The sequence below is a fragment of the Chryseobacterium sp. FP211-J200 genome (assembly GCF_001643375.1).
In the GTDB taxonomy this organism is placed as follows: domain Bacteria; phylum Bacteroidota; class Bacteroidia; order Flavobacteriales; family Weeksellaceae; genus Epilithonimonas; species Epilithonimonas ginsengisoli.
The window spans coordinates 1-57671 of the sequence record NZ_LSHB01000004.1; the positions used below are offsets into that span (position 1 = coordinate 1).

Genomic DNA, 57671 nt, shown 5'->3' on the forward strand with positions numbered 1-57671 from the left:
AATAATGCACTACGAGTGTTTTCAGATTATTTTTAATAAATCATGTAATTTGACCCCTTTGTTTTATGGGTTTGAATTAAAAATAATATAAAAATTAATAAAATAACCCTTTTAAATTTATATATTAGTTTAATTAATGTAAAACTGTCATATGACTGGAGATCTATTGAACCATTATCGACCATTGGAAAACGTTTTTGATGAGATGATGTCCGAGGCGTTTATTAGGAAGCACTATCAGGAATTTATCCGTTCGTTTGAGAAACTGGATGTTTCCGAAATGGACCAGAAAAGTGAACTGGCCAAAAAACTTTTTATGACGCAGGGCATCACTTTCACTGTTTATAATGACGGCGAAGGTATCGAGAAAATATTTCCTTTTGATATCGTTCCCAGGATCATCCAGTCGGCAGAGTGGGAATTTATAGAAAACGGGATCAAGCAACGTTTGAAAGCTTTGAATATATTTCTGAAGGACGTTTATCATCAGCAATTCATTTTAAAAGATGAGATCATTCCATCGTCATTAATATACAGCTGTCCGAATTATCTTCGGGAAATGATCAATGTGGATGTCCCTTTTGATATCTACACCCACATCAGCGGAATCGACCTGATCAGAGACAACGACGGAAGTTATTATGTTTTGGAAGATAATCTCAGGACGCCTTCGGGAGTAAGTTATATGCTCGAGAACCGCAAAATGAGTTACCGACTTTTCCCCAATATTTTGCCGAACATCAAAGTAAAACAAGTCAATAATTATCCTGATCTATTAATTAAAAATCTACTCTCACTCGGAAGACAGATCAGTGCGAAACCAAATGTCGTTCTTCTCACACCAGGAATCTACAATTCCGCTTATTTTGAACACACGACTTTAGCGAGATTAATGGGAATCGAATTGGTAGAGGGTCGCGATCTTGTGATCCAGAATCATATGGTCTATATGAAAACGACGAAAGGACTCAAAAAAGTGGATGTCATCTATAGAAGAGTTGATGACGAGTTTTTGGATCCATTGGTCTTTCAAAAAACGAGTGTTCTAGGTGTTCCAGGATTGTATCATTCTTACAGAAAAGGAAATGTGGTCATCGTGAATGCAATGGGAAATGGTGTTGCCGATGACAAAGCGATCTATTCTTACGTTCCCGATATGATCCGATATTATCTAGGCGAAGAACCACTCCTGAAAAGCGTTCCAACTTACCGAATGGAAAATATGGACGAACGGAAATTCGCTATCGAGAATATGGATAAAATGGTCATCAAAAAAACCAACGAAAGTGGCGGTTACGGAATGCTGATCGGCGACGTTGCAACTGACGAGGAAATCGCAGAATTCACAAAACAGATCAACCTGAATCCAAGAAATTACATAGCCCAGCCAATTATTAAGCTATCAACTTCGCCGTGTTATATCAATGGTGTTTTGCAACCAAGACGAGTGGATCTGCGTCCTTTTGCTTTGTACGGCCCAGACGGAATCGATATCGTTCCCGGTGGATTGACGCGAGTGGCGATGAAGGAAGGTTCCATCGTCGTAAATTCCTCACAAGGTGGCGGAAGTAAAGATACTTGGGTCGTAGATTAAATTATAATGATGAATTATTTTTCTTAAAAACAAAAACTCAGAAAAATGTTAAGTAGAGTTGCAGAGAATATCTTTTGGATGAGCCGTTATATGGAGCGGTCCAATTTCCAGATCAAAGTTTTTCATACCAGATATATCGCTTATCAGGACGGCGCTTCCACAGAAAGTTGGGAAAATTTTTGTGATGAATATCAAATTAAGGTCGAGGATAATGACCATAGTTTTGGGAATCTACTTTCCAAAGCACTTTTTGATATCGAAAATGATTCTTCTATCGCCAATAATATCTTCAGAGCGCGGGAAAATGCGAGAAGTGCGCAGGATCATATCAACAAAGATGTTTGGCAATGTCTCAACGATTTTCACCATCAGATGAAGGATCAAAGTCTGATCCGACAAGCTAAATATGGCGACCCAATTAGTGTTTTCGATGCTTTGGTAAAGCAGGCGATGGTTTATTATGGCGTGATTGATAATTCTGTGGCGAGAGATTTTGGCTACTGTTTTATAGAGTTGGGGAAATATGTTGAAAGGATCCTGAACGGCATCAATCTTATCCGTAAACAATGGCTTTTGTACGGCGAGGACCTTTTGGATAATGATTATTCCAGCTGGCGGTATTTTCTAAGTTCAGTCAGTGGTTATGATTTTTATCTTCGGAACAATCTGGGAATGATGGAAAAGGAAAGGATATTTTACCAGATCATTTACGAGCCTTTGTTTCCAAATTCAATAGCTTACTGTCTTCAGGAGATTGAAAAATTTGCCAAGCATTTGCAAGCCAATAGCAATGCTGAGGAAAAGGACGAATCTGTGGAATTCTTCATAGGGAAATGTATTGCGAATGTCCAGTTCACGAGACATCCTAGAAGCAGAGATGAAAAAATGCAATTTCTGGCGAAAATAGAATCCGATGTTTACGAAGTTGTGAATGTCTTTAATCAAAGTTTTTTCGGATTGATTCTGAAGATCTAATAGTTAAAATACTCACAAATAGCAATTAATCATTTATCACTTATCAACCATCAATTATTAATAAAAATGCCAGTTTTCAACGTTTTACATATTACAAAATACCAATATCCATCGCCTGTTACAGATAGTGCCAATCAAATTATCCTGTCGCCTTTGAGTAATGATTTTCAGGAAGTCATCAGTCAGAAATTGAGCCTTTTTCCAAACGTTAAACTTGATTTTTACTTTGATTTTTTCACTAATAAAGTTGGCGTATTTACAATCGTAGAACCTCATAATTTTCTGGAGATCAAATCAGAGTTGGTCGTGGAAACTTATCCGATAGAGCTGCCAATCATCGATATGGATGTCATAACGCAATGGGAAGATGTGAAGGAACAAAGTCAGGTGTTTCCTTATGTGGATTTTGTTCGTCAGGAAAAGATTGAAAGCAAAGATGAGATTTTCGAAGCGGTGAGAAATATTGCAAAACCAGAATTGTCTGTGATGGAAACCACGACAGAACTCTCCACTTACATTTATGAGAATTTTGCCTACAAACAAGGCGTCACAGATTATGAAACAGAAATTGATGAAATCTGGAAACTTAAAGCCGGCGTTTGTCAGGATTTCGCCCATTTGCTTTTGGCGATGTTGAGAATGTTAGGCGTTCCTTCTCGATACGTGAGTGGATATATTAGCCCAAGTAATCAGGAACTTAGAGGTGAAGGCGCAACGCACGCTTGGGTCGAAGTTTATATTCCGGGTTATGGCTGGCTGGGAAATGACCCTACGAATAATTGCTGGGTAAGCGATCGTCATATCAAAATTGCGATCGGAAGAGATTTCAACGATTGTACACCTGTGAAAGGAACTTACAAAGGTCTTTCCAATCACATTCTCAGCGTTTCCGTCATCATCACCAATGAAAATACCAAAGAAAAAACCAGTTTGCCGATTGTGCCAATGTATGTGAGGGAAAATCCAAAAGTGATAGAGCAGACTTTGGATAATAATTCTTACCGCCGATTTTTGGAAATTCAGCAACAACAGCAACAACAGCAGCAACAGCAATAATTTGAACATTAGAATCTGTAATTTTGCAGAGATGTTCCAGAAATTTTATAAAATTACAATTCCGTTTTACACCATTTTTCTGTTGTATCTGATGTTTTTCGGATTCGGGAGAAGTCAGTATGATTTTAATATTGTAAGACTTTCACCGCTTGTTTCGACTTTTAGCTTTGTGAAGGAAACGATTCTGTGGAAAACGATTGTCATCAATGTTTTCGGGAATATAATCATGTTTACACCTTTTGGGTTTCTAGGAATTATCTTTCCGAAACTCAACGATTTTAAAGCTTTGATCATCAACTTTCTTTTCGCAATAATTCTGATAGAAAGTCTCCAATATTTCACACGACTCGGTGTTTTCGATATTGATGATATCATTCTGAATACCGTTGGCGTTGCAATTGGGTTTTGGATTTACAGAATCTGGGCTTCGAGAGCCTCAGACTGACACACTCGAATTCTCCGACTCTCAAACTCTCTAACTTAATCTATTTATTCAATTCCTTAGCACGATTTTCCGCAGCCAAGATTCCTTTTGTCAATATTGATTTCAATTCGTTTTCTTCAAAAGTTTTGAGCGCAGCTTCTGTTGTTCCGCCTTTGGATGCGACGTCTTTGATCAATTCTTCCAAAGATTTATCAGAATTATTGATAAGGTGATAAGCGCCCAACATTGTTTGTTTTACGAATAATTTCGACAGATTTTCATCGATTCCCATTTCGGTCCCGGCTTTTATCATCGCATCGATGATGTAATAGAAATACGCAGGTCCGCTTCCAGAAAGTGCCGTTACACCGTCCAAAAGGCTCTCATCTTCCAAATAAACTGAACGTCCTGTCGAATTCAATAATCGTTCGACATTCATTAATTCTGAGAAAGAAATTCCGTCTGCAGCCGTGTAACCCGTGATTCCCATTCCCAAAAGCGTAGGGGAATTTGGCATTGCTCGAACCACGAATTTATGATTCAAAAGTTTCTGAATTTTTTCGATAGAAATTCCCGCCATTATCGATAAAACCAAAGATTTTTCTGAAATTTTGAAAGGCAAATTTTCCGCAACGAAAGTAAAATCCTGAGGTTTCACAGCGATGATAATCAAATCGGCCTCCAGATTTTTGATTTCCTCAAAAGTTGAGATCTCCGAGTCGGGGAAAGATTCTTTTATTTTGGATTTTTTGTTCTCATTTCTGGTGATGAGGTGGAGGTTTTGCGGTTTTATCAATTCATATTTCAAGAACGACCTTGAAAACGAAATGCCCATATTTCCGGCTCCTAAAACTGCGATTTTCATAGTTGTGTTTTTTGTTTTTATTGATTAGCAATTTCCTTCCACGTCGCAGGAATCGCCTTCTTCAATGATTTTTAATTTGGAATCGTTTTCAGAAAATTCTGTCCAGCTTTTTTCCAGAACTTCGGAAAATAAATGTGTTGGCTGAGCTCCGGAAATCGCATATTTTTGATTGAATACAAAAAACGGAACACCTCGGATTCCAAGATTTGAAGCTTCGGTAATGTCATTATTTACTAACTCTGATAATTCTTTGGATTGTAGAGATTTTGCTATTTCATCTTTTGAAAATCCCATTTTTTCTCCGATTTCAGAAAGTACTTCAACATCATCAATGTCTTTTCCTAGTTTGAAATAAGCTTCGAAAAGAAGTTCTTCCATTTCGTCAGCTTTTCCTTTTTCTTTCGCGAATTGAACCAGCATTTGACTTTTGAAAGAATTAGAAACTTTCACTTCATCAAAATTAAAATCGATGCCGGCATTTTTCCCAGATTGAATCAGATTTTCGTGCATTTGCATAATTTGAGCCATCGGAAAACCTTTGACCTCAGATAGATATTCGTAATGATTTTTGCTCAAATCGGTTTTCATATTTGGATCCAATTGAAACGAATGCCAATTGACCACGACTTTATCATTCTGAGAAAACTTTTGAAGTGCTTTCTCAAAATTTCTTTTTCCGATGAAACAAAACGGACAACGTGTGTCGCTCCAAATATCTACTTTCATTTTTTATGTTTTAAATAATATTCACTTCCCGCTCCAGCTCAATCCCATATTTTTCCTTCACAGAATCAATAATCATGGTAGAGAAATCGAAAATCTCTTTTCCAGTGGCGTTTCCCGTAGCGTTGATAATGACCAAAGCTTGCAATTTATGCGAAGCTACATTTCCGATTTGCTTGCCTTTCCAGCCACATTGTTCTATCAGCCAACCTGCAGGAACTTTCACCAAGTCGCCGCTTGGATAACCCGGGATATTTTCAAATTTCTGTTTTAAAGTTTCATATTGAGCGAGCGGAATTGTTGGGTTTTTGAAAAAACTCCCGGCATTACCGATTTCTTTAGGGTCTGGCAATTTGCTTTGTCTGATATTGATAACCGCCTTGGAAACATCTTGGATAGTAGGATTGATGATTTCCATGTTTTCCAATTCCGATTGGATGGCGCCGTATTCGACATCGATCCTGTGGGTTTTTGTGGTCAATCGGAAAGTCACTTCCAAAATGACATATTTCCCTTTTCCTTCCTGCTTGAAAATCGAATCTCTGTAGCCAAATCTGCATTTGTCAAGGTCAAATATTTCCATTTCCAAAGTTTCCAGATTCAGCACTTTACAAGACTCAAAAATATCTTTGATCTCGGTTCCGTAAGCACCAATATTTTGCATCGGCGAAGTTCCGACGTTCCCTGGGATCAATGATAGATTTTCCAATCCACCATAATTTTTCTCCAAGCAGAAAATTACGAATTGATGCCAGTTTTCGCCAGCGTTTGCAGTGACAAAAACTTCATTATCATTAATGATCTGCTCGGTAATTCCCTTCAGATTCAACCGAATTGCCAAACCTTCAAAATTTTTTGTCAGAAGCAAGTTGCTACCGCCACCTAAGAAGAGCAAGGGATTTTGAGGATTGGAGTGTTTTAGAACTTCTGTAAGTTGTTCTGCGGAATTGACTTCGGCAAAATATCTTGCATCAGCATCTACGCCAAATGTATTGTAAGATTTAAGAGAAACTTTTTCTTGAATTGTCATTATCTGTATTGAGGAAGTAGTTTTTCCAGATCGGTCTTTAGTTTTTCCAATTGTTTGTAACCAGGAGATTCGGCAGGAACGTTGTAGAATTCATATTCTTTAGAATCTGTTACGATGGTGAAGATCTGATCTGGACCGTCATAATGTCCACGTATTTCTCCACTTTGGGTTTTTTCCAAAAGTGAAATATCAAGTCCTGCCACCAATTTTGTCCAATCCTTCGGGTTTATTTTCTTTTTAAAACTTGGGAATTCCGCCGTTCTGCCACCTCTTGCAGATGATTCCAAAGAATCTTTTGTCGCATTGATCGATGTAGCACCACCTCGTCCCATCGTATGTCTGTACGAAACCGATTTGATGGCCGAAGTCGTTTGAGCAGTCGTTTTGCAACTTAGCAAAAAGAAAGTCAAAGCAGAAAGGACGAATCCAATTTTGATTATTTTCATCATTGTATTTTTTTTAATTAAATTCAGAATTGTATTGCGTGATTGCATCTTTTAGGATCTCCACACTTCTTTTCAGGTCTTCTTGTTTTAAAACGTAAGCGATTCTCACTTGTTTCTTTCCCAATTCAGGCTCGCTGTAGAAGCCACCCATTGGCGCAACCATAACGGTTTCGTTGTTGTTGGAATAACTTTCCAAAAGCCATTGTGCAAATTTTTCTGTATCATCAACCGGCAATTCTACACCACAATAGAAGGCACCTTTTGGTTTCGGACAGATCACACCAGGAATCTCATTCAATAATCCGACCAAAAGATCACGGCGCTGTTTGTATTCTTCTCTTACTTTTGCAATATATTCTGCATCGTTTTTGTGCGCGGCGGTTGCAGCGATCTGTCCCAAAAGAACTGGACTCAATCTTGCTTGGGCAAAAAGAATCGCAGCATCGTGGATTTTTTTGGAACGTGTGATCAAACAACCAATTCTCGCCCCACACATTGAGTATCTTTTGGATTCTGAATCGATGACGATGACGTTGTCTGCAACTTCTGGGAATTCGAACATGGAGATCTGTTTCTCGCCGTCGTAAACATATTCTCTGTACACTTCGTCAGAAATAATGACGATATCGTGTTTTTTAGCGATCACAGCTAATTGTTCAAGTTCTTCTCTTGAATATAAATATCCAGTTGGATTTCCAGGATTACAGATGACAATTGCTCTCGTTTTATCTGTAATTCTTTTCTCAAATTCCTCGATTGCTGGCAAAGCAAATCCTGTATCGATAGTCGAAGGAACAGCAACGATATTGATGTTGAAAGTTCCTGCAAAACCATTGTAGTTCGCGTAATAAGGTTCAGGAATGATGATCTCATCACCATCATCACAAAGCGTGGAAATGGCAAAGTTCAAAGCTTCTGAACCGCCATTTGTCACGATGAAATTATCTGTTGTAAGGTCTGTGAATCCTAGAGAATGGTAATAATCTCTAAGCGCAGTTCTGTATTCCAAATTACCTTCGGAAAGTGCGTATTCGTAGATTTTTAGGTGGTTATTTTTGATTGCATCCAGCGCAGTTTCAGGTGTTTCGATATCGGGTTGACCAATGTTGAGATGATACACTTTGATTCCTTTTTGTTTTGCGGCTGTTGCAAATGGAACTAATTTTCTAACTGGAGACGCGGGCATATGTTGAGCGCGCTGAGATATTTTCGGCATTGTTTATTGACTTTGAGGTACAAAAATAGTGATTTTTTGGTTGTCAGTTGATAGTTTTCAAAATTCGAAAGAATGTGATTTGATGACAAATCGTGATTATGGCGAAGCTGCAGCCCGGCTTGAACGGAAATCCTTTTTTGCTTGGTCAATGCGTTCAACTAAACTGAAAACGTGAGCAAAAAAGATTGGGAGTGGAAGACGGAAATAGCTGCCCAAAAAATTAACAAGTAAATGTTTCCTGTAATTTGAATCTTCAATTATATTTGCAGCTATGAAAAAATCAGTTTTACTTTTTCTGTTCTTTTTGACATTAAGTTGTAAAACTTACAATACCTCAATTTTGGAAAACGGAGATCTGCTTTTTGTGCCAGCTGTGGAAACAGGATTGTCTGGCGCGATCAACAATGTGACGCAAACGGAAAAGAAAACTTCCTATGACCATATCGGAATCGTGAAGAAAGAATCTGACAATTTGTATGTGCTTCACGCTACTCCAAAAGGAGGTTCTCAGAAACAGAAACTGAATCACTTCTTAAAAGAACAGACCAAACTAGGACAAAAAATTGATGTTTACCGTTTGAAATCTGAATACAAATCTGCAATTCCAAATTCGGTTTCGAAGGCAGAAACTTTGGTTGGGAAGCCTTATAACTTCAATTATATTCTGGATGATCATTCCTATTACTGCTCGGATTTTGTGGAGAGAGCGTTTCGTGCGAATCAGATTTTCACATTGGAACCAATGACTTTCATCGATCCAAAAACAAATAAAACCAATGCGTTTTGGGAAAAATTCTATCAGGATAAAAACTTGAAAGTTCCAGAAGGCGAACCTGGTTGTAATCCAAATGGTTTAGCGGCTTCTGAAAAATTGAGTAAGATCGGAGAACTCAAATAAAATTTTTTTAAATTTAATTCATACTTATTTGGTGGGAATTAAATAATTTATATATTTGCAACAGAATTAGAATTAAATGAACCGCATCTTCTCTCAAATCATAATGTGTAACTCCAAGTAGATCATTGGATAGGAGAGAATATGTCATAAGCTTTACCTTTCCGGTAGAGCTTTTTTTATTTAAAAATTTTAGGAACAATGGATCAATCAAATAAATTCTACACGGACGAAAATACAGTTAGATCAACGGCATTTTTTGTAGTCATTGTTCTTGCGGTCGCCCTTTTTTTCAAGTGGCCGTATTTGGTATTACTCTTAGTTTTTGATTTTATTATGAGGGCTTTAGGCTTATCAATTTCTCCTTTAGCCCTTTTTTCAAAATCGATCTCGAAAATATTTGGATGGAAGGCGAAACCAATCTTCGCTGCACCGAAAAGATTTGCGGCGACCTTGGGTTCTCTTTTTACATTGTTAGTTTTTTTACTAATGCTTAATGGATACTATGATTCAGCTTTCGCAGTGGGATTTCTGCTGATCATCTTAGCAAGTCTGGAAAGTTTTTTCAAAGTTTGCGTCGGCTGCTATCTTTATCAATTCATTGTGATTCCCATCCAAAATAAATTTAAATAACAAATCAACTCACCAAAAAAATATTCAATTATGATCTATCCACAAGAAACGCAGAAAGGAGGCTTCTTTCACAAGCCCGCAAAGGAAATAATCCTGGAAATAGAACTGAATGGTAAAATAAGATTCGACATCCTGCTTTACACGATCTACAACCATTACAAGGTCAGCTACAAGATCGTGAACGCCCATATCGAATATCTGAATGGCAATAACTTCGGCAACGTAAAACTTCTTCTGAATATAACGGATGACGAAATAGATAAGATTGAAAATTACCTTGGTGAATATAAACTGATGAGTTGCAAAATACCAGTCCTACAACAAACAAAGGAAGCTTCATAATGAGCTTCCTTTAATTTTTTATAAATGATAAGCTGTCAACTGACAACTTAGAATTAGCAATTACTGTTCGATTCTTCTGATGTCTGCGCCAATTGCTCTCAGTCTTTCGTCGATGTTTTCATAACCACGATCGATCTGCTCGATGTTTTGAATGATTGATTTTCCTTCTGCGGAAAGAGCCGCTATCAATAGTGCATTTCCTGCTCTAATGTCTGGAGAAACCAGTGTAGTTCCTCTCAAAGGCGTTTCCTGATTCATTCCGATTACAGTTGCTCTGTGCGGGTCGCAAAGAATGATCTGCGCGCCCATATCGATCAATTTATCTACGAAGAACAAACGGCTTTCGAACATTTTTTGGTGGATCAAAACAGAACCTTTGGCCTGAGTTGCGACCACCAAAATAATAGATAATAGATCTGGCGTAAAGCCTGGCCAAGGTGCATCTGAAACTGTCAAGATGGATCCATCGATAAATTTTTGGATCTTATAATTTTCTTGGGACGGAATATAGATATCGTCGCCTCTCTGTTCCAATTCAATTCCTAGTTTTCTGAAAGTATTTGGGATCACGCCCAACTCATTCCAGTTCACATCTTTGATGGTGATCTCCGATTTGGTCATTGCTGCCAAACCGATCCAAGAACCGATCTCTACCATATCTGGTAACATTCTGTGGTCTGTTCCGTGTAATTTTTCAACACCTTCTACAGTCAAAAGGTTTGATCCAATTCCTGTAATGTTGGCGCCCATTCTGTTCAGCATCTTACACAGTTGCTGAAGGTAAGGTTCGCACGCAGCGTTATAAATACTGGTTTTACCCTTTGCCAAAACGGCTGCCATCACGATGTTTGCCGTTCCGGTTACAGAAGCTTCTTCTAGAAGAATGAATTTTCCTTTCAGTTCTTTGGCTCTTAGAGAATAATAAGCTTCATCCTCATCATAAGTAAATTCTGCTCCCAATTCCACAAAACCTTGGAAATGCGTGTCCAAACGTCTTCTCCCGATCTTGTCTCCTCCAGGTGTTGGTAAATAAGCTTCACCGAATCTGGCCAACATCGGACCCAGGATCATTACAGAGCCTCTCAATTTTGCGCCATCTTTCTTGAATTCCTGAGATTTTATATAATCGAAATTGACTTCATCAGCTTTGAAAGTGTAATCTCCTTTTCCGTTTTTGGTAACTTTTACATTAAAGTCCTGTAAGATGTCGATCAATTTGTTGACATCTTTAATATCCGGAATATTGCTGATTCGCACTTCATCTTCAGTCAGCAAAACAGCACAAAGGATCTGTAAAGCTTCATTTTTCGCACCTTGTGGTGTGATCTCTCCGCTTAGTTTTTTTCCTCCTCTTATTTCGAACGCATTACTCATTATTTTCTCTTGTTTTTATGGTTTTGGAAGTTATTCCTTCTGTTGTTGTTATTATTTTGATTGGGGTTCCTGCTGTTGTTGTTTGGGTTCCGGTTGTTATTGTTTCTGTTGGCTGCGTAGTAGATCTTGCTTCTTTCCAGAGATTCCAAAGTGGTAAGGTCCAATTTGTCATTCGAAAGTTCCTTTAAATGACGGAAGATCACATCATCCTGCACGTGTTCTTTGTTGTAAACATTGTAGGACTTTTTCATATTGTTGGCGATCACGTGGGTCAAGGCTTCTTTCTCGTCGCCTTCTTCCAGTGCAATTGCTTTTTCTATCAATTGCAGGATGCTTTTCCCGTAGAACTTGTAGGCGTTATCCAAAGAAGGATAATCCATTTTTCTAGGTTTCGTTATCAGATCGTCAGCGGAAAGTACCGGATAGGGAGAATCTACATCCAAGTTGTGGTCTGCCAAAATAAACAAATGGTCCCAAAGTTTGTGCTTGTAGTTTTCCTCATCGCGAAGATGTGGATTTCTCTGCCCCATAAACTCGATGATGGCAAGCGCCATCTCATTTCTTTCCTCTTTGGTTTGCAGGGTTTTGCAATGCTCCACCAGCTGCTGTATGTTGCGCCCATATTCGGGCATTAATAGTTGTGTTCTGTCGGTATTATAATCCATAATGTGCAAATATAAAAATATAAACTTACAATTTTTGAAAACCAATTGAGTATAATTGATTTTGATAGAAATAGCTTAGGAAATGAAAATGGAATTTAAATTCCTGACAAGATAGAATCATAATCTGAGCCAATTTTTTTTCGTAGTCTTTGCTTGGCTTTTTTTATTGCATCTAGTGTCACGCCAAGTAGTGAAGAAATGTCGGGATTAGACAGTCCGAGCTTGGACAGAAGGATGATCCTCAAATTAGATTCTGTAAGGTCTGGGAAATCCAAAATCAGCTGGTTGTAGAAAAAAGACTGCTCATTCTGAAACGCCTTCTTGAATTTTTGCCAATTCTCATCGGTCATCAGATGTGAGTCTAGCAACGTCTGTAATTTTTGCTCTTCCTTTTCCAAAATAGAGTAGGAAGATTGCTTTTGAACCCGATGGATTTCTTTATTAAGATGCTCTATCTGTAGATTTTTTTCAGTAAGATAGACATTCATGGAATCCAATGTAAAATGAGCATCACTCAACTTCTGTTCGGAGGTTAGTTTTTCCAGCTGAAGTTGAAGCACTTTTCTTTCGTATCTGGTCTTTCGGCTGTGCTGTTGTCTTTTGTTGATGAAGATGATGAGAATGATCAAGATCAAAAGTAGAATAGCGATCACGATGAAAGCATTTGTTTTGAGCTGCTCTCTTTCATATTGCGCATTCGCAAGACTTAGTTTGCTAGAGTAGCGTTCTTTCTGAGCCAGAATATTATTTCGATCCAGATTTTTCTGACTATCCAGATAAGCTAGGGAATCATCCAGTTGGTCCAATCTTCTTCTGGAAAGTAATTCTTTAGGAACATTCTTTTCTTTTACAGCTATCTTTAGATTAAGTTCTTCGATCTCCTTCTCGAATTTCATGTAATACGATTTGGAGCGCGCATAGCTGATGGATTCGTTAAGGTTATCTTTAGCTTCCGTGATCTGATTGTTGTCTATTAGTGCCTTGCTTAGTTCTATCAGGCAGTACATCGTATTTTTGTCAGCCTTTGATTGCTTAGAATATTTAAGGTCTTGTTGAAAAAAGTTGATTGCAGCAGGATAATTTTTTTGCTTGTAATTCAAGCTTCCATAATTACCAAGAACTTTAGCATATCGTTCGTAATCTTTGATCTGGAAAGCAATGTTTCCCGCTTCGGAAAGGTATTTTTCCGCATTTTCAAACTCATTGAGACTAATGTGATAATAACCGAGATTGTCTTTTATCATCGCCATTTCTCGTGAATTCGGCTGGGCGTATTTTGCCGCTTTCTTCAGATAACTGATTGCTTCCTTGGTGTCACCAATTGTCCCGAAAAAGAAACCCAGGTTCTTGTAGCAATGGCTGGGGAAAATAAGTTGTTCGGGATTGGTCCTATGGATCTTTTGGTCAGCATCCATATAGATCTCAAGAGCTTCCGACATTTTAGTATAATCATACAGATAAAACGCATAGTTCACCAGCGCCCATATTTCTAATCCAGAGTGGTTGGCAACTTTCGCCGTTTCAATAGATTTTTTATAATATTGGTCACTTCTGGGATTGACTTTGTCGATAGCTTTGGAAACGCCGTTCGCTAGTAGATTGTAATAAACAGACTGTAACCTTTTGTCAGACGATCTTAAAAGTGGTGATAGATAGGATTTGAGTTTGATTGTATCTTTGCCAAAATCTTTATTCTGAAGGATGATGTTCTCTATTTTTTGATTGATTTCGAGACGATTGTCGATGTCGACGGTTTGGGAAAACACAGTCACCCAAGACAACAAAAAAAACCATAAACAATAGAGACTTTTCAATAGATTTCCTTTACAGATGCAAAATAGAGAAAAATAATTGATAAAGGTCTATTGATTATACTTCGTAATGTCAATTTTTAGTTAATTATTTACTTCAAATATATTGTAAAAATATATTACGTGTTTTTTTGTTTTATTTAAGACTCAATAAACTTTTTCCTCTGTTCAGCACTCGGCAAAAAACATTGGTTTGCAGCCAGCTTTTTACGATTTCTGGAAACGAGATTATAAAATTGATTCCCAATTGCATCCGGAAGTATTTTTCCAATCGAAGCCAAAGAATAAATTCCACCAATCTCTGAAGCAATTTCCAAGATTGCCTGATATTTGGTCAAATAAAAACTGTCGGGTTTCCAAAGATAAAGTGTGTCAAAAACTTCATTAGGAAGATTTCTTTCATTCAAGAATCTCTGTCCAAATTTGGATTGTAATGAGGAGAACAAGAACTTGTCATTTTTATCTTTTTCCAAGATCCATTGCACCCAATGGTTGCAGAATCCACATTCGCCATCGTAGAAAACGATGTTTTTGTCTTTGAAACTTGCTGATATTTCGTTTGTCATAAGGCGTTGGCTTGTTGGATCTGTTTTTGGATCATTCTGAAATAATTGACCAATTGTTTTCTTTGCTCATCTGTCAGTTTTGCATCCGGATGTCCCAGTGTATAACTTTCCAGAGGCATTTTTTTCTGCTCAACTTGTTCAGCAGCTTCTTCCAACTTATGTGCTTGTCTCTTGGCATCGTACGTTGCAAATGTTGAAAAATTAAGTTCCAGTCTGCCTTCATCAATATGATTTTTCAAAAGCCAACCGGCGGGTTGTGTGTAACTGTAAGCCGGATATTTGGTTTCGTTCGAATGACAGTCGTAGCAAGAGTTTCTGATAATGTTTGCAATCGGTTCAGGCGTGTTTTTAATTTTAATAAAATCCATCCCGTCATTGGTTGCAGGATTCACCTTGTCAATTTGAAAGAACTGGATCATTATAAAAGCCACCAAGAGAACAATTAATACTTTTTTCATAGTTTATATTTAAATTAGATATAACAAATTCTCGTCCAAAAGTTAAAATCAAGAAACAGGGCAAAGGTATAAAGATTCAAGTTCACTGATTCGGATAAACTATTCTATTTAAAACATGAAGATCTTTGATGAGGTTGTTGTTTATGCTGGACCTGTCGAAGTGTCTTTGCGAACCTCAAAATATTTTCAATAAAACAGAAAATCTTAGCAGACTTTGCATTCAAAATTTTAGAATTAAATCAAACACTCTTCAACTCAAAACTTTCAACCCAACCAAGCCACAATTTTCGTACATTTGCAAAAATTTTGGGCTTCGAAAGTCGAAGTAACCCATTCTTAACCAAGTCTTACGCTCAATGATTCTTAACCTGAGCTGAGACCAAGAAACAAATTTATGTCAAATATTGTCGCAATCGTTGGGCGTCCCAACGTAGGAAAATCCACATTATTTAATCGATTATTAGAAAGAAGAGAAGCCATCGTAGATTCTACTGCCGGCGTTACCAGAGACCGTCATTACGGGAAATCTGACTGGAACGGCGTTGATTTTACCGTTATTGACACAGGTGGTTATGACGTAGGAACAGACGACGTTTTCGAGGTGGAGATCCGCAAGCAAGTTCAGTTGGCTGTAGACGAAGCAACTTCCATCATCTTTATGGTAAGTGTTGACGACGGACTTACAGACACAGACCAGGAGATCTTCGAATTATTAAGAAAATCAAACAAACCTTTATACTTGGTGGTAAACAAAGTAGATTCTTCGAAAGAGGAACTTCCTGCAACCGAGTTTTACCAATTAGGCATTGAAAAATATTTTACTTTATCTTCAGCAACAGGTTCAGGAACTGGAGAATTGCTGGATCAGGTGGTTAAAGATTTCCCGACAACGGATTACAAAGATCCATTCGAAGGATTACCAAAAATTACCATCGCAGGTCGTCCAAACGTAGGAAAATCTACAATGACGAACGCACTTCTCGATGTGGAAAGAAATATCGTTACCGATGTTGCCGGAACTACAAGAGACAGTATCCAAACGTTGTACAACAAATTCGGACACGAGTTTGTGTTGGTAGATACGGCTGGAATGCGTCGTAAAGCAAAAGTTTCCGAAGATCTGGAGTTCTATTCGGTAATGAGATCCATCCGTTCTATCGAGTATTCCGACGTCGTGATCTTGATGGTTGATGCCACGCAAGGTTGGGAATCTCAGGATATGAACATCTTCGGACTGGCTCAGAAGAACAGAAAAGGAATCGTGATACTTGTCAACAAATGGGATCTCATCGAGGACAAACACACCAACACGATCCGTGATTTTGAACAATCCATCAGAGACAAAATCGGTCAGTTCAATGATATTCCCATTCTTTTCGTTTCTGCTCTTACGAAACAAAGGATCCTGAAAGCCGTAGAAATGGCAATGGTCGTTTACGAAGACCGTAAAAAGAAAATCAAAACTTCCAAACTAAATGAAGTGATGTTGCCGATCTTCGAAGCAATGCCACCGCCATCCAACAAAGGAAAATATATCAAGATCAAGTATTGTGTGCAGTTGCCAACACCATCGCCACAGTTCGTATTTTTCTGCAACCTTCCGCAATATGTGAAGGAGCCTTACAAGCGATTCACTGAAAATCAACTTCGTAAAAACTTTGGTTTCACCGGAGTTCCGATCGAGATCTACTTCAGACAAAAATAAAAAGCAACCCTTTCTTAGTTCAAACTTCGAGAGGGTTTTTTATTTTAGGAGCATCACGTTTCAACTTCTATTCACCATTCCAACCCGCTATCCACTATATCTTTTTTGTTTTTCTCAACATTTGTCATTCCAAACCACGTGAGCCACAGAAAAACAAAAAAGGATGCCGTTCCTATCGGGGCTAGGTTGAGGTTTTCCATCATCTTTCAAGATTTAAAAATTCGTATTATTAAAAAGCTATTCTAAAAAAGTCGCAGAGCGACGACCTGTTAATAGAACAGAAATCAACAATACGACAAAGCTCCAGAGGAGCGACCTGTAACAATCAAGATATCATTAGATAATGAATTTCATTTAAAATAATTTGAAACCAAATTTAAACAGTTTCCAAATTTTTACGATATTTACCCACAAAATAGACGAAATGCTAAAAGTTTTATCAGAAGAATTCTCACTAGTGAATTCCTGGATCAATGACCTTCGAAATGTTGAGGTACAAAATGACCGTTTAAAATTCCGAAGAAATATGGAACGCATCGGCGAAATTGCCGCTTTCGAGATCAGCAAAACTTTGAATTTCATTGACATAGAGATCACCACGCCACTTGAGAAGATCGCCGTAAAAGAAATCGAAACACAACCAGTGATCACCACGATTCTTAGAGCTGGCGTTCCATTATTCCAAGGGATTCTCAATTATTTTGATAAAGCAGATTGCGGATTTGTAGCTGCTTATAGAAAACATGACATCAACGATTATTTTTCCATCAAACAAGATTATCTGACTTGCCCGAAATTGGACAATCGTCCACTCATTGTAGCTGATCCAATGTTGGCAACCGGCGCTTCACTCATTGAAGCCATCAAAGATCTTTTGACTAATGGAAAACCAACTTCAATCCATATCGTTGCCGCGATTGCAAGCAGGCAAGGTGTAGAAACCATCCAAAAAGCTTATCCTGAAGCAAATATCTGGATCGGTGCTTTGGACGAAAGTCTGACTTCAAAAGGCTACATCACACCAGGTTTGGGCGATGCAGGCGATTTGTCTTATGGCGAAAAACTACAGAGATAAATATTATAAACGATAAATGATAGATGATGATCGATCACTCATCAATTATCATCTATCAACCATTTATTTATATTTACATGTCCATTGCCATCACCAATAAACTGACTCTCACATTTTCGGAATTGCGTAGGATTTCCCAAGCGATATTTGAGCTTGTGTTTCCGGTGGTGTAAACGTCATCGATCAATAATATGTGTTTATCATGGATCTTTTCGGTCAGCTGGTAGGCATTTTTTGTTTTCAGGCGTTCGTTCTGGTCTTTCTTTGCTTGCGCTTTGGAATGTTTTATTCGTTGAAGAAGAGAATGGCTGATTGGAATTTGAAAATGCTTTGCCAATTCATTTCCAAAAATATGAAGTTGATTGTAGCCTCTTTGTTTTAGTTTTTTGGGATGGAGTGGAACTGTAGCGATCAGATCTGGCTTTTTATCTTCGAAGTTTAATTTCTCGATGGCCCATTCTGCGAGATTCTTCCCGATCTTTTCCCGATGGTTATATTTCAATTGATGAATGATCTTTTGCGCTAGACTTTCCTTTTCATACAGCATCAATGAAAATGCATTTTCAACAGGGAAAAGGAGAGAAACCTTTTCCTTCAAATCATTATTTTCTGAGAATTGATGATGGGAAAAATGAATATTGTCTTTGCAGATCTCGCAAACGATCTCATTCTTGTCAATCAATTGATTGCAATCCAGACAGCGGTTTGGGAAAAGAAAATCGAAGATCATGATCGGTGTGTTTCTAGAAACTAAATTAAAAAATTAATTCAAATAAAAAAGCCTTTCAGAAAATCCGAAAGGCTTAAGTAATTTATCTAGGCGAGGAATTAATACAACAACTTGTAATATTCATCAGCCATTCTATCACTTCCAAATTGGATCTTTACATCATCCATCGCAGTGTGGACGATCTTTCTCCATTGGTCTGGCTTTTCGTAATAAGCAGGGATGATCTCTTTTTCCAAAACATCATAAAGATTATTGAGGTCAAAATTATCTTGCTCTATCGTTGGCCAGTTGTCGTAATCCGCTTTAGGCACTACAAATGAGTTTTCGCCGTGTTTCGCAAATTCCGGGATCCAGCCATCATCAGTCGATAGGTTGACGGATCCATTCATAGAAGCGGTCATTCCACTGGTTCCGGAAGCTTCTCTTGGAACTCTTGGATTATTCAACCAAATGTCCGAACCTTGCTTCAAAGCTTTGCTTAATGACAATTCGTAGCCTGTAAGGACGGCCATGTTTTTGTGATTCTTACTTTCCTCAACCAAATTGTTGAAAGTTGAAATTGAGCCGTAATCCATCGGGTAAGGTTTTCCTGCCCAGATGATCTGCACCGGATGTTCTTTGTTAGATAGCATTTTTCTGAAACGCTCTTTGTCTGCCAAAAGTAGATCGGCTCTTTTGTAACCTGCGAAACGTCTTGCCCAAACGATGGTAAGGACTTTCGGGTCGAACATATTTCCGTTCTGGTCTGCAACGATACGGAAAGCTCTTTTCTTAAGGTATGCTTTTCTGATATCAAATTCCTCGTTGTCGCCATCCTCTTTATGTTGATAAAGTGCTTTGTCCGACCAATATTTGAATTCCTGAGCGTTGGTAATCGATTTGATCTCGCAGATGCCCGGATACTTGTTCCACATTTCTCTGGAAACTACACCATGCAACTGGGAAACGCCATTCGCAACTCTCGCCATTCTCAAAGCACAAAGCGAGTGGTTGAACCTGTCATCCTGAACGCCTTCGATGGTTTTGACCTCATCGATTGTCAATCCGCAGAAGTAGGACATATCGTGGCAAAGGTGGATGTTGTGTTTTTCGTTTCCTGCTTCTTCTGGTGTGTGTGTTGTGAAGACCAATTTTTCTTTCACTTTATCCAGATCGCCACCATATTTTCTTAATAGATAAAATGCAGCCGGCAATCCGTGCGCCTCATTCAAGTGGTAAACTTCTCTTTCAAAATTCATTTCGTCCAAAAGTTTTGCACCACCTTTTCCAAGAAGGATGTATTGCGCCACTTTGGTAGATTCGTTGGCGTCGTATAATTTGTGGCAAATGGTTTTTGACAGGTGATCGTTCTCAGGAACGTCTGTGCTCAGGAAGAACATTGGACAAGTTTTGAAAGTCTCTGGAGCCAAATACCAAACTTTTACCCAAACCGGAGCGTTGTGGATCTCGATCTGGAATTTGATGCCCGTATCTTCTAAGAAACTGTACATTTTCTTGGTCCAGATCGGATTCAGGGTTTGATCCATATTTCTGCTTTGGTCGTAGTAACCATATTTCCACAAGATCCCGATTCCCACGAAATCCTGTTTCAAATTGTAAGCACTTTTCATATGAGAACCTGCAAGGAATCCCAAACCACCGCTGTAGATCTTAAGCGCTTGGTCTATCGCAAATTCCATGGAGAAATAAGCTGTTTTCTTGGTGTAATCTGGATTGATGCTGTAGGGCATCTTGAAGTTTTTAAAATCCATTCGTATTATTATTTTTAAGGTCTTGTCTATACGGCTGCAAATATAACAATTAGTTTTTTGTACAGTCAGTTACGGGATTATAATGTGGAAAAATTCATTTATCCGATCAGGAATTCCACTGTCATTGCTTGTTTGTGAAGCTTTACTGATTTTGTATCGGTTCTTTACCTTTATTCTTTCTACTTGTTTTTGTTTTCTTTATTATTAAATTTAATTCATATAAGTGTTTTGTAATCAATTATTTATTAAATTTAAACAGGTTTAATTTCTAATAAAATCAAGATGATATATTGTGAAGACCTTCAGAAGAATTTGGACGTTTGTATGGCTTCCAAAACCGGCAGATCGGACAATCTGGTAAAGTGGTATGACACCATCGGCAGTGCCAATCTGCACGAGCGGGAGGAATATCAGAAGAAGACAGAGCTCCTTTTGCTCAGTACTTTATTTGCTCATTATCCAGATATAGAAATCGAAAATCTGACAGGCGAGAGTCCGGATTTCATCATCAATTATCAAGGAAAAAGCATCGGTGTTGAGGTTTCGGAGATCATCAATCATTTTGAACTCAAGAAAAAGGAAAGTTACATCAATCATATCTTTCGAACAGTGGAAGCTTTGCTTTCGGATTACAAAAGTCTTTCCGGGATCTATTACCTCAGCATCGATTATCATCAGGAGGATTTTTACCAGCAGCCAGAGCAATTGATCAAAGAAATATCGTCCGCGATCACCAATAACAAGAATACCAAATTTGTCAAACATATCAGAAGAACGCCCCATCATAAGGGCGTTCTTTTGTTTTTGGAGTACCGTTTTTCCTTGTTCGATGAGCTACATTCCGAGAAGATCCGCCAAGTGATTGAAAAGAAGAACAGCAAGTACAAACTTTATAATTCCAAAGCCAAAGAATGTTGGTTGGTACTGGTCTCCAATATGTACAATATCGCTTCCCGATACACCTACATCCACGCTAAAGAAGAGTTGAAAAACATCAGCAGTCCGTTCTCCAGAATCCTGCATATCGAGAATCTGCATAGTCAGATGATGGTGATCAAGTAAGGTTTTAACAAAAAAAGTTAACCACAAAATCGATTATTCCACAAGCTATGAGATATTATTCATATCATTCTTTGAACTCGGACGTATTATTTTTAAGAAAAAACCACTGTTTTAAGGTATTTGAGATGTGAAAAACTTTATTGCTATTCAGTGAATATTAAACAATGGTTTGGTTAATTGATTACGTTAATGTTAAATTTTTAAACAAATTGCAAAGAATTCAATAAATAGTTTACATTTGCCTTCGAAAAAAAAATTTAACACAAATGAGAAAAGATTTACTCTTCGTTCTTCCATAGAACCGTGTTCGTTGTACTTTTTATGCTGACATTCGTGAGAGGATTGGGGCAGAAAACTTATTCTCTTGTTACTTCAACAGGCGATTTGACTGTAGGAAATAAGTATTTAATTGCAAATGGTAGTTCAGGTAGCGTTAATTTGTTAGGCTCTCAATCTACAAATAATAGAACTAAGACAACAGCTACGACTGTGACTGGAGGAAATCTGACAATTACTCCTTCAACAGCCCCCGCTGGAAGTGGAGCTTTTGAAATCACATTAAATGGTTCATCAGGTGCATGGGTTTTATACGATGCAGTAAACAATATAAATTTGGGACCAGATGTAGGTGGTACTGGTAATAATCATTTGAAATCGAATCCTTCAGCTACCTATTCAATAAGCTTTAATACAAATGCTGCAATCATTACTGCTGTCACTTCGATAAATACTAATGGTCGAAATATTATTAGACATAATTCAGTTAGTTCAATTTTTTCAAGTTACGCATCTGGTCAAGCTGCCGTGTATCTATATAAAGAAGTTCCATCAACATCTCCAAATCTTACAATTACCGGAACCCCAACTAATCACGGTGCTGTATGTCTAGGTACGCCAGCAACTTCAGTACAATATACTATAATCAATACTGGGACTGCTGCTTCAGGAATTAATGTGGTATCCAACAACCCTGAATTTGCTGTAAGCGCATTATCTTCTACAAGCATTCCAGCTAGTGGTGGTACTGCAACTTATACGGTAACTTTTACACCCACTACAGCCGGGGCAAAGACGGCAACAGTTACTGTGGCAAGCACTACATCTGGAAGTAATGCTCCAACAAGTAATTTAGCAGGTACTGGAACAGCTGCTACTGCAGGAGCAGTAACAACCAATACGGTTGGGGCTATTACGGCCAGATCTGGGGTGTTGAATGGTACAGTAACTTCTATTGGAAGTTGCCCTTCAATAGACTATAAAGGATTTGTAATTTCACAAACATCACAAAATGCCAACCCAACTGCTGGTGGTCCTCTTACTGGTACTATTAATATTAATGATAATAATCTTGGCGCATTTACCAGTACACCTAACGGATTAATTTCCTCTACACAATATTCCTACACAGCATTTGTCAGAACTGGCCAAAACTATACTTATGGTGCTGTTCAAACGTTTACAACATTGCCTGCATTAGGAGTTACAGGAACTTTAGCACACGGAAGCAGTTGTGCAGGTGTATCGACCACGCCAATTACTTACACGCTTACCAATAACAGTGTAGCTACCGTAACGGGTATTAATGTTTCCTCTAACAATACCGAGTTTGTAGTGGGAGGAGCACCTGCAACATCGCTTGCACCAGGTGCTTCTACAACTTACACTGTAACGTTTACGCCTGCTTCTTCTGGAATAATGAGTTCTACGATTTCAATCGCTAGTTCGCAGCCTACAATCACAAATTTGCTTACTGGTACAGGTTTAACACCTGTTGCGCAAGCAGTTGGTACTACGTCTGCAACGGTAATTACAGGTACTGCAGCAACATTAAATGGTAATGTTACCGCTGTAGGAACTTGCCCTGCAAGTATTGAGAAAGGTTTTGTTTATTCTGCTACCTCGATGAATAATGATCCTTTAATTGCTGGAGCCGGGGTGACAAAAGTAATGGTTGCAAGTGTAGCAACTGGTACCTTTAATACTGCATTGGCCTCATTAACAAACGGGACATCATACAGTTATAAAGCATATATTTATAACGGTACGACTTACACTTACGGAGGTGTTCAGACTTTCACAACTGCTTTTTCTGGAACATTAAATAATGTGACGGCCACAAAAGCTTGTTTGACAGATGGTGGTGGAACTATATCTTGGACTGCTCCTGCTAGTGGCGTAGTACCAACGGGGTATATGTTGTTCGCAGTGACCGGGGCAACTACACCTGCTGGAACGCCCACAACAGCGCTAACAGATTATGCCAATGCAAATAGTAACTATTCCGTTGCAACCAATAATGCAACGCCTACAACTTTAGGCAAATTATTATACAAAGGAAATGCGACGTCCGTGGATATTTCCAGTCTTACAGAAAATACAGCTTACTCCTTTATGGTGTTGGCATATCAGGAGGGCGGTTCTTTGAGAAGATTTGCTGCCGGTACTGCTGCTAGTAGGGCGCTGGGTGTCTCTGCACAGGATGATGTGAAATCATTTGTTGAAACACCATCCAATGGACAGGTAACACTTAATTGGACACACAATAGTGCAGCAAGTTGTTTTGATGAGGTTCTCATAGTGGCCAATCAAGGAACTGTTGTCTTCATACCATCAGGTGATGGAAGTAGCTATCTTGCGAACGATATCTATTCTTCAGCGAATCAAGTTGTCTATAAAGGAACAGCCAACTCAAAGGCCATTACAGGTTTTACTAATGGCACAGAGTATTGTTTTAAAATATTCGTGAGAAGAGGAACAACTTGGAGCGATGGGACAAGTGTTTGTGTAACGCCAGATATTGTCTACTGTTCTTCAAATGGAAATATGTCTTATCAGACAGGCGTAACTTATGTGAAATTCAAAGAGATTGAAAATGCAACCCCAACCAAAACTCAAGCTTATACAAACTATTCGACACCTAAAGCTAATGTTGTAAGAGGGGAAGTTGTTCCTCTCGCAGTACGTGTAAATACAGCAGGGGATTTTTTAGTCAATACCAAGGCTTGGATTGATTGGAATCATGATGGTGATTTTGCCGATTCAGGTGAAGAGTTTGACCTAGGTACGGCTTTTGGTCAGGCAGATGGAGCAACGACCCTTTCACCTATCAATATCACTATTCCCAATACAGCTTACTTAGGAAATGTAAGAATGAGAATCAGTGCAATGTATAATACAGTACCCACTTCTTGTGCTACAGATTTTGATGGTGAAGTGGAAGATTATACAATTACGATAACGCAACCTACAGGCCCAGAAATCAATATTAAAGGAGGTGGCATAAGTATTCCAAATAACTTTGAAGAACCTTATGGTCTTAATAATACATTGTTTGCGTCTACTAGTCTGGGCTCTGACTCAATAGAGAAAGAGTTTACGATTGAGAATTTAGGTTTGGCCAATCTTAACCTTGCCGGCACTCAAATTGTGAATATTGTAGGATTGAATCCTTCAGATTTTGTGGTTACTCAGCAAGCTGTTTCGCCTGTTGTAAATGGCGTTGCAACATCCTTTAAAATCAAATTCCATCCTACAGTTGCAGGTGTTCGCCAAGCAGATGTTAGCATTGCAAACAATGATTCTGATGAGAATCCTTATGTTTTTAGAATTCAAGGGACTGGAACATGCGCCAATTCTCTTTGCGTAGGTGCCTCTCCAAGTTCTGGACCTGTGAATACGATTGTCACATTCACATCATCGATAGATGATTTAAGCGGTGCTACAATTACTTATAATGGCATTGCAGTTCCTTTACTTTCTGTTAGTTCCAACAAGATAGAAGTTGCACTTCCTGCAGGCTCTTTAGATTCTAATTTTATACTAAAATTACCAACTGATTGCAGCTTTACGCATGATTTTGATGTTGTAAGTTCTGTAACAACTAATTGTGAAGCATCTTCTGGTGGGTCATCTGCGACACCGGCATCAAATCTTATCATTTATGAAGTTTATGATGAAAAGGTAGGGTCAGTCGGAGTTATTTCATTATTCAACAGGACAGGAGCAACGGTAGATCTAAGCGGATATTCTATTTCGAGAGCAGGAGATTATGGTGGGACGTATTCAACAATAGCAAACCTTTCTGGGACAATTGCCACGAATGCTGTCGCTGTAATAGGTGTCAGCGGTTCGAATTGTGGTATTGCGCCAACTAGTAACGGTAGCTTCGGTTCTACTGGTTTTAATGAAAATGATGGTTTTAGATTGATGAAAGCGGCATCTATTATCGATGACGTACACGCGCCAAATATTACCGGATATTATCTGAAAAGAAAAAATGAGTACCTTTCTCCTAATAGTGTTTTTGATGCTAATGAATGGACGAATCAGGCTCTTTCAGCAGGTCAATGCCTTCCTGCTACCGAGGTGGCACAGCCTCCTGTTACTAGGAATCCACCTTTAGTAAATACACAACCTACATACTCACTTTCTTGCGATATTGCTAGCACATCATTGGCTATCACCGCAACAGAAGGTTTTGCTGGAGGTAACGGATTGACTTTCCAGTGGTATGAGTTGGGAAGTACGGGAAATTGGAATGCCATTTCAGACGGTGGTGTCTATTCTGGAACTACCTCTCAGACTTTGATGATCAGTGATGTTACAGGTCTGAATAATTATCAATACTACTGTCAGGTAAGAGAGAATACTGCAACTTGTTTCACGGCGACGAATGCAGCTCGAATCAAGGAAGCAAGCAATACTTGGTCAACTAATGTTTGGTCAAATGGAACTCCTGTTTTGGCTAGTAAAGTTATCATTGCAGGGAACTATGATACACAGTTGAATGGAGCTTTAGATGTTTGTGAGCTTACTGTGGTCAATCCTGGAACTGTGGTCGTGAAACCAAATAATCCTATCACAGTCAAAAAGAGAATTATCAATAATAATACAGCTGCTAATAGTTTTATAGTGGAAAGCGATGCCAACCTTTTGCAAGTTGATAATGTAATAAACGAAGGGAATGTCAAAGTAGAAAGAAATGTGGTAGATATGAATAATATATCCACACATATGGATTATGTCTATTGGAGTTCTCCGGTATGTGATCAAACGATCAAAGGCGCAAGTGGGTTCTCACCAAATACCCCAAATAGCGGTTTCCAACAATATAATGAACCAACTGACAAGTTTACTGTCACTGCGGATTCAAAATTTCTAAGGGCAAAAGGTTATGCGGTGCGTGCAGAGTCTGGCGTGATTCCAGGATCCAGTCCTTCTCAAAATTATGGGGATGGCTACGCTAAGACTTATGCTTTTACAGGTGTACCTTTCAACGGTAGCTTCACTTCTCAAAATCTGCAAAAGTCAACTGGCACAGATAAGGGGTATAATCTCATTGGGAATCCATATCCTTCCAATATTGATTTTGACCTATTATATGGGCTCAATGGCAATGAGGCTAAAATGTATTGCTCGGCTTTCTTCTGGACCAATAATACATTTACCCCACAGCAGATGGGCTCCGGCTATACAGGGAATAATTATGTGATTTACAATGGAACAGGTGGTTCCCCAGCAACTTATGACACGGAGGATACATTCTATTCTGTAGCACCAAATGGTAAGATAAAAGTTGGTCAGGCTTTTATTATTCAGGCGAAACTGGCTGGTACTATCGATTTTGATAATAGCATTAGGGTGTCGGATAATGGAACTTTTTATCAAAAGGGCGCCGCGAAAAATAGATTCTGGCTTACGATGACTTCGCCTAATAATTTGGTCAATACAATACTGATTGGTTATATAGCTGGAGCTACGAACAATTATGAAAAAGATTTTGATGGAGAGTTGTTTTCAGTTGGTTCGGATTCATTCTATTCCACCTTGGGAGCTAAGAAATTGGCAATCCAAGGTAAGGCAGATGATTTTTCGGTAGAGGATAAAATTCCGGTAGGGAACGTGTATTCTATAAATGGAAATTATACAATCAAATTACAGACTGGAGAAGGCATCTTCAATCAAACTCAAAACATCTATCTCAAAGACAAACTGCTGAATAAAACAATCAACTTGAGTAATGGTGACTATACTTTTACCGCTGTGAAAGGTACAGATGCAACCCGTTTCGAAATCGTTTATAAAGATGACCTGGTTTTAGGAACGGATGCAGCAACAAAATCAGATTTCATTGTTTACAAAGATGGAACGGATTATGTGATCAAGTCTTCCAAGTCTTTGGGTAATGTAGAGGTCTATGATGCGGTAGGAAGAATGGTTGTAAGTAAAAAAACAACGGCGAATAGTATTAGGCTAGATGTTGCGGCTCTTGTTAGTGGTGTTTATATCATAAAGGCTGAAAATTCCGGAGATGTAACAACCAAGAAGGTCATTAAGTAATGTCCATAAAAAGTGTTGCATTAATTAGATTTAACATTAGGATATAGAGGTTTTATTAAATTTTTATATCTTTACAACTTGAAAATTATGTTTATTTTTAAACTGTCAATGAGAAAGTATTTCATTTTATTATATATAACATTCAGTGTTATGTCTTTTGCCCAGTTCAAAGAGAATGTCTTTGACCAGAATCAAGTACCTGCCGAACAGCAAAATTCTCCCAATTTAAATGCTGCACAGCAGGCTGAGGCCACGCCAGTTTTGGCTCCAGATGGAGAAGCTTCTGAATCTGCAATGGGCGTTCCAGGACCAGGTGATCAGGAAGAAGGTCCGGGTAATCCGGGAGAGCCAGTACCAATCAATGGATATATTCCAGTATTGCTACTAAGTGGTTTGGCTCTTATCTTTTATTATCAGAAAAATAAAAAAATTAATATTTAAAATTTACAAATCCGAAATTGATTAATTTCGGATTTATTTTGTCATTATGTATAGAAACATCGTTAAGCCGACTTTTGATTTTTTGTTAGCCTTGGCTTTGATCATTATTCTTTTTCCAATATTTATTTTATTAATTGTCTTGCTGTATTTCTTTAACCAAAAAAATGTGTTCTTCTTTCAGCAGAGACCTGGCAAGAATGAAAAGGTGTTCCAGATCGTGAAATTCAAAACAATGACCGATCAGAGAGATGCTATGGGCGAACTGCTTCCGGATGCATTAAGGCTGACCAAAGTGGGAAAGTTTGTGAGGAAAACCTCTTTGGATGAACTACCGCAGTTGATCAATGTTCTGAAAGGCGACATGAGTTTCATCGGGCCAAGGCCACTTCTGGTACCTTACCTTTCAATCTATAATGAAGAGCAGAAAAAACGACATCTCATCAAACCTGGTATCACCGGTTGGGCGCAAGTAAATGGTAGAAATACAATTACCTGGACGCAAAAGTTCATCTATGATGTCTATTATGTAGAAAATATTAGCCTGGCATTGGATGTCAAGATCTTTCTGTTGACGATAAAAAAAGTGATCAAAAGTGAAGGCATCAATACTGTTGGACAGGCAACAACAGAAAGTTTTAATGGGAATAATTAATTAATGAAGACAAATATTTTAATCACTTCTGCAGGACAAAGAGTTTCATTGGTTAAGGCTTTTCAGACAGAGCTTAGGAAAAAGTATCCAGATTCAAAAGTGGTAACCGTGGATCTACGTCCGGACTTATCGCCGGCTTGTCACGTTTCAGATTCTTATTACAAGATCTGTAGGGCAAACAATGAAAATTATGTCTCTGAACTATTAGAGATCTGCGAAAAAGAAAATATCGGGATGGTGATCCCGACAATCGATACAGAACTAAGGATTTTATCTGAAAATAAAGGTCTTTTTGATGCAAAGGATATTCATTTGATAGTTTCTGATCAAGAATTTATAAAACATTGCAGGGACAAAAGAGAACTCAATGATTTTTTCAAAAATTACGACATCAGGTTTCCTCAGCCGGTGGACAAATTTAATCCTACATTTCCCCTATTTATCAAACCTTATGATGGGAGTTTGAGCAAGGATATTTTCATCGTCAAGGAAGCGGCTCAACTGACTGATTTTCATCTCACTCATCCGAAGTTCATGTTCATGGAATATGTGGATCCTGAGTTTTATAAGGAGTACACTGTGGATTGCTATTTTAATAAAAGTAATGAACTTTCCTGCGCTGTTCCTAGACAAAGAATTTCTGTACGAAGTGGAGAGATCCATAAAGGCATCACAGCGAAGAATCACATCATCGATTATTTAAAGGAAAAGATCAATACAATTCCTGGTGCGATCGGTTGTATTACCTTTCAATTGTTTTTTAATAAGGATAATAATGACATCATTGCGATCGAGATCAATCCGAGATTCGGTGGCGGATATCCATTGTCCTATGAAGCTGGCGCCAACTATCCAAAAATGTTGATAGAGGAATATTTTGAAAACAAGAATATCGACTATACAGACAATTGGGAAGATAAATTGTTGATGTTGAGGTATGACGCAGAAGTTTTGGTAAGAGATCATGAATAAGAAATATATTGTTTTCGATCTGGACGATACACTCTACTACGAATTGGATTTTCTCCGGTCGGCTTACAGAGAGATCGCTGAAACATTATCCAAGGAAAATGCTGACGAGCTTCATCAAAAAATGTTGTCGATGTATGAAAATAAAAAAGATGTTTTTGAGTTTCTTTCCTTAGAGTATGACTTTCCAAAAGAATCGTTGCTCAAGATTTATAGGGAACATTTTCCGAATATCGTTTTAAGAGAAGGTGTCAGAGATATTTTGGATCATTTGAAAGGTCAAAAGGTCAAAATGGGACTTCTGACAGATGGAAGGTCGCTAACGCAAAGGAATAAGATCAAAGCTTTGAATATTGAGAACTATTTTGACAGGATCATCATCTCTGAAGAATTTGGTTCCGAGAAGCCAGATGAGAAAAATTACGCCGCGTTTTTGGAGCAAGGGTTTGATTATTCCTATATCGCAGACAATCCAAAAAAAGATTTTATCACCCCGAAATTCTTAGGCTGGGAGACGATTATGATAGAAGATAATGAGGGGAAAAGAATACATCAGATCCCCGATAATCTAGAATCAAAATGGATAGCAGAAAAAATATTAGGTTGGGATTATTTTTATAACTTAATTAAGTAACTTTGCAAAATCATGTAAGATAATTAACTATATTTTATTTTTTAACAAAAAAAAATAAATTGATTTTTAGGTTAAAAAAGATAAATTTAATTAATATCATTGAAGAAAATATTAAAATAATTAATATTCAATAAACAATAAGTACGAAATAATGGAGGCTAAAATTTGGCTGTCATCACCTCATATGGGAGGTGGGGAGATGGGATATATTCAGGAAGCATTTGAACATAATTGGGTTGCTCCATTAGGCAAAAATGTAGACGAATTCGAGATTGCCATACAAGATTACCTTCAAGAAAATAAATTTGCAGCTGCACTTAGCTCTGGAACGGCCGCTTTACATTTGGCCTTGATCCAATTGGGAATTGGCTACGGAGATGAGGTGATCTGTCAATCCTTTACTTTTTCCGCGACTGCAAATCCCATAAAATATCTTGGCGCAACCCCAGTTTTTGTAGATTCTGATAAAACCAATTGGAATATGTCCCCAGAATTTTTGGAAATTGCCATTCAAGACAGGGTCAAAAATCACAAAAAGCCAAAAGCCGTGATTGTGGTTCATCTTTATGGGATGCCTGCAATGATGGATGAGATCCTGGAAATCTGTAATAGATATGAGATTCCATTGGTAGAAGATAGTGCAGAATCTTTGGGGTCAAAGTACAAAGGACGTAGATGTGGTACATTTGGGGAATTCGCGTTACTTTCCTTCAATGGTAACAAGATCATTACAACATCAGGAGGAGGTGCTCTAGTAACCAATACCAAAGCGCAAAAAGAAAAGACTATTTTTCTCTCAACCCAAGCCAGAGATCAAGCGCCACATTACCAACATTCCGAAGTGGGATATAATTATAGATTGAGTAATATCTGTGCCGGAATAGGAAGGGGGCAGATGGAAGTCTTGGAGGAAAGGGTTTCGCAGAGGAGAGCGAACCACGACTTTTACAAAGAATTATTTTCAGATATAGATGCTGTAGAGGTTTTTAGTGAGGTCAACTCAGATTTCTACTCTAACCATTGGTTGACAAGTATTACCTTACATAAAGATTTAACGTCCAGAACCACCGAAGAATTGATGTCTGCATTTTTGGATAGAAATATAGAAACGCGTCCCTTATGGAAGCCTATGCACCTTCAGCCAGTTTTCAAAGATTGCCCATATTATGGGGAGAACGTTGCTGAAGAATTATTCAACCAGGGTCTTTGCTTGCCTTCTGGTTCCAACCTTACAAATGATGATAAAAAAAGGATAAAAGATGTAATAGTTAACTTCCAATTTTAAAATTGCCACCAAAAGAAATGGAGAAGGTTAAAAATCCTAAGAGATTTTCACTTAATGATAATGTATTGGATCTTTCGGATCTTAAGTTCCTGCCAAGATGGGTCATCTTGTTTATTGACATTTTAATAATATTCACGTCATTATTAGCTTCCCATTTACTCATCATGGGTCTGGAGGTTCAGCACTACAAAGTTTTTCCACTCGCCTACGTATTTTTGTTTATTGTGGCTGTGAATGTTTTGTATATGTACATCTTCAAAACTTATCTGGGTGTAATTAGACATTCTACATTTGTCGATCTCTTCAAGATTTTCCTTGCCAACTTATGTGGTGTTTTGACGGTTATCATTATTAATTATACTTACTACTTAAGTGTTCACGAAAAGGTGGTCCTCATTCCGTTCCTGGGATTGTACTTTGCTATTTCATGTTTGTTCTTATTCGTTTTCAGGCTTTGTGTCAAAGGTTTTTTTAATATTATCAAAGAGAACAAAAGAAGTTCTACAAGAAAGAAGATATACATTTTAGGAGATGATGACACTTCTGTTGCTATTGCGCAGGTTGTGCTCTCCAATCCAAATTTGCCATTTGATATCCAGGGTTTTATATCCTATCATGATAAAAGAGTAAGTATCAAACTTCTGGATAGGCAGATCATCACAAAGACCAATTTTATCAATAACCTCAGAGATGGAAAGAAGGAGGTAAGCGGTGTGTTGGTCATCAAAGAAGCCTTGCAGAAGGAAGAACTTGATTTTTGGGTCAATGTATTTTTGGAGAATAACCTTAAAATATACAAAGCTCCGAACATGCAGAAGCTCCGGAGCAATGAGATCATCAATCATATCAATACCATCCAGATAGAGGATCTCTTGAATAGGAGACAGATCAAACTGGACAATATGGAGGTGAAGAAAAGACATTTCCAAAAAACCGTGTTAGTTACAGGTGGTGCTGGATCTATTGGTCGTGAGATCGTAAGGCAGGTCGCTCTTTTGGAGCCTTTGCAGATCGTTATCTTGGACCAGTCAGAAACGCCGCTTTATGATACAGAATTGGAAATGAAGGAAACTTATCCTCACATCAATTTCAAATTTGTTTTGGCAGATATTTCAAATAAAAGCAGGCTTGAACCACTATTCAAGAAATATAATTTCTCTATGGTCTATCACGCCGCAGCGTACAAACATGTTCCTATTGTTGAAGATAATCCGCATGAGGCTGTTCTTGTAAATGTGATGGGGACTAAGAATCTGGCATCGCTCTCATACAAATACAAAGTCAATCGTTTTGTGATGGTCTCCACGGACAAAGCAGTGAATCCCACCAATGTGATGGGTGCTTCCAAGAGGGTTGCCGAGCTGTTTGTTCAATCCCTACAGAATATCGAGGGTAATACTACAAAATTTATTACGACACGATTTGGGAACGTTCTAGGATCTAATGGTTCTGTAATTCCACATTTCAGGAAGCAAATAGAAAAAGGAGGACCAGTCACCATCACTCATCCGGATATCGTTAGATACTTCATGACCATTGCAGAAGCCTGTGAATTGGTTTTGAATGCTGGTACCATGGGACATGGAGGTGAGATCTATGTCTTCGATATGGGCGAGGCAGTCAAGATTTTGGATCTTGCAAAAAGAATGATAAAACTATCCGGATTCGAACCAGACATCGATATAAAGATTATCTACACTGGACTCAGACCAGGAGAAAAATTGTATGAAGAGTTGCTAAGTGACAATGCGCGCACATTGCCAACTTCTCATGAGAAGATCATGATCTCCAAAGATCCGTCTATGGATTTTCAGGAAATTGATGAATTGACGGAGCTTGTTATTGATTTTTCAAAAAAAGAAGAGAAGCAGGAAATCGTGAGGATACTAAAATCTATCGTAAAAGAATTTAAAAGCAATAATTCTATTTATGAATCGTTAGATAAATAAGAATCCCTATATTTGCAGACCTCAAATTTAAGAAAACATTTATGAAAAGAGTTTTATCCATAATTTTTATGGCTTCATTGTTTTGTGTAATCTTTTCATGTAAAGTGAAGGATAATATCGATTACATGAAGAATATTGAACAAACAGCAATCAATACGTCTCTTCAAACATCTACTTTTACAATACAGCCAGGAGATCAATTGATGATTTCTGTTACGGCTAAAGATAATGACGTGGTGAAACCCTTCAATCAGAATTATTCTTCCGGAGAAATTTCGCAATATTCGCTTTCAAGTAGCAATTTGCCAATGCAGGGACAAACTTCTGTCTCTGGACCTTCATATTTAGTTGATTCCAAAGGCAATATTCAATATCCTATTTTAGGAGAATTAAGTACTAGTGGGAAGACCATTGAGCAGTTTCGTGATTTATTAAAAGAGAGATTGAAACAATATGTAAAAGAACCAGGAGTCAATGTACGAAATACCAATTTCAAAGTAACGGTTCTTGGCGAGGTAACCAAAACGGGTACTTTTTTGATTCCTGATGGACAAAGTATGAGTATTCTAAGCATATTGGGTATGGCGGGAGATCTTACGATATACGGAGAGAGGCAAAATGTCTTGATTGTACGCAATGTCGATGGCAATACGACAAAAGAATATATGGACCTTACCAATGCAGAGTTATTCAACTCTCCATATTATTATGTGAAACAGAATGATGTTATTTATGTTTCTCCAAATAGAGCGAGAAAGGGTTCATCTTCATTCGGGCCACAGACTGGTGTCTACATCTCCGTTGCATCTGTTATTGTAGGACTTTTAGCTTTGCTATTTAGATAATTCATTTTCAGTTCTTCTTGATGGAAAAAACGAATATTAACCCTTCTGATATAGATATTAATTTGCTAGTTAAACCCTACCTCAATAAATGGTATTGGTTTCTCTTTAGCATTACGATTGCTTTGATTCTAGGCTTTCTATATGTGAAAACTTCTGTACCAGTTTACAATGTCAGAGGTGCGGTTCTTATAAAAGATGCAAAGAAATCTTTAGGAGCTGGGGTTGGTGATATGGGTGTTTTGGAGGGTTTGTCGGGATTTGGGGGTATGAGTACCAATAGCATAGAAAATGAATTGGAGGTTTTTAAGACAAAAAAACTTGCTCGGGATATAGTTTCCATTCATCATCTTCAGACGACTATTTATTCCAATACAGGAATTACAAAAAATGAACTTTTTGGTGATACGTCTCCAATCGTTATTCACATAATTAGTGAGAAAAAAAATAAAAAATTTCCAAGAGAACCATTCGTTGTCAATTTTGAAAAAAATAAATTGATTCTAAAATCCAGGAAATTGGATTACACTCATGATATTCAATATGGTAGATCTATAAGTTTACCATTTGCTAATATTATTATCACAAAAAATAATTCGTTTGATAAGGAAAAGGCTGGAAATATTGGAGATGAATTGGAGGTTCACTTTTCTACTTTAGAAGCAGCATCCTCTGATATTCAGAAAATGATGCTCATAGATTTGGCAGATAAGGATGCTACTGTTATCAATCTTTCTATCAACTATCCACAGACGGATAAGGCGAAGGTTATCATAAAAGCACTGATAGATGCTTATAATAAAGAAGCTATTCTAGATAAGAACTCAGAATCCCAAAAAACAAAGGAGTTTATAGATGAAAGGGTTACAAAGATATCGAGAGAATTAGGAGATGTAGAATCAGAAAAAGAGCGATTCAAAACAAATAATAAGATCACTGACCTTATGACAGAGGCCAAGATAAATCTTGAAAGTTCTGCAGATGCAAAAAAAATTCAACTGGAACTAGATGCTCAGTTAGAACTCACAAATGATCTGATTTCGTATCTCCATAGACAGAATGATAATCAATTGCTACCTGTCAATATAGGACTAAACAATGCAGAGTCTAATACAAGTATTGCTACCTATAACAAAATGATTTTGGATAGGAACAGATTGCTGGAAAATGCTACTCCTCAAAACCCATTGGTTCAGGATATTAGCCAGCAAATCATTTCTATGAAACGATCTGTGTCTGAATCTTTGCAAAAGAACAGGACAGCACTTCAGTTTTCTCTTAATGAATATCAGTCTGAACAGAATAAAATCGGAAATCAGATAACTAAAATACCTTTACAGGAAAAGTTGTTTAGGAGTCTTGAAAGACAGCAACAGATCAAGGAGAGTTTGTATCTTTTGTTGCTCCAGAAGCGCGAAGAAACGGCAATCTCGTTAGCTGTGGTTGCACCCAAGGCACGTATAGTTGAGCCAGCATATGTTTCTGAGAAACCAGTTGCTCCAAAAAAAATGATTATTTTCTTATTCTGTATGGGGCTAGGAGCCCTCATTCCATTTGTAATCATATATCTTAAGTATTTGATAAGTACAAAAATTGTATCCAAAAATGATTTGAAAGTTTTAACAAAAATTCCAATTTTAGCAGAGATTCCCGCTGTAGGAAAGAGTATTTCTCATACAATTAAGACAAATGATTTTTCACAATTAGCAGAAGCGTTTAGAATTTTGACGACCAATATTGGTTTTATGTTGCCAAAAGAAAAAAATTGCAAAGTAATTTTTGTAACTTCTTCTATCAAGGGCGAAGGAAAAACCTTTGTTTCTATGAATCTAGCACTGTCACTTTCTAATTCTGATAGAGTCGTATTGATCGGTGCAGATATTAGAAATCCGCAGTTACAAAGATATAATCAAAATAGAAATCCAGGAAAAGGCTTAACTGAGTTTTTATATGATGATAACACTCGTATTGACGAGATTACCTTTAAAAATCCAGTCAACGAAAAGTGTGATATCATCTATTCTGGAACAATACCTCCAAATCCGACCGAGTTGTTGAAAAATGGCCGATTGGAAATTTTACTGCAAGAATTAAAGGTAAAATACGACTATATTATTATTGATACAGCGCCATTATTATTAGTAACAGATACTTTAACAATTGCACAGTATGCTGATCTCAAATTGTATGTTACTCGTTCCAATTTTACAGATAGAGCATTGATAGAATTTGCTAATGAGGCTGTGGAGACTGGAAAATTGAATAATGTTGCGTTTGTCCTAAATGATATCACGAAGCAGAATTTTGGATATGGAAATAAATATGGCTATGGCTATAATAATAAATAATTTACTTAAATGGAAGTAACGAAAAGAGAAGAAGAAATCAATTTAAGAGAAATCATCAAACCGTACACAAAAAAATGGTATTGGTTTTTTATATCGGTAATTATTACCACAATTCTGGCAATATCTTATATCAAACTTACTGTGCCAGTTTATAAAATACAGTCATCTGTATTGATTAAAGATGCAAAAAAAATGTCTAGTGCATCCGGTGATTTTGGAGTTTTAGCAGGTCTAGGAGGTTTTGCTGGAATGGGAACTAACAGTATTGAGAATGAGTTAGAAATATTCAAATCTAAAAAAATAATTGAAGATGTTTGTAAAGATTTAAAACTACAAGTATCGATATATTCTAAAGAGAAATTTCATGATGTTGAACTTTATAAAGATACAAATCCTTTTATAGTTCATGTTGTTAATGAAAAACCATACGAGGAGTTGCCAAAGAAACCTCTAAGTGTAAGGATAAATGGCGAGAAGATAACAATTTCTTCTGAGGAGTTTAAAAAGGACATAATAACTTCATTTAACAAAATTATAAGTCTGCCTTATGCTAATTTTATCATTCAAAGAAACCCCAAATTTATTGCAAAAAAAGTTAAAAATTTAGAATTAAAAGACTTTTATTTTACATACTCTGAGTTCTCAAAAGTGGTTGATGATAATCAAGAATCCATACAGGTGGATCTCACCGACAAAGATGCTACAGTTATTAGTTTATCGATGAATCATCCTAATAAAGATAAGGCTAAGGATATGCTAAATTTCCTTGTCGATAAATACAATGGATATGCTATAAATGATAAGAATGCAGAATCTAAGAAGACGAAAGACTTTATTGACGAAAGAATTTTGTTGATATCTAGGGAGTTGGGTGAAGTAGAAAGTGATAAGGAACGCTTTAAAGTTGATAACGATATTGTTGACATTGGAACAGAAGCCAGGATTAATCTGCAGTTAGCTAATGAGACTAGAAGGAAAAGTATTGAGCTTGAAACTCAAATCGAAATAAGTAAGATGCTTTTAGGTTATATTGATAATCAAACAAATAATTATCAGGTTCTTCCTACCAATATAGGGCTAGATAATCCTTCTGCAACGTCCAATATTACCGCCTATAATAAATTGGTGATGGATAGGAACAGGCTTTTGGAAAATGCGACTTCGGAGAATCCTTTGGTAAAAGAAGTTACAAAAGATCTTGCTGGTTTAAAAAGTGCCATGAGAGAAAGCATTCAGAGATATATAATAAATCTGAATGCATCAAAAAATCAAGTTGATACTGAAAACAGATATAGTGATGTGGAAATTCAGAAAGTGCCAAGACAAGAAAAACTATTTAGAAATATAGAGCGACAGCAACAAATCAAAGAAAACTTATATTTATTATTACTTCAAAAAAGAGAAGAGGCTGCAATATCTATGGCTATTACGGATAATAAAGCCAGGGTTGTGGATAGTGCGTATGTTTTGAAAAAACAAGTTGCACCTAAAAAAATGATATCTATTTTGGGAGCCTGGATAATTGGTTTTTTAATTCCATTTGGTGTCATTTATAGCAGAGGATTATTAAACAACAAATTAATTAGTAAACATGATCTAGAGAAACTAACATCAACAGCTATTCTATCAGAAATTCCAAGACTTTATAAAAAAGATGGCGAATTGATCATAAATAATGATGTCTCTCCACTGGCTGAATCATTTAGAATTTTGGTAACGAATCTTAATTTTATGTTGCCAAAGACAGACGAGGCAAAAGTAATTTTTGTAACTTCTACCATAAAAGGTGAAGGTAAAACATTTGTTTCTGTGAATACTGCATTAGCACTTGCAACACCAATTAAGAAGATTTTGGTCATAGGTTCTGATATCCGAAATCCTCAGCTTCAGAGATATAATCCTGTAATGAAAAATGCTAAGGGGCTTTCTGAATATCTTTACGGTGAAATTGTTGATTCGGGAGAAATTATTCATCCAAGTGGGTTTCATCCAAATTGTGATTTTATTTACTCGGGTGTTATTCCACCAAACCCAACCGATTTATTACAAAATGGTCAATACTCTAAACTAATAGAGTCTGTAAAAGATATGTATGACTATATCATATTAGACACAGCACCTCTGATGTTGGTGACAGACTCTTTCCTGATTTCAGAATTTGCTGATGCAACTCTCTATGTAACAAGATCTGAAATGACAGAGAAAGACTTCATCGATTTTGCTAACAAAAATATCTCGTCTAATAAAATTAAAAATGTAGGATTTGTTTTGAATGATGTTCACAGGACTAATTTTGGATATGGTAACAAGTATGGTTATGGTTACGCTGGTACATCTAATACTAGTTTTCTTAAAAAACTTTTTGGTAAGAATTAATTTTTCTTTTTTGAAATGGGGAAATCTAGAACTCAGAAAAGCATAAAAAATGCAAAAGTAGCTTTGTTATTTTATGCCATCTACTTTGCAATACAATTTTTTTCAAGAAAAGTATTTATTGATTATCTGGGGGCAGAAATTTTAGGCCTCAATACCACTATAGCTAATATGCTTAGCTTTCTGAATATAGCTGAATTGGGGATTGCATCTGCAATTTCCTACGTTTTGTATAAACCTTTGCATAATAACGATCAAAATACTATTAAAGAAATTATTTCTATACAAGGTTGGATTTACAGGAAGGTAACGTTATTTGTATGCATTATCACGGGTGTAATTCTATGTTTCATACCTTTTATATTTCGGAAAACGGATATTCCTTTAGTTTTTATCTATTCTACATTTTTGGTATCGGTAACAGGTATAATTTTAAGTTATCTGTTTAATTATACTCAGATTTTATTTGTTGCGGATCAAAAAGAATATAAAATTAATATTGTAAATCAGGGTTTTAGAATATTGAAAATTTTTTGTCAAGTAATAGCAATTATTTACTTGGAGGATGGATATATTTACTGGTTGATTCTTGAATTTGTTTTCACAATTGTGTCAGCATATTTTCTGCGCAAAGTCCTAAAAGATCATTATCCGTGGCTAAAATTAGAATTAAAAAAAGGAAAATTTTTTAATGAAAAATATCCTGAAATTCTGAAAAAAACTAAGCAATTATTTGTACATCAGATATCACAATTCATTTTAAATCAAGTTACTCCTCTTATAATATTCAGCTACTTGAGTCTAACTATGGTTGCTATTTATGGCAATTATATGTTGATTGTCAATGGGATTGTCTTATTTATAAACGCTATGTTTTCTGGGGCTCAAGCCGGTATTGGAAATATGGTGGCAGAAGGTAATAAATCAAAGATAATCGATTTTTTTGGAGAGTTTGCAGTTTTAAAATATTGGATGATATCTATTATTTGTTTTGTATTGTTCTTACAAACACAAGCATTTGTAAGTTTGTGGGTAGGTGAAAAATATTTGTTAAGTGTTACAGAATTATACTTACTAATTATTTATTTGTTCATACTTATCACACGAGTAACGGATGGATTTATTTATGCATATGGTTTGTTTAATGATGTATTTGCACAGATATTTGAAGTGATATTAAGTATAACTCTATCCCTTTTTTTAGGAAAATATTGGGGATTAAGTGGGATTTTGTTTGGTGTTGTATCTAGCCAATTTCTTTTAATGATGTGCTGGAAGCCGTTTTTTCTTTTTACAAAAGGTTTTAAAATTAATTTTGGTGTTTACATCAAAAAAGTAATAATCTATTTTTTATGTATAATTATTTCTTTTTTTGTTTCATTAAGATTATTCAACATCATAGTTTTTCATGCTAACAATAATTTTTTGTTTTGGATTATCAACAGTTTAATAGCATTGATTATTTATTTTGGGGTTAGCTTCTTTGTTTTTTCGTTGACAAGCAAGGATTTCAAAAAGATCTATAGTAGGTTTAAATTAATTTTCGTGAAAAGGTAAGCTATGAATAAATTGTTATCCTACAAAAAGGAAAATATTTTCCAGTACATATTTATATTATTAGCTTTCTTGGTTAGTTTTTATATTTCTATAGCTTTAGGGCTTGTTATTTTTGTGTTTTGTATCGCTGTTTCAAAGAAAATAGCAAAACTAGCATTTTACTTTGTTTGCTTCATATTTGGATGTATATCATTTACACAATATACTAATACCAGCATTGGTAATTATGATATCATTTCATATTATTCGGTCTACTACTATTATCTTTCAGATTTTTCATTCAATGAATTTATCGTAATTGCTCTAAGTCTTGGAGATATTTTTTTCTATTTTGTATCATTTATCGTTGCACAGATTTTCCCTTATGACCCTCGATTTCTGAGTCTTGTCCTTACAACTTGTACTATGGGATTGTTGTTCTCGTCCATAGATAATTTTTGTCAATATTATCAAAAAGATAATATTGAAGGTGAGATAAGCTATAACAGACTTCAGGTCTTTGTTTGGATACTTTCATTTTTTATTATCATAAGTTTTCCGAATTTGACAAATGTTTTACGACAGTTTTTAGCAATGTCATTATTTATTTACGGTGTTTCAAGAAAAACTGTAGGAAAACATTATATAACATTTTTTGTTTTAGCATTGTTAACGCATTGGAGCTTATTGATTTATATATTATTGTTTTTTGGATTCAATGCAATGAAGAAATACGATACATTATTACTTATAAGTACACCATTCTTTGTTATATCTTTTATTATAGTGATTAATTATCTCCCACTATCTCAAAGAATTGTAAAAGGCTATCTTTCTGGTAATGAAATTTTAGGTGTCGATAAAACCCTGATTGCTATCAATTTTGTTATACAGCTTCTCATGCTCTTTGTAACTTTTAGATTGCGGAAAAACTACAAAGAAATTTATATTATTTTATTATTTAGCGTTGTATATTCTCTATTATTTATTACAAATACGACGATAACTATGAGGCATTATTATTTTATTTCTATGTTAGGTACAGTTGTTCTAATGTGTGCTTGCATATCTAGAAGTCCTATATTGAATTTACATAAAGAAAATAGAATTATTTTATTCTCTGTATTCTGTCTTTTTTCATATTATAACATTAAAACTATGGTCGAAGGAGATTTCAGCTATTTAATTTTTGAAGAAAATCTTTTATTTACTTCTCTTCATGATGTTTTTAGTTCTAAATTTGATATTACAATAATTAGATAATGATAACAGTTATAATTCCATCTTACAACAGAGCTCATTTATTACCAGAAATAATTCCCTCCTATTTGCAAGGTGCAGTCTCTAGAGTAGTTTTAGTTGATGATTGTTCTATAGATAATACAAAGGAAGTCATTAAAAAATTGCAAGTAGAAATACCGATTTTAGACTATATCAGATTGGATAAAAATAGTAGACAAGCATATGCCAAAAATGTAGCTATAGAAACTGTTGAGACGCCGTGGATCTATTTCGGAGATGATGATAGTGTACTTTATCCTAACAGTTTAAAATTTCTTTTGCAGACTTGTCAAGAATATGATGCTGATATATGTGGAGCAAAAGCGCTTTATATGAATGACGACGAAATTGATTTAGAAAAAAATGTTGCAATACACAACATACTTTTGCCTACTGGAAAGCTTATTGCAGACCTTAATACTTTAGAAACTAATTTTCAATATTCTGTCGTACAACCAATATCGGTTCCTATCGTTCATGCTTCTGCATTAGTAAAGACAGATGTCGCAAAAAGAATCAAATTTGATCCATCTTATATAGGTAACAGTTATAGGGAGGAGACTGATTTCTTTCTAAGATCTTTCTTGGAAGGAAGTAAGATCATGTATGATTCTAGAGCTGTTCAAATTAACTTGCCTAGAAAAAAAGCAAAGGGAGGCTCTCATTCTTCTGGTAAAATAAAATGGTATTATTATACAGTTGTCAACAATCATCGTTTTATGAATAAAAATTGGAGTTCTGTTCAAAAAAAACTGGCTATTAAAACCCCACAGATGATTATGGAAATCAAATTTTTGTACAATCTCTTCCTTGGAGCTTCAAAAAATATAATATCTAAGTTATGATTGAAAAAAGAAATTGTTATTTAGTATCATACAATGGTCTTTCTAATGCTGGAGGTGTTGAAAAAGTGAGCTATTATCTAAATAAAATACTGCAAAAAAGAGATTTTAATATTATTCTTGTCGATAAACAATTAATTGAAGAAAGTTTTTTAGGTAAATTGTTTGGAATTATCTTTAAAAAAGTTCCTATTACGGTTTTTACATTATTAGCATCGTTTTACATCAGATTTTATAAGAAACGTGACGATATATCAATCACTCAGGGTTTTAATGCGCCATTCTTGAAAACAGATTATCTATATGTTCACGGAACAATGCGTGGATACGTAGAAAGTGTGGGACAAAAAAAAACATTTGCTTTGAGAATGTTATTTTTTCTAGAAAAAATTGCAATTAAGAACGCAAAAAAAATTCTCAGCGTCTCTCAAAATGCAATAGATGAAATTGAGAAATTTTATACTAAAAAGCAATTAGATTATTCAATAGTAAATAATGGTGTGGATAGTGATAATTTTTTCCCCAACATTAGTAATCTTCCAACATCTCAGATTACAGTTCTATATTGTGGAAGATTAGATGAAGGTAAGGGATTGTCCCAACTTTTAAATCTTGCGGCAGAAGCTGAACAAGACCCAAAAATCAAATTCTTAATTGCTTGTAATAATAATTGTAATACTGATTTATTCAGAAAATTTAATCGAACACAGATAAATATCGGTCTAAGTTCTGATGACATGAGCTTATTTTACAATAAAGGCAATATACTTTTTTTTCCATCTTTGTATGAGGGGTTTGAAATGGTAAGTCTCGAGGCTTTATCTTCTGGTATACCAGTATTAGGTAATAAGGTAGGGGCAGTAGCAGAATTGAAAAAAAATAATGCACCTGGTGTTTATATAATAGATTATTGTAGGCCAATACTTAAACAGATTAGAGAGATTGTTGACCAAAATAATGATAAACAATATTTTTTACATCAATATTATAAATCAAAATTTGATATTGTAGTGTATGCTGAAAAGTTAAATAAAATTATTAATTAAGAATGGCAAATAAAATATTGTATATCGGGAATGATATATTAGACGTTAATTGCGGTGCAGATGCTGTTAATAAAATGAATATTGGTTGTTTGCGCAGTATATTCTCTGATGACTTAATCATTATGCCACTGACTCAGAATTCTATATTAGATAAATTCAGACGTTATGTTGGGGGGGTCAATTCTCTGATAGAAGAAAAAATTTTACAAATTTTAAGTTTAGGAGGATTTCAATATGTTTTTTTAAGTAATAGCCTGATGGGAAGAGTGGCAAAAAAAATAAAAGATAAATTTCCTAATATTCAAATTGTAGTTTTTTATCATAACATAGAAACGTATTATGCTAAAGAACTTATTAAAACCCATGGGATTAAACATTATTTTTTTTATTATAATGCGCTATTCAATGAAACCTTAGCTAGTAGATTTTCAGATGTTAGAATCTCATTAAATCTAAGAGATTCCAATCTCTTGGAAAAGCTTTATAAAGTAAAGGCCAACGAGATCATCCCTGTATCGTACAAAGATAATTTTGACTCTATGAAAGTCATTAAGGATTTTCCAGATGGCCATACTTATCTTTTTGTGGGGACTTCTTTTTTTGCAAACATAGAAGGTATTAGATGGTTTATTAAAAAAATAATGCCGAATGTACATGGTAAACTAATTATCGTAGGTAATGGAATGGAAAATTTTAAGAGTGAATTTTCTTCAGACAGAACTATAGTTCATGGATATGTCGATAATTTGGCCGATTATTATTATGGTAGTTCTTTTGTTATAGCACCCATATTTGTTGGAGGTGGTATGAAAACCAAAATAGCAGAAGCTGTAATGTATGGAAAGACTGTCATAGGTACCAAAGAAGCTTTCGAAGGGTACTTTCCAAATAATAATGTTCTTTTAGAATGTAATACGGAAGACGAGTTTATAAATAAAATCAATCAGATTGAGAATAATAAATTAATGTATAATTTTGATGCAAGAAAATACTTCCTAGATTACTATAGTGAACAAGGAACATTACGTAAATTTCATAAAATTTTTAAAAAAAGCGACCATTTATGAAAAAAATTGTATTTATTATTATATGTACTATCCTTGCAAATTTTTTGCAGGCAGCAAATACTGGAAAAGTTTTTAATGTAAGAGATTTTGGAGCTACTGGCAATGGAAAAAAAGACGATTATTCATCTATAATTCGTTGCATTAATGAAGCATTGAAAGAACCGGAAAGTATTATTGAGTTTCCATCGGGTAGATATCTATTGAGTCAAACACTATTTGTTGAATCAAATGCAACTTTTACTATTCGTGGAGTATCCTCAGCAAAGAAACCGGTTTTGTTCACTAAGACAGCTACTACCGTTCTAAGCATAAAATCAATTGCAGGCAGAAAAGGGGATTTGAAAATTTCTAATTTAAGTTTTGAGTCCAAAAACCCAAGATTCTCTCAAAACCATCCCTTTATTAACAAAAAACTTAGTTGGAAATGTGGAATAAAGGTTTTCGACAAAGATATTGTGCATATCGATGATGTATCTATAAAAGATGTGTACGGGTTTGGTATTCATATTTCCGCAAATGCAGCATATATAGATAAGGCTATTATTAATGATTGTTGGGGATTCAACCCTGTTGATGATAATCATGGCGATGGGATTTATGTATGGTATGTTTTTAACGGTTCTGTAACAAATTGTATTGTTGTAAATAATTTTAACAAGACAGGTCAATTGGGTAGAGCTGGTATTGTGCTTGAGTATGAGTGTAAGAATATTAATGTGCAGAATAATTATGTCTCAGGTTATGATAGAGGCATTCATATAGAGTCGGACTATGGTAATCTTAATATTTCAGAAAATAATGTTAGTGGATCAGATTTAGGAATATTAATAGGACAACCGCAAATTGATGGTAAAAATTATCCAGTAGTTGTAAACAATAACACTATATCAAATAGAAATCTTAAAATGATACCTGGGTTGCGAAAAATATGGGGAGCTCGGCCCGCAGACCAGCCGGAAACAAGAACATTACTTTCAATTATAGCAGATTCAAATAGTAGGGATGGAACTGTTATAAGTAACAATACCATAATATTAGATGGCAATTATAGTTACTTTGCCAACTCCATAATAGATGTTGAAGCTAACGGTATAAGTTTGATTAATAATAAAATTTCACTCATTAACCAAGTAAAACTTAATAAGCCTATTAAAGTTAGATTGTTAAAAAATACGATTATGAAGAGTAATATTTCAAAAAATCTATCGACAATTTATAAAGACCAATAATGTTTTTTTGATTACGATGGAAAATAAAAAAGTATCAGTTATTATACCTGTTTACAATGCAGAGGCAACGATCGTTGGAGCTATGAAGTCTGTGATTGAACAAAAATATCATGATTGGGAAATGTTTCTGATAGATGATGGTTCTACTGATAGTAGTGCATTGGTGATTAAAGATTATTTAAAGTCACTTCTTCCCGATTCAGAAAGAAAAATATTCTATTACTATCAAAAAAATGCAGGTCCATCTAAAGCAAGAAATTTTGGCATTGGAAAAGCTACCGGCCGATTTATTGCTTTTTTGGATTCCGATGATGAATGGACTTCTGATAAATTACAGTTGCAGGTATCATATTGTGAAAATAAAAAAAATGCCTTGATAAGTGGTGGTTTCAACAAATCTATCTACGAATCAAAGAAAGGTGAATTTACAGAAATTGCTTTGAATCAATTATTACTAAGGAATAACTTTATGACTTGTAGTGTTTTAATTGATTTGGAAGTTATTGATAAAAAAGAGGTGTTTTTCAATGAGAGTCAGAAGTACGCAGAAGATTATAGATTGTGGCTGATGATTTGTGCAGACTATCCATGTATTTATATTAATAAAGTCATATGTATGAGCATCACAAATAAATATAATTATGGAGCATCGGGATTATCTGCTCAATTATGGAAGATGGAAAAAGGTGAGTTGTCAAATTATAAATATCTAAAAAATCAGAAAAAAATTTCTATCCTGTATTATTATATTTTTAGTCAGATTTCCGTAATTAAATATCTCATACGAATAATAAAAGTCAAAATCAGAAAATAATTTGATGAAAATATTACATGTCATTACCCGTTCCGATTTAGGTGGAGCCCAATCTGTCGTTATAAACCTCGCTAATTCGATGTGTAGCGATCATAAAATTACAGTTGTTGCGGGTGAGGATGGGCCAATGTGGGATGCCCTGGACGATAGAGTTGCTAAGATGAAAATAGAGGATATTGTAAGACCTATTTCAGTGCTGAAAGATATTCGTGCATTCTTTAAACTAAGACGGCTTTACTCATCAATAAAACCAGATGTAATACACCTTCATTCTTCAAAGATTGGTGTTTTAGGAAGACTTGCTTTTCCAAAAGCAAAAATAGTTTATTCCATTCATGGTTTTGACTCCATTCGTCTGGCATACAGAAAATTTCTACCTCTTGAAAAACTACTGAAAAATTGTTGTAAAGCAATTGTTGTAGCAAGTGATTATGATAGGAAAAATGCTATCAATGAAGGTGTAAATAAAAATCTACATGTTGTTTACAATGGTGTTGAAACCCCTCATAAAGAGCCACAATTATCTTTACCCGGAGTTAAATCTGATAAGAAGACAATAATTTGTATTGCTCGTATTTCACCTCAAAAAAGATTTGAAAGCTATTTAGATATTGCCAAATTACTCCCTGAGTATGAATTTGTTTGGATTGGTGCGCAAGAACAATATCCAAATCTTCCGCCCAATGTGATTGTGTTAGAAGGAATGCCAAATGCAAAAAGGTTTATTCAACTAGCTGATTTATTTGTTCTACCAACAAATTATGAAGGCGTCCCGATTGTGATAATAGATGCCTTGAGCTACGGGAAGCCTGTTGTTTCCTCTAACGTTGGAGGTATTTCGGAAATTGTTTTAAATAATCAAAATGGATACGTAATTGATAACAACGATAACCTTTTTGCAGAAAAGATTCGTTTTATTCTAGAAGATGAAGCGGTTTATAGCTCTTTTTCAAACAAATCTTCGGAAATATTTTTTAATCGTTTAACAATTAAAAAAATGGTTTCCTCATATTTGGAAATTTATGAAATTTAATTGCCATTAGATACTATTATAGTTTGTATGAGATTCCATGATTTGCAAGCTGCACATAATTTCATATAATTAAATTTTGATGACTATCTTTTATGGTATTAAATATCTACCAAATTTTAATATATTTGCACAAAAACTATGAAAAAAAACAATGATGAAAAGAAGAAAATACTATTCCTTTTGGATTAGTTCGTAAAGTAAAGTTTTATGAAAGTAAAAACTTATTTGAAAGTATCTAATCCTGTCGAAAGATGTCTATTTATAAATGTAAGTGATATCTCTTTGAAACTTTTTCGTGGTAACAAACTGAAAAAATCATTTAAAGTGATTAGATATAATTCCGAAAAAAATACAAAAAGTATTTTGGAATATGTAAACCGTTTGAATATTAAGACAATTGTAATCGAAACTTCAAATCTTAACCATTTGCCAGAAAATTTAACAAACGATATAATTGATGCAAGACTTAATGGTGTAAGAGTTTTTGATGCCCAAGAATTTTATGAGATTGTTAATAGACGAATACCTCTCGTAAAACTTAGTTCTAATGAATATTTAGCTGATGATATTTTTTCAATCGGTTTGAAACACCATTCTGGACTGTCGTCGAAGAGAATTATAGACCTTCTGGTCGTGATGACCATATTGCCTGTAGCTTTACCGTTAGTTTTTTTTGGTTGTCTCTTGACTTTGATCTCGTCATCAGGTAATGTTCTATTTGTTCAGGAAAGGATTGGAATTGGTTCCAAGAAGTTTAAGATCTATAAAATTAGAACGATGAAATCCAAACATAATGGAGGGTATACAACGTCTAATGACGATAGAATTACAATAGTAGGTAAATTTTTGAGATTGTCGAAGATCGATGAGCTACCTCAACTTTATAACATTTTGATAGGTGATATGAGTCTGATTGGACCTAGACCAGAGCGACCAGAATTTGTAGATATGTACAATGAGGAAAATGCTTATTTTGACCTTAGACATGTTATAAAACCGGGAGTTACAGGATGGGCACAAGTCAATCTTCCAAAAGCTACTCCAGACGATAATCTAAAAAAGTTGGAATATGACCTTTATTATATCAAAAACTACTCCCCAAGATTAGATATTGAGATTATCTTTCGAACAATCAAAGTTGTCATGACTATGAACAGTAACTAAAGTGTTTTTATTATGAAAACAGATAAAATTGGTATTACCTTTTCTGCGTTTGACCTGCTTCACGCTGGACACATAAAAATGTTGGAGGAGGCAAAGACCATTTGTGATCATCTAATTGTTGGCTTGCAGATTGATCCCACTATCGATAGAACTTTTAAAAATAAACCGACCCAGTCAGTTGTTGAAAGATACATTCAATTGAAGGCCTGTCGTTCCGTAGATGAGATCATTCCTTATAATACAGAGGAAGATCTTATGGATATTCTAAAATCTTTTGTGATTGATGTTGGGATTATTGGAGATGATTATAAAGATGTCAATTTTACTGGAAAAGAATATTGTGAAGAAAAAGGCATTCAAATCTATTACAATAAAAGAGACCATCGATTTTCAAGTTCTGCTCTTAAAAAAGCTGTTTTTGATAAGGAGCTGGAAAGAATAAACAGGAAATAATTTATGAAATTAAAAGAAACGCCGCTGAAGGATTGTTACATCATAGAACCTACGATTTATGAAGATGATAGAGGCTACTTCTTTGAGAAATTCAATGAGAAAAAGTTCGAGGAACTTACAGGTCTTAACGGTCACTTTGTACAAGATAATATTTCCCGGTCGGGCTATGGTGTTTTGCGTGGTTTACACCTGCAGAAGGGAGAGAATGCACAAGCCAAACTAGTTTCTTGCTTGGAAGGAAAGGTCTTTGACGTTGCTGTTGATCTAAGAAAAGATTCGCCAACATTCGGTAAATGGTTTGGGATAGAACTTACGGATGAGAACAAATTGCAATTATATGTCCCGCGCGGTTTTGGACATGGCTTTTCTGTTCTGAGTGAGAAAGCAACCTTCGCATACAAATGTGATAACTTCTACAGCAAAGAGTCAGAAGGAAGTGTTTTGTGGAATGATACAGACCTTAAAATCGACTGGCAACTACCAGAGGAAGACGTCCAACTATCAGAAAAAGATAAATTATCACCCACTTTTAAAGACGGTAATTTTTAATAAATACAAATAAAAAGGAGTCAGATTGATTCCTTTTTTTATTCCTAAATTTGCAACCTCAAATTTTCATCAATGCGTACTAAATCAACAGGTAAGAAAAAAATAAATATTGTCACTCTAGGATGTTCCAAAAACGTCTATGACTCAGAAGTACTTATGGGTCAGCTGGAAGCCAATGGCAAAAAAGTGGTCCACGAGGAGAAGGGTGATATTGTAGTGATCAATACATGTGGATTTATTGACAATGCGAAAGAAGAAAGCATCAACACGATCTTGGAATATGTGGACCTGAAGAATCAAGGTCTTGTAGAAAAGGTTTTCGTGACAGGTTGTCTATCTGAAAGATACAAACCGGACTTGATCCGTGAGATTCCAGATGTGGACCAATATTTCGGGACTCGCGATCTTCCTATTTTGTTGAAACATCTTGGTGCCGATTACAAACACGAATTGGTGGGCGAGAGATTGACGACCACACCAAAGCATTACGCTTACCTCAAAATTTCCGAAGGCTGCGACAGACCTTGTTCGTTCTGCGCAATCCCGTTGATGAGAGGAAATCACATTTCTACACCAATCGAAAAATTGGTCATCGAAACTCAGAAATTAGCTAAGAAAGGTGTGAAAGAATTGATTCTAATCGCTCAAGATCTTACTTTTTATGGACTTGATATTTATAAGAAAAGAGCTCTGGGAGAATTACTTCAGGAATTGATAAAAGTAGAAGGCATCGAGTGGATCAGACTTCATTATGCTTTTCCAACAGGTTTCCCAGAAGATGTTCTGGATATCATCCGAACTGAACCGAAGATCTGCAACTACATCGATATTCCACTTCAGCACATCAATACAGAACTTTTGAAAGCCATGAAACGTGGAACAACGTTCGAAAAAACAAATGCGCTTTTGGATAAATTCCGTGAGAAAGTGCCGGATATGGCGATTAGAACCACATTGATCGTTGGTTTCCCTGGTGAGACAGAAGAGAAGTTCGAAGAATTGAAACAATGGGTAAGAGACCAGAGATTCGACCGTTTGGGTTGTTTCACTTATTCCCACGAAGAAAATACAACGGCTTACGTTTTAGAAGATATTATTTCTGACGAAGAGAAACAAAGCAGAGTAGAGCAGATCATGGAGATTCAGCAGCAGATCTCTTGGGAGAAGAATCAGGAAAAGATCGGGAAAACCTTCAAATGTATCTTCGATAGAAAAGAAGGCGATTATTTCGTCGGTAGAACAGAATACGATTCACCAGATGTTGATAATACTGTTTTGGTTCCTGCGAAAGATGTCTATATCTCAATTGGTGAATTTGCAAACGTCAAAATTACTTCTGCAGAAGATTTTGATTTGTACGGAGAACTCGTTTAAATGTAATTTTAAATAATAATTAAGCCTTCATATTTTGAAGGCTTTTTTTATTTCTGTTAAAATTTCACTCAATTTTATTTAATTCACTGAAAATCAATTTATTGAAGTGCTATTGATGCTTGGTATTAGCTTTTAATATAAATTATTGTCGATTTTATATTAATATATCTAATCTGAAGATTAAATAATTGTTATTAAGATTAATTATTAAGTTATTTTAGCTAAAAAAGCTTTAGAATTATTAAATGTGTAAATTAAGTAAGGGTTTTAAATTGTAATTTTTTATTTAAGTATTTGTTGTTTAGTTAGTTGTGTGTTTTGTGTAATTCCACCTGATTGTAATTAATTAACAAAATCTAAATTAAATTAACATATTTTAACAAATCTTGTGATTGACTTACAGTAAGTACTTGTAGAGGATTGGAAATTTGGAAAAAGCCCATTTGATGCGGGGTTTGCCAGAAAGTGTGGTTCGAAAAGTCATTCCTGGTATCTTTGCGGAGTCAAAACCAATAAAAATTCAACATGATAAAAAGAATTCTTCTTGTAGTCATAATGATGATTTCCACACTTGGTATTTATTCTTTCAAGAGTTATGCCACAGATGCTAAAACAAGTTTTGCATCGTTCTACCACGATAAGTTTAATGGTAGGAAAACAGCAAGCGGTGAAATTTTCAGTAACAAAGCAATGACCGCTGCTAATAAAACACTTCCTTTTGGGACAGAAGTAAAAATTACAAATTTGATCTCTGGGAAAAGTGTTGTAGTTAGAGTTAACGACAGAGGACCATACCACTCATCTAGAGCCTTTGATCTCTCGAAAGCTGCATTTGATTCGATAGGCGACACCAGAAAAGGTACAATCGCAATCGAATATGAAATTATCGACTAAGATCCAACTTATTTTAAAAGTTTAAAAGCCATCCTAATCAGGATGGTTTTTTTGTTGTTTGATGTTTAAATGAAAATCCTATCTGAAGATCTTCTTGATGATATTCCCGATTTCCACAAAATCATCATGGTTTCGGACGGACCGGATTTCTGTATTGTCATTATCCCTCTTGGAATATGGATAGATCAGCAGATAATTCTTGTTCGGAAGTTTTGTATTGAGGAAATCCGGAATGTATCGCATCCTAGGAAAGTAAGACCTCATGCCACGTTTGGCAAGGATCAGGATCAGTCCTTCGTTGTCCTTTATCTTTTCCGCTTTCTTCTCTGCATCTGCCCAAGCTTCCGTAACAATGAAATCTGCTTCGATATTCACTTTCTTGATGATTTTCTTCAAAATAGTAATGATATTTTCAGGCGCATAAAAACTGATCACGGCGCCAGAGTTTTTACCGATATTCCACACTCTTGCCAAGGAATGGAAGAATCCAGATTCCAGATGCGCATTCTCGGGAATCATCACCAGATAACGCTTAACAGTGGAAAGTGGTTGTGCAGCGTGATAAACAAAGATGTTGATGTCATCATTCTGCAAATAACCATTGTAAAGATTGTCAGCGAATGACGCGGAGAATCCTTTCTCATCTTCCAATCCAATGATCAGGTCGGTGATCTTCTGTTCTTTCACCACATTGTTGATTCCGTTGATCACGTCGTTGTCATAACGTGTTAGAGGCTTTAATTTCACGTCTGCTGCAGAAGCGGTGTTTACGGCATAATTCAAGATCTTCTCTGCATTTTTGATGGATGATTCATTTTTATCTTCATTAATGACATTCAGGCCGAACATATTTTCTGTGTTGGAATGATTTTTCACCAGCAATCCAAGGTTTACAGTCTTATCGACCATTCCTTCATAATTAAGGGTCAGAAGGATATTTTCCTGCTCGTGATTGTTTCCCGTGAGAGTATCTTCATTTTCTGCTTCCGCGATTTTCTCCGCACTTGCCATTGAGATGAAGGATGAAATGGTACACGAAATCAATATTAGTAAAATACTACCGTTCAAAACGTGTTCGTTCAATAGTCTTACCGGTTCTCCAGATTCGCTTTCGGAAAGGATGATGTTGTAACCAACCATTACCGCGGCTAGTGTGGCTGCGGCTGACGCAGAACTCAATCCAAAGATCAATTTTCCCTCTTGCTTCGTCAGTCGGAAAGTTTTTTGAGTAAGGACGGCCGCCACATATTTTCCTAAGATGGAAGCCACCAGCATGACAGAAGCCACCTGAATGGTTTCCCAACTTTTGAAGAACACTTTGAAGTCGATCAACATCCCAACACTTATCAAAAAGAAAGGAATGAAGATCGCATTGCCAACAAATTCCACGCGATTCATCAATGAGGAAGTGTGCGGAATCAATCTATTCAAAGCCAATCCTGCCAAGAACGCGCCGATGATAGCTTCAACACCTGCTAATTCTGCCAAGAGCGCCGCCAAGTAGATCATTACCAATACAAAAATGTACTGCGAGATCTTATCGTCAACTTTCTTGAAAAACCATCGTCCGATGATTGGGAATACTAATAAAACCACCAATCCGAAAGCCAGGACAGAAGCGGAAAGCTTGATCCAAAACTCACTACCCACTTCTCCCTGCGACATCCCCACGACAACCGCCAAAACCAATAACGCAAGAACGTCGGTAATCATAGTTCCACCAACAGTGATGTTCACGGCCAGATTCTTCGCAACGCCCAATTTGCTGACCAAAGGATAAGCGATCAAAGTATGTGACGAAAAAAGACTGGCAAAAAGAACCGAGGTCAAAAATGAAAATCCTAAAAGGTAGTAGGATCCTACAAACCCTAATACAAATGGAACAATGAAGGTATAAAGTCCAAAAGTCAAGCTTTTCCATTTGTTCTTTTTGAAATCGCCCATATCGATTTCCAGACCGGCGAGAAACATAATGTAGAGTAATCCCGTAGTTCCGGTCACGACAATGCTGCTGTCTCGCGAGAGAACATTAAAACCATTTGGTCCAATGATGGCACCAGCGATGATGAGTCCCAAAAGATGTGGAACTTTGATCTTGTTGAGTAATAATGGCGCACTGAGAATGATGATGAGAACCACCAAAAATTTCAGAACAGGATCTTCCAACGGAAGACTGAGGTTGTGAATACTTAAAAGCATTTGTGTATTTTTTATTTTGAAGGACGTACCAATTCTACAGAAAATACGGCAGAACAGTTGTTGTTGACCGTGATTCTTCTTTTTCCTCGGATCTTTTCGGGTGAGATCTCATTGAGTAGAATATTCATATCCACAAGTTTGGTAGCGGTAGAATCAGTTTTGAAGTTGAGTTTGATCTCGTTATTTTCCAATTTTCCAGCGTAAGTTCGCACCAGATTGTTGTTGCTGTAGACATTGACGGATGTTTGAAGAGAATCATTGACAAATTCCCAAACGTCAGTTCTTTGGTCGCCGATCACATAGTCGGAGCAAGTGGATTCTGTGCAGATCACTTTTCCGTTCCATTTTCCCAGGATCTCTGTAGGCCACGTGGGAACAATGACAGAGTCGCTTTTTTTGGTGTATAAACTGTCTCTCATCTTCAGCAGTGCTTCGAACTCTGCTTCCTTTTGAGCGAAGATATTTTCTTTTTCTGATAATGATCTTTCCCTGGCGTCCAATTGTTTTTCCCGCTCGTTCTCTTTGCAGGAAAAAACAAAAATGGACAGACCGGATAATAATAGAAACTTCACAATTCTCTGCATAAACTGGATTTTTTAAGATTTCAAGATAGCAAAAAAATAATAAAGCTTGTTCTGTGACAAATTAGGTCTTTAACCTTAAGTCGAAAAAGCAACGTGTTTTGATGCTTTGAAAATTAATATCCAGGCAGTTTCACCAATCGCACAATTTGGTAAACGGCATGGTTTTTCAGAGACAAAGAACGGATGATCTCCGGACTCGCTTGCAGATGCGCTTCGCAGAGATAACCAAATTCCAGTTCTTTGATGACTTTGCAATGTTCAGCGATTATTTTTTTTCAGTTTTTTGTCTGCTTTGTAAAGTTCCACATAAACCAGATATTTGCTGTCGGAATATTCTCTCGGCGTTCCAATGTCTTTGATGTATTTTTCCAGATCTTTCTTTCCCATTTTGATTGATTTTAAAATCATTATTTCTTCTCAAATTTATTATTAATGGCAATCAGCGCGGATCCGCTTGCTAAAAATACCAGAAGCATTATTAAAACATTAATGCTGACCTGTCCGTAGCCAAGTTTTGAAGCGTTCAGAAAAGGGTAGGGATACCAATTGACAATCGGTCCGCGAATCAATGAATAAATCAAATAAGCGAGCGGAAAGATCAACCAATAAAAACCGTTTTTCCAGTTCAGTTTTCCTTTGACCACAAAAAATAGCCAGTACAGAATATATGAAATTGGAATGACGACGTGAAGCATGTTATCCAAAAATAATTGCCAGCCAATTGGTTTCCAGATGCCACGCAAAACCGTATTGTAAACGACAAAGACGATGAAGATATACAAAGCAATCGCCGTTCTGACGGATAGTTTTGAACAGAAGATTCCCAGTTTAGTCCTCGCGAAAAAAGTAGAAAATGTGAGGCTTAGCGCAATCAAAGAGTTGCAGAGGATCGTAAAGTAACTGATCACATTAATGAAGCTATCAGTAGAAATATAGAACTGCAGAATGACGCAAAACCAAGTGGTAACAGCTAATGCAGAAGCAAAGATAAACTTAAGATTTGGTGGGTTCATTTCTTTTCTGTTAACAGACTGGAAGTTATCATTTTTTTTGTCAAAAGGAGAAGTTCTACAGTCAACTTTCTATTTTGTTTTTTTTTGTTATTTTAATGATTCAATTTCAGCTGCTATTTAAAATTTGAAAGATTTAATCATCGTTTTTTACATAAAATTTTTACATTTGTTTCCAAGATAATTTTAGAATGAGCAAAAAAAACATAGCCGTCGTAATGGGCGGATATTCTGATGAATACAAAGTTTCCCTGAAAAGTGGACAGTTGATCTTCGATTCTTTGGATCGGGAAATTTACAATGTTTATAAAGTGGTCATTCTAAAGGATGAATGGTATTTTCTAGACGAAAACGACAATAAAAAACCCATCAACAAAGCTGATTTTTCTGCCGACCTTGGAAACGGGGAAAGTTTGAAATTCGATGCTTGTTTCAATATTATCCACGGAACGCCTGGCGAGAACGGAATACTGCAAGCTTATTGGGACGCCGTTGGACAAAAATATACAGGTTGTGACTTTTACCAAAGCGCATTGACCTTCAATAAAAAAGATACTTTGGCGGTTCTTTCAAAATACGGAATTCCATCAGCGAAAAGTATTTGCCTAAGAAAAGGTGAAGATATCTCTGATGACAAAATCGTAGAAGAGCTTGGATTACCGCTTTTCGTAAAGCCAAATCAAAGTGGTTCTTCTCTCGGAATTTCTAAAGTGAAAGAAAAAAGCGAACTGAAAACTGCACTTGAAATTGCTTACAAAGAAGACGACGAGATCCTTATCGAAAGCGCCTTGAACGGAACTGAAGTTTCTGTGGGGGTTTTGGATTACAAAGGTGAAGTCATCGTTCTTGGGATCACGGAGATCATTCCTGACAAAGAGTTCTTTGATTACGAGGCCAAATACGAAGGTGCTTCACAGGAGATAACGCCTGCAAGAATTGATGAAGAAACGACAAAAAAAGTCGAAGAAATATCAATTAAGGCATATAAATCACTTGGAATGAGTGGGTTTTCGAGGTCAGAATTCATTATTGTGGACGGAATACCTTATCTTTTGGAAATGAATACCAATCCTGGGTTTTCTCCGGCAAGTATTCTACCGCAACAGGCGAAGATCTACGGAATTTCCATCAAAGACCTTTGTGGAAGCGAAGTTGAGAAAGCATTGAAAAAATAATATTAATTTAGCCAAAGAAAAGTCTTTGGCTTATTTTTTTAAATCTGAAATAAATGAAAATCGCAGTTTTCCCCGGATCGTTCGATCCTATCACACTTGGACATTACGATATTGTAGAGCGCGCCGTTCCGCTGTTTGACAAGATCATCATCGCCATTGGAAAGAATTCTCAAAAAAAATATATGTTCTCGCT

At 36.1% G+C, this 57671-nt stretch carries 51 protein-coding genes (1 of these 51 running past the window's edge); 35 read left to right on the forward strand and 16 right to left on the reverse strand.

Features of this window, described 5'->3' with window-relative positions:
• The first annotated feature begins 151 nt into the window (after positions 1-151).
• The 4 genes from AXA65_RS01240 (at position 152) to AXA65_RS01255 (ending at position 4070) form a co-directional block, all read left to right on the forward strand.
• Positions 152-1594, forward strand: coding sequence for a circularly permuted type 2 ATP-grasp protein (locus tag AXA65_RS01240; protein WP_063968322.1), 1443 nt, complete (start codon positions 152-154; stop codon positions 1592-1594).
• 45 nt (positions 1595-1639) lie between these two features.
• A complete protein-coding gene (locus AXA65_RS01245) occupies positions 1640-2569 on the forward strand; it encodes an alpha-E domain-containing protein (protein ID WP_063968323.1) in 930 nt (309 codons plus the stop codon).
• Between the two features lie 66 nt (positions 2570-2635).
• Positions 2636-3625, forward strand: coding sequence for a transglutaminase domain-containing protein (locus tag AXA65_RS01250; RefSeq protein ID WP_063968324.1), 990 nt, complete (start codon positions 2636-2638; stop codon positions 3623-3625).
• Positions 3626-3656: 31 nt separating this feature from the next.
• Positions 3657-4070, forward strand: a complete 414-nt coding sequence (locus AXA65_RS01255; protein ID WP_063968325.1) for a VanZ family protein — start codon at positions 3657-3659, stop codon at positions 4068-4070.
• A gap of 40 nt (positions 4071-4110) precedes the next feature.
• Here the strand turns inward: AXA65_RS01255 and proC are convergent, their stop codons facing one another.
• The 5 genes from proC to AXA65_RS01280 are packed head-to-tail and all read right to left on the reverse strand — an operon-like array spanning position 4111 to position 8329.
• Positions 4111-4914, reverse strand: a complete 804-nt coding sequence (proC, locus tag AXA65_RS01260) for a pyrroline-5-carboxylate reductase (RefSeq protein WP_063968326.1) — start codon at positions 4912-4914, stop codon at positions 4111-4113.
• A gap of 24 nt (positions 4915-4938) precedes the next feature.
• Positions 4939-5640 carry a DsbA family protein gene (locus AXA65_RS01265; protein ID WP_063968327.1) on the reverse strand — a complete coding sequence of 234 codons (702 nt, stop codon included), beginning with the start codon at positions 5638-5640 and terminating at the stop codon, positions 4939-4941.
• A gap of 10 nt (positions 5641-5650) precedes the next feature.
• A complete protein-coding gene (gene murB, locus AXA65_RS01270) occupies positions 5651-6667 on the reverse strand; it encodes a UDP-N-acetylmuramate dehydrogenase (protein WP_063968328.1) in 1017 nt (338 codons plus the stop codon).
• Positions 6667-7116, reverse strand: a complete 450-nt coding sequence (locus tag AXA65_RS01275) for a hypothetical protein (RefSeq protein ID WP_063968329.1) — start codon at positions 7114-7116, stop codon at positions 6667-6669. The genes murB and AXA65_RS01275 overlap by 1 nt, the downstream gene beginning before the upstream one ends.
• A 10-nt stretch (positions 7117-7126) precedes the next feature.
• A complete protein-coding gene (locus AXA65_RS01280; protein WP_063968330.1) occupies positions 7127-8329 on the reverse strand; it encodes a pyridoxal phosphate-dependent aminotransferase in 1203 nt (400 codons plus the stop codon).
• Between the two features lie 271 nt (positions 8330-8600).
• Here AXA65_RS01280 and AXA65_RS01285 point away from each other — a divergent pair, with 271 nt between their 5' ends.
• The 3 genes from AXA65_RS01285 (at position 8601) to AXA65_RS01295 (ending at position 10199) form a co-directional block, all read left to right on the forward strand.
• Positions 8601-9227, forward strand: coding sequence for a YiiX/YebB-like N1pC/P60 family cysteine hydrolase (locus AXA65_RS01285; RefSeq protein WP_063968331.1), 627 nt, complete (start codon positions 8601-8603; stop codon positions 9225-9227).
• A 198-nt stretch (positions 9228-9425) separates the two neighbouring features.
• Positions 9426-9857, forward strand: coding sequence for a DUF4395 domain-containing protein (locus AXA65_RS01290; RefSeq protein ID WP_063968332.1), 432 nt, complete (start codon positions 9426-9428; stop codon positions 9855-9857).
• Positions 9858-9887: 30 nt separating this feature from the next.
• The gene (locus tag AXA65_RS01295) at positions 9888-10199 is read left to right on the forward strand and encodes an NIL domain-containing protein (protein ID WP_063968333.1); all 312 of its coding nucleotides are present in this window, start codon (positions 9888-9890) and stop codon (positions 10197-10199) included.
• Between the two features lie 60 nt (positions 10200-10259).
• On the opposite strand, the gene murA is transcribed toward AXA65_RS01295, so the two are convergent.
• The 5 genes from murA to AXA65_RS01320 form a co-directional block, all read right to left on the reverse strand.
• Positions 10260-11573, reverse strand: a complete 1314-nt coding sequence (murA, locus tag AXA65_RS01300; protein ID WP_063968334.1) for a UDP-N-acetylglucosamine 1-carboxyvinyltransferase — start codon at positions 11571-11573, stop codon at positions 10260-10262.
• Positions 11573-12238 carry a DUF4290 domain-containing protein gene (locus AXA65_RS01305; RefSeq protein ID WP_063968335.1) on the reverse strand — a complete coding sequence of 222 codons (666 nt, stop codon included), beginning with the start codon at positions 12236-12238 and terminating at the stop codon, positions 11573-11575. Before AXA65_RS01305 ends, murA begins: the two co-directional genes overlap by 1 nt.
• 95 nt (positions 12239-12333) lie before the next feature.
• Complete coding sequence (locus AXA65_RS01310) at positions 12334-14052, reverse strand: tetratricopeptide repeat protein (protein WP_063968336.1); 1719 nt, start codon at positions 14050-14052, stop codon at positions 12334-12336.
• A gap of 137 nt (positions 14053-14189) precedes the next feature.
• Entirely contained in the window at positions 14190-14615 is a 426-nt protein-coding gene (locus AXA65_RS01315) for a thiol-disulfide oxidoreductase DCC family protein (RefSeq protein WP_063968337.1), read from the reverse strand.
• Entirely contained in the window at positions 14612-15073 is a 462-nt protein-coding gene (locus tag AXA65_RS01320; RefSeq protein WP_063968338.1) for a heme-binding domain-containing protein, read from the reverse strand. The genes AXA65_RS01315 and AXA65_RS01320 overlap by 4 nt, the downstream gene beginning before the upstream one ends.
• A gap of 394 nt (positions 15074-15467) precedes the next feature.
• Here AXA65_RS01320 and der point away from each other — a divergent pair, with 394 nt between their 5' ends.
• Both der and upp read left to right on the forward strand, forming a co-directional pair.
• Positions 15468-16778, forward strand: coding sequence for a ribosome biogenesis GTPase Der (gene der, locus AXA65_RS01325; protein WP_063968339.1), 1311 nt, complete (start codon positions 15468-15470; stop codon positions 16776-16778).
• Positions 16779-17202: 424 nt separating this feature from the next.
• Positions 17203-17853, forward strand: coding sequence for a uracil phosphoribosyltransferase (upp, locus tag AXA65_RS01330; protein WP_063968340.1), 651 nt, complete (start codon positions 17203-17205; stop codon positions 17851-17853).
• Between the two features lie 73 nt (positions 17854-17926).
• Here upp and AXA65_RS01335 read toward each other — a convergent pair whose 3' ends face one another.
• On the reverse strand, positions 17927-18583 hold the full coding sequence (locus AXA65_RS01335; RefSeq protein ID WP_063968341.1) for a ComF family protein: 657 nt from the start codon (positions 18581-18583) through the stop codon (positions 17927-17929).
• 98 nt (positions 18584-18681) lie between these two features.
• A complete protein-coding gene (gene glgP, locus AXA65_RS01340; RefSeq protein WP_063968342.1) occupies positions 18682-20334 on the reverse strand; it encodes an alpha-glucan family phosphorylase in 1653 nt (550 codons plus the stop codon).
• 282 nt (positions 20335-20616) lie between these two features.
• On the opposite strand from glgP, the gene AXA65_RS01345 reads away from it, so the two are divergent.
• The 24 genes from AXA65_RS01345 to AXA65_RS01460 all read left to right on the forward strand — a co-directional run bounded on the left by AXA65_RS01345 (position 20617) and on the right by AXA65_RS01460 (position 52510).
• Positions 20617-21396: a hypothetical protein gene (locus AXA65_RS01345; protein WP_063968343.1), complete on the forward strand. Its 780-nt coding sequence runs from the start codon at positions 20617-20619 to the stop codon at positions 21394-21396.
• A 612-nt stretch (positions 21397-22008) separates the two neighbouring features.
• Positions 22009-27735 carry a choice-of-anchor D domain-containing protein gene (locus tag AXA65_RS01350; RefSeq protein ID WP_165596551.1) on the forward strand — a complete coding sequence of 1909 codons (5727 nt, stop codon included), beginning with the start codon at positions 22009-22011 and terminating at the stop codon, positions 27733-27735.
• A gap of 150 nt (positions 27736-27885) precedes the next feature.
• A complete protein-coding gene (locus tag AXA65_RS01355; protein ID WP_063968345.1) occupies positions 27886-28176 on the forward strand; it encodes a hypothetical protein in 291 nt (96 codons plus the stop codon).
• A 46-nt stretch (positions 28177-28222) separates the two neighbouring features.
• Positions 28223-28828, forward strand: coding sequence for a sugar transferase (locus tag AXA65_RS01360; RefSeq protein ID WP_063968346.1), 606 nt, complete (start codon positions 28223-28225; stop codon positions 28826-28828).
• Between the two features lie 3 nt (positions 28829-28831).
• A complete protein-coding gene (locus tag AXA65_RS01365) occupies positions 28832-29800 on the forward strand; it encodes an ATP-grasp domain-containing protein (protein ID WP_063968347.1) in 969 nt (322 codons plus the stop codon).
• On the forward strand, positions 29793-30431 hold the full coding sequence (locus AXA65_RS01370) for an HAD family hydrolase (protein WP_063968348.1): 639 nt from the start codon (positions 29793-29795) through the stop codon (positions 30429-30431). Before AXA65_RS01365 ends, AXA65_RS01370 begins: the two co-directional genes overlap by 8 nt.
• Before the next feature lie 151 nt (positions 30432-30582).
• Complete coding sequence (locus AXA65_RS01375; protein WP_086048030.1) at positions 30583-31716, forward strand: DegT/DnrJ/EryC1/StrS family aminotransferase; 1134 nt, start codon at positions 30583-30585, stop codon at positions 31714-31716.
• A 17-nt stretch (positions 31717-31733) separates the two neighbouring features.
• A complete protein-coding gene (locus AXA65_RS01380; protein WP_063968420.1) occupies positions 31734-33665 on the forward strand; it encodes a polysaccharide biosynthesis protein in 1932 nt (643 codons plus the stop codon).
• Positions 33666-33769: 104 nt separating this feature from the next.
• Complete coding sequence (locus tag AXA65_RS01385; protein WP_228391596.1) at positions 33770-34510, forward strand: polysaccharide biosynthesis/export family protein; 741 nt, start codon at positions 33770-33772, stop codon at positions 34508-34510.
• Between the two features lie 20 nt (positions 34511-34530).
• Positions 34531-36855: a GumC family protein gene (locus AXA65_RS01390; RefSeq protein WP_063968351.1), complete on the forward strand. Its 2325-nt coding sequence runs from the start codon at positions 34531-34533 to the stop codon at positions 36853-36855.
• Between the two features lie 9 nt (positions 36856-36864).
• Positions 36865-39231 carry a GumC family protein gene (locus AXA65_RS01395; RefSeq protein WP_063968352.1) on the forward strand — a complete coding sequence of 789 codons (2367 nt, stop codon included), beginning with the start codon at positions 36865-36867 and terminating at the stop codon, positions 39229-39231.
• A 15-nt stretch (positions 39232-39246) separates the two neighbouring features.
• Positions 39247-40785, forward strand: coding sequence for a lipopolysaccharide biosynthesis protein (locus AXA65_RS01400; protein WP_063968353.1), 1539 nt, complete (start codon positions 39247-39249; stop codon positions 40783-40785).
• A 3-nt stretch (positions 40786-40788) separates the two neighbouring features.
• Positions 40789-42027: an EpsG family protein gene (locus AXA65_RS01405; protein ID WP_063968354.1), complete on the forward strand. Its 1239-nt coding sequence runs from the start codon at positions 40789-40791 to the stop codon at positions 42025-42027.
• Positions 42027-42890: a glycosyltransferase family 2 protein gene (locus AXA65_RS01410; RefSeq protein WP_063968355.1), complete on the forward strand. Its 864-nt coding sequence runs from the start codon at positions 42027-42029 to the stop codon at positions 42888-42890. Before AXA65_RS01405 ends, AXA65_RS01410 begins: the two co-directional genes overlap by 1 nt.
• The gene (locus AXA65_RS01415) at positions 42887-43933 is read left to right on the forward strand and encodes a glycosyltransferase family 4 protein (protein WP_063968356.1); all 1047 of its coding nucleotides are present in this window, start codon (positions 42887-42889) and stop codon (positions 43931-43933) included. The genes AXA65_RS01410 and AXA65_RS01415 overlap by 4 nt, the downstream gene beginning before the upstream one ends.
• 2 nt (positions 43934-43935) lie before the next feature.
• Entirely contained in the window at positions 43936-45000 is a 1065-nt protein-coding gene (locus AXA65_RS01420; RefSeq protein WP_063968357.1) for a glycosyltransferase, read from the forward strand.
• On the forward strand, positions 44997-46229 hold the full coding sequence (locus AXA65_RS01425) for a glycosyl hydrolase family 28-related protein (RefSeq protein WP_063968358.1): 1233 nt from the start codon (positions 44997-44999) through the stop codon (positions 46227-46229). The genes AXA65_RS01420 and AXA65_RS01425 overlap by 4 nt, the downstream gene beginning before the upstream one ends.
• A gap of 16 nt (positions 46230-46245) precedes the next feature.
• The gene (locus AXA65_RS01430; RefSeq protein WP_063968359.1) at positions 46246-47043 is read left to right on the forward strand and encodes a glycosyltransferase family 2 protein; all 798 of its coding nucleotides are present in this window, start codon (positions 46246-46248) and stop codon (positions 47041-47043) included.
• A 4-nt stretch (positions 47044-47047) separates the two neighbouring features.
• A complete protein-coding gene (locus AXA65_RS01435) occupies positions 47048-48076 on the forward strand; it encodes a glycosyltransferase (protein WP_063968360.1) in 1029 nt (342 codons plus the stop codon).
• A 207-nt stretch (positions 48077-48283) separates the two neighbouring features.
• Entirely contained in the window at positions 48284-49240 is a 957-nt protein-coding gene (locus AXA65_RS01440) for a sugar transferase (RefSeq protein ID WP_086048031.1), read from the forward strand.
• 12 nt (positions 49241-49252) lie between these two features.
• The gene (locus AXA65_RS01445; protein WP_063968361.1) at positions 49253-49693 is read left to right on the forward strand and encodes an adenylyltransferase/cytidyltransferase family protein; all 441 of its coding nucleotides are present in this window, start codon (positions 49253-49255) and stop codon (positions 49691-49693) included.
• 3 nt (positions 49694-49696) lie between these two features.
• Positions 49697-50242 (forward strand): dTDP-4-dehydrorhamnose 3,5-epimerase, encoded by a 546-nt coding sequence (gene rfbC / locus AXA65_RS01450; RefSeq protein ID WP_063968362.1) that lies wholly within the window; start codon positions 49697-49699, stop codon positions 50240-50242.
• A 72-nt stretch (positions 50243-50314) separates the two neighbouring features.
• Positions 50315-51616 (forward strand): 30S ribosomal protein S12 methylthiotransferase RimO, encoded by a 1302-nt coding sequence (rimO, locus tag AXA65_RS01455; RefSeq protein WP_063968363.1) that lies wholly within the window; start codon positions 50315-50317, stop codon positions 51614-51616.
• A gap of 525 nt (positions 51617-52141) precedes the next feature.
• Positions 52142-52510 (forward strand): septal ring lytic transglycosylase RlpA family protein, encoded by a 369-nt coding sequence (locus tag AXA65_RS01460; RefSeq protein ID WP_063968364.1) that lies wholly within the window; start codon positions 52142-52144, stop codon positions 52508-52510.
• Positions 52511-52588: 78 nt separating this feature from the next.
• On the opposite strand, the gene AXA65_RS01465 is transcribed toward AXA65_RS01460, so the two are convergent.
• The 4 genes from AXA65_RS01465 to AXA65_RS01475 form a co-directional block, all read right to left on the reverse strand.
• Entirely contained in the window at positions 52589-54709 is a 2121-nt protein-coding gene (locus AXA65_RS01465) for a cation:proton antiporter (RefSeq protein WP_063968365.1), read from the reverse strand.
• Between the two features lie 11 nt (positions 54710-54720).
• The gene (locus AXA65_RS01470) at positions 54721-55293 is read right to left on the reverse strand and encodes a hypothetical protein (RefSeq protein WP_063968366.1); all 573 of its coding nucleotides are present in this window, start codon (positions 55291-55293) and stop codon (positions 54721-54723) included.
• Positions 55294-55551: 258 nt separating this feature from the next.
• Entirely contained in the window at positions 55552-55680 is a 129-nt protein-coding gene (locus tag AXA65_RS20350) for a hypothetical protein (RefSeq protein ID WP_256333802.1), read from the reverse strand.
• 20 nt (positions 55681-55700) lie between these two features.
• The gene (locus tag AXA65_RS01475) at positions 55701-56306 is read right to left on the reverse strand and encodes a Pr6Pr family membrane protein (protein ID WP_063968367.1); all 606 of its coding nucleotides are present in this window, start codon (positions 56304-56306) and stop codon (positions 55701-55703) included.
• A gap of 188 nt (positions 56307-56494) precedes the next feature.
• Between AXA65_RS01475 and AXA65_RS01480 the strand changes: the two genes are divergently transcribed.
• Positions 56495-57478: a D-alanine--D-alanine ligase gene (locus tag AXA65_RS01480; RefSeq protein ID WP_063968368.1), complete on the forward strand. Its 984-nt coding sequence runs from the start codon at positions 56495-56497 to the stop codon at positions 57476-57478.
• 53 nt (positions 57479-57531) lie between these two features.
• Positions 57532-57671, forward strand: partial view of a pantetheine-phosphate adenylyltransferase gene (gene coaD, locus AXA65_RS01485; protein ID WP_063968369.1) — the 5' portion only. It continues 334 nt past the right edge of the window; only the first 140 of its 474 coding nucleotides appear in the window; it begins with the start codon at positions 57532-57534; its stop codon lies off the right edge, out of view.

Bases quoted from the DNA above. Each gene is read 5' to 3' on its own strand.
- AXA65_RS01240 (WP_063968322.1), top strand. From the start codon at position 152: ATGACTGGAGATCTATTGAACCATTATCGACCATTGGAAAACGTTTTT.
- AXA65_RS01245 (WP_063968323.1), top strand. From the start codon at position 1,640: ATGTTAAGTAGAGTTGCAGAGAATATCTTTTGGATGAGCCGTTATATG.
- AXA65_RS01250 (WP_063968324.1), top strand. From the start codon at position 2,636: ATGCCAGTTTTCAACGTTTTACATATTACAAAATACCAATATCCATCG.
- AXA65_RS01255 (WP_063968325.1), top strand. From the start codon at position 3,657: ATGTTCCAGAAATTTTATAAAATTACAATTCCGTTTTACACCATTTTT.
- proC (WP_063968326.1), bottom strand. From the start codon at position 4,914: ATGAAAATCGCAGTTTTAGGAGCCGGAAATATGGGCATTTCGTTTTCA.
- AXA65_RS01265 (WP_063968327.1), bottom strand. From the start codon at position 5,640: ATGAAAGTAGATATTTGGAGCGACACACGTTGTCCGTTTTGTTTCATC.
- murB (WP_063968328.1), bottom strand. From the start codon at position 6,667: ATGACAATTCAAGAAAAAGTTTCTCTTAAATCTTACAATACATTTGGC.
- AXA65_RS01275 (WP_063968329.1), bottom strand. From the start codon at position 7,116: ATGATGAAAATAATCAAAATTGGATTCGTCCTTTCTGCTTTGACTTTC.
- AXA65_RS01280 (WP_063968330.1), bottom strand. From the start codon at position 8,329: ATGCCGAAAATATCTCAGCGCGCTCAACATATGCCCGCGTCTCCAGTT.
- AXA65_RS01285 (WP_063968331.1), top strand. From the start codon at position 8,601: ATGAAAAAATCAGTTTTACTTTTTCTGTTCTTTTTGACATTAAGTTGT.
- AXA65_RS01290 (WP_063968332.1), top strand. From the start codon at position 9,426: ATGGATCAATCAAATAAATTCTACACGGACGAAAATACAGTTAGATCA.
- AXA65_RS01295 (WP_063968333.1), top strand. From the start codon at position 9,888: ATGATCTATCCACAAGAAACGCAGAAAGGAGGCTTCTTTCACAAGCCC.
- murA (WP_063968334.1), bottom strand. From the start codon at position 11,573: ATGAGTAATGCGTTCGAAATAAGAGGAGGAAAAAAACTAAGCGGAGAG.
- AXA65_RS01305 (WP_063968335.1), bottom strand. From the start codon at position 12,238: ATGGATTATAATACCGACAGAACACAACTATTAATGCCCGAATATGGG.
- AXA65_RS01315 (WP_063968337.1), bottom strand. From the start codon at position 14,615: ATGACAAACGAAATATCAGCAAGTTTCAAAGACAAAAACATCGTTTTC.
- AXA65_RS01320 (WP_063968338.1), bottom strand. From the start codon at position 15,073: ATGAAAAAAGTATTAATTGTTCTCTTGGTGGCTTTTATAATGATCCAG.
- der (WP_063968339.1), top strand. From the start codon at position 15,468: ATGTCAAATATTGTCGCAATCGTTGGGCGTCCCAACGTAGGAAAATCC.
- upp (WP_063968340.1), top strand. From the start codon at position 17,203: ATGCTAAAAGTTTTATCAGAAGAATTCTCACTAGTGAATTCCTGGATC.
- AXA65_RS01335 (WP_063968341.1), bottom strand. From the start codon at position 18,583: ATGATCTTCGATTTTCTTTTCCCAAACCGCTGTCTGGATTGCAATCAA.
- glgP (WP_063968342.1), bottom strand. From the start codon at position 20,334: ATGGATTTTAAAAACTTCAAGATGCCCTACAGCATCAATCCAGATTAC.
- AXA65_RS01345 (WP_063968343.1), top strand. From the start codon at position 20,617: ATGATATATTGTGAAGACCTTCAGAAGAATTTGGACGTTTGTATGGCT.
- AXA65_RS01355 (WP_063968345.1), top strand. From the start codon at position 27,886: ATGTCTTTTGCCCAGTTCAAAGAGAATGTCTTTGACCAGAATCAAGTA.
- AXA65_RS01360 (WP_063968346.1), top strand. From the start codon at position 28,223: ATGTATAGAAACATCGTTAAGCCGACTTTTGATTTTTTGTTAGCCTTG.
- AXA65_RS01365 (WP_063968347.1), top strand. From the start codon at position 28,832: ATGAAGACAAATATTTTAATCACTTCTGCAGGACAAAGAGTTTCATTG.
- AXA65_RS01370 (WP_063968348.1), top strand. From the start codon at position 29,793: ATGAATAAGAAATATATTGTTTTCGATCTGGACGATACACTCTACTAC.
- AXA65_RS01375 (WP_086048030.1), top strand. From the start codon at position 30,583: ATGGAGGCTAAAATTTGGCTGTCATCACCTCATATGGGAGGTGGGGAG.
- AXA65_RS01380 (WP_063968420.1), top strand. From the start codon at position 31,734: ATGGAGAAGGTTAAAAATCCTAAGAGATTTTCACTTAATGATAATGTA.
- AXA65_RS01390 (WP_063968351.1), top strand. From the start codon at position 34,531: ATGGAAAAAACGAATATTAACCCTTCTGATATAGATATTAATTTGCTA.
- AXA65_RS01395 (WP_063968352.1), top strand. From the start codon at position 36,865: ATGGAAGTAACGAAAAGAGAAGAAGAAATCAATTTAAGAGAAATCATC.
- AXA65_RS01400 (WP_063968353.1), top strand. From the start codon at position 39,247: ATGGGGAAATCTAGAACTCAGAAAAGCATAAAAAATGCAAAAGTAGCT.
- AXA65_RS01405 (WP_063968354.1), top strand. From the start codon at position 40,789: ATGAATAAATTGTTATCCTACAAAAAGGAAAATATTTTCCAGTACATA.
- AXA65_RS01410 (WP_063968355.1), top strand. From the start codon at position 42,027: ATGATAACAGTTATAATTCCATCTTACAACAGAGCTCATTTATTACCA.
- AXA65_RS01415 (WP_063968356.1), top strand. From the start codon at position 42,887: ATGATTGAAAAAAGAAATTGTTATTTAGTATCATACAATGGTCTTTCT.
- AXA65_RS01420 (WP_063968357.1), top strand. From the start codon at position 43,936: ATGGCAAATAAAATATTGTATATCGGGAATGATATATTAGACGTTAAT.
- AXA65_RS01425 (WP_063968358.1), top strand. From the start codon at position 44,997: ATGAAAAAAATTGTATTTATTATTATATGTACTATCCTTGCAAATTTT.
- AXA65_RS01430 (WP_063968359.1), top strand. From the start codon at position 46,246: ATGGAAAATAAAAAAGTATCAGTTATTATACCTGTTTACAATGCAGAG.
- AXA65_RS01435 (WP_063968360.1), top strand. From the start codon at position 47,048: ATGAAAATATTACATGTCATTACCCGTTCCGATTTAGGTGGAGCCCAA.
- AXA65_RS01440 (WP_086048031.1), top strand. From the start codon at position 48,284: ATGAAAGTAAAAACTTATTTGAAAGTATCTAATCCTGTCGAAAGATGT.
- AXA65_RS01445 (WP_063968361.1), top strand. From the start codon at position 49,253: ATGAAAACAGATAAAATTGGTATTACCTTTTCTGCGTTTGACCTGCTT.
- rfbC (WP_063968362.1), top strand. From the start codon at position 49,697: ATGAAATTAAAAGAAACGCCGCTGAAGGATTGTTACATCATAGAACCT.
- rimO (WP_063968363.1), top strand. From the start codon at position 50,315: ATGCGTACTAAATCAACAGGTAAGAAAAAAATAAATATTGTCACTCTA.
- AXA65_RS01460 (WP_063968364.1), top strand. From the start codon at position 52,142: ATGATAAAAAGAATTCTTCTTGTAGTCATAATGATGATTTCCACACTT.
- AXA65_RS01465 (WP_063968365.1), bottom strand. From the start codon at position 54,709: ATGCTTTTAAGTATTCACAACCTCAGTCTTCCGTTGGAAGATCCTGTT.
- AXA65_RS01470 (WP_063968366.1), bottom strand. From the start codon at position 55,293: ATGCAGAGAATTGTGAAGTTTCTATTATTATCCGGTCTGTCCATTTTT.
- AXA65_RS20350 (WP_256333802.1), bottom strand. From the start codon at position 55,680: ATGGGAAAGAAAGATCTGGAAAAATACATCAAAGACATTGGAACGCCG.
- AXA65_RS01475 (WP_063968367.1), bottom strand. From the start codon at position 56,306: ATGAACCCACCAAATCTTAAGTTTATCTTTGCTTCTGCATTAGCTGTT.
- AXA65_RS01480 (WP_063968368.1), top strand. From the start codon at position 56,495: ATGAGCAAAAAAAACATAGCCGTCGTAATGGGCGGATATTCTGATGAA.